At 62.3% G+C, this 53,164-nt stretch carries 61 protein-coding genes (2 of these 61 only partly in view); 31 read left to right on the forward strand and 30 right to left on the reverse strand.

All coding sequences use genetic code 11. The features are described from left to right. Positions 1-177 carry the beginning of an alpha/beta fold hydrolase gene (locus AC1Q80_RS08700; RefSeq protein WP_492360161.1) on the reverse strand. The gene continues 732 nt to the left of window position 1, outside the view, so 177 of the gene's 909 nt are visible here — the first part of the coding sequence; its start codon is at positions 175-177; its stop codon lies off the left edge, out of view. Positions 178-224: 47 nt separating this feature from the next. On the opposite strand from AC1Q80_RS08700, the gene AC1Q80_RS08705 reads away from it, so the two are divergent. Then, complete coding sequence (locus tag AC1Q80_RS08705) at positions 225-710, forward strand: MarR family winged helix-turn-helix transcriptional regulator (protein WP_492360162.1); 486 nt, start codon at positions 225-227, stop codon at positions 708-710. Positions 711-971: 261 nt separating this feature from the next. Here AC1Q80_RS08705 and AC1Q80_RS08710 read toward each other — a convergent pair whose 3' ends face one another. Then, positions 972-1,346: a gamma-butyrobetaine hydroxylase family protein gene (locus AC1Q80_RS08710; RefSeq protein ID WP_173420146.1), complete on the reverse strand. Its 375-nt coding sequence runs from the start codon at positions 1,344-1,346 to the stop codon at positions 972-974. Positions 1,347-1,493: 147 nt separating this feature from the next. On the opposite strand from AC1Q80_RS08710, the gene moaA reads away from it, so the two are divergent. After that, positions 1,494-2,543: a GTP 3',8-cyclase MoaA gene (moaA, locus tag AC1Q80_RS08715; protein ID WP_492360163.1), complete on the forward strand. Its 1,050-nt coding sequence runs from the start codon at positions 1,494-1,496 to the stop codon at positions 2,541-2,543. 397 nt (positions 2,544-2,940) lie between these two features. Here moaA and AC1Q80_RS08720 read toward each other — a convergent pair whose 3' ends face one another. Beyond that, the gene (locus tag AC1Q80_RS08720; RefSeq protein WP_492360164.1) at positions 2,941-5,493 is read right to left on the reverse strand and encodes a methyl-accepting chemotaxis protein; all 2,553 of its coding nucleotides are present in this window, start codon (positions 5,491-5,493) and stop codon (positions 2,941-2,943) included. A 453-nt stretch (positions 5,494-5,946) separates the two neighbouring features. Here AC1Q80_RS08720 and AC1Q80_RS08725 point away from each other — a divergent pair, with 453 nt between their 5' ends. The 3 genes from AC1Q80_RS08725 to mobB are packed head-to-tail and all read left to right on the forward strand — an operon-like array spanning position 5,947 to position 8,061. Beyond that, on the forward strand, positions 5,947-6,855 hold the full coding sequence (locus AC1Q80_RS08725; protein ID WP_492360165.1) for a DMT family transporter: 909 nt from the start codon (positions 5,947-5,949) through the stop codon (positions 6,853-6,855). A gap of 13 nt (positions 6,856-6,868) precedes the next feature. Then, positions 6,869-7,537: a molybdenum cofactor guanylyltransferase MobA gene (mobA, locus tag AC1Q80_RS08730; RefSeq protein WP_492360166.1), complete on the forward strand. Its 669-nt coding sequence runs from the start codon at positions 6,869-6,871 to the stop codon at positions 7,535-7,537. Next, entirely contained in the window at positions 7,534-8,061 is a 528-nt protein-coding gene (gene mobB / locus AC1Q80_RS08735; RefSeq protein ID WP_492360167.1) for a molybdopterin-guanine dinucleotide biosynthesis protein B, read from the forward strand. The genes mobA and mobB overlap by 4 nt, the downstream gene beginning before the upstream one ends. Before the next feature lie 13 nt (positions 8,062-8,074). Here mobB and AC1Q80_RS08740 read toward each other — a convergent pair whose 3' ends face one another. The 3 genes from AC1Q80_RS08740 to AC1Q80_RS08750 form a co-directional block, all read right to left on the reverse strand. Beyond that, positions 8,075-9,328 carry a tetratricopeptide repeat protein gene (locus tag AC1Q80_RS08740; protein ID WP_492360168.1) on the reverse strand — a complete coding sequence of 418 codons (1,254 nt, stop codon included), beginning with the start codon at positions 9,326-9,328 and terminating at the stop codon, positions 8,075-8,077. Positions 9,329-9,469: 141 nt separating this feature from the next. Beyond that, positions 9,470-10,213, reverse strand: coding sequence for a polysaccharide deacetylase family protein (locus AC1Q80_RS08745; RefSeq protein WP_173420153.1), 744 nt, complete (start codon positions 10,211-10,213; stop codon positions 9,470-9,472). A gap of 103 nt (positions 10,214-10,316) precedes the next feature. After that, entirely contained in the window at positions 10,317-12,686 is a 2,370-nt protein-coding gene (locus AC1Q80_RS08750; protein ID WP_492360169.1) for an OmpA family protein, read from the reverse strand. Positions 12,687-13,100: 414 nt separating this feature from the next. Between AC1Q80_RS08750 and AC1Q80_RS08755 the strand changes: the two genes are divergently transcribed. The 4 genes from AC1Q80_RS08755 (at position 13,101) to AC1Q80_RS08770 (ending at position 16,125) form a co-directional block, all read left to right on the forward strand. Then, positions 13,101-13,883, forward strand: coding sequence for an ABC transporter substrate-binding protein (locus AC1Q80_RS08755; RefSeq protein ID WP_173420155.1), 783 nt, complete (start codon positions 13,101-13,103; stop codon positions 13,881-13,883). Positions 13,884-14,052: 169 nt separating this feature from the next. Next, a complete protein-coding gene (locus tag AC1Q80_RS08760) occupies positions 14,053-14,856 on the forward strand; it encodes an ABC transporter permease (protein ID WP_209791306.1) in 804 nt (267 codons plus the stop codon). Further along, positions 14,853-15,683: an ABC transporter permease gene (locus AC1Q80_RS08765; protein WP_173420157.1), complete on the forward strand. Its 831-nt coding sequence runs from the start codon at positions 14,853-14,855 to the stop codon at positions 15,681-15,683. Before AC1Q80_RS08760 ends, AC1Q80_RS08765 begins: the two co-directional genes overlap by 4 nt. 175 nt (positions 15,684-15,858) lie before the next feature. Further along, the gene (locus AC1Q80_RS08770; protein ID WP_077503719.1) at positions 15,859-16,125 is read left to right on the forward strand and encodes an usg protein; all 267 of its coding nucleotides are present in this window, start codon (positions 15,859-15,861) and stop codon (positions 16,123-16,125) included. A 24-nt stretch (positions 16,126-16,149) separates the two neighbouring features. Here AC1Q80_RS08770 and AC1Q80_RS08775 read toward each other — a convergent pair whose 3' ends face one another. Together AC1Q80_RS08775 and AC1Q80_RS08780 are read right to left on the reverse strand one after the other, a co-directional pair. Next, a complete protein-coding gene (locus AC1Q80_RS08775) occupies positions 16,150-16,428 on the reverse strand; it encodes an SDR family oxidoreductase (RefSeq protein ID WP_412728397.1) in 279 nt (92 codons plus the stop codon). A 66-nt stretch (positions 16,429-16,494) separates the two neighbouring features. Next, the gene (locus AC1Q80_RS08780) at positions 16,495-17,220 is read right to left on the reverse strand and encodes a DUF2270 domain-containing protein (protein WP_492360170.1); all 726 of its coding nucleotides are present in this window, start codon (positions 17,218-17,220) and stop codon (positions 16,495-16,497) included. Between the two features lie 179 nt (positions 17,221-17,399). On the opposite strand from AC1Q80_RS08780, the gene AC1Q80_RS08785 reads away from it, so the two are divergent. The 3 genes from AC1Q80_RS08785 (at position 17,400) to AC1Q80_RS08795 (ending at position 19,926) form a co-directional block, all read left to right on the forward strand. Next, positions 17,400-18,227, forward strand: a complete 828-nt coding sequence (locus AC1Q80_RS08785) for a class I SAM-dependent methyltransferase (RefSeq protein ID WP_492360171.1) — start codon at positions 17,400-17,402, stop codon at positions 18,225-18,227. A 110-nt stretch (positions 18,228-18,337) separates the two neighbouring features. After that, the gene (locus AC1Q80_RS08790) at positions 18,338-19,207 is read left to right on the forward strand and encodes an NAD(P)-dependent oxidoreductase (RefSeq protein ID WP_492360172.1); all 870 of its coding nucleotides are present in this window, start codon (positions 18,338-18,340) and stop codon (positions 19,205-19,207) included. Next, positions 19,204-19,926: a DNA alkylation repair protein gene (locus tag AC1Q80_RS08795; protein WP_492360173.1), complete on the forward strand. Its 723-nt coding sequence runs from the start codon at positions 19,204-19,206 to the stop codon at positions 19,924-19,926. Before AC1Q80_RS08790 ends, AC1Q80_RS08795 begins: the two co-directional genes overlap by 4 nt. Before the next feature lie 100 nt (positions 19,927-20,026). On the opposite strand, the gene AC1Q80_RS08800 is transcribed toward AC1Q80_RS08795, so the two are convergent. After that, on the reverse strand, positions 20,027-21,193 hold the full coding sequence (locus tag AC1Q80_RS08800) for a DJ-1/PfpI family protein (protein WP_492360174.1): 1,167 nt from the start codon (positions 21,191-21,193) through the stop codon (positions 20,027-20,029). Positions 21,194-21,278: 85 nt separating this feature from the next. Between AC1Q80_RS08800 and AC1Q80_RS08805 the strand changes: the two genes are divergently transcribed. Continuing rightward, positions 21,279-22,268, forward strand: a complete 990-nt coding sequence (locus AC1Q80_RS08805; protein WP_492360175.1) for a GlxA family transcriptional regulator — start codon at positions 21,279-21,281, stop codon at positions 22,266-22,268. Positions 22,269-22,356: 88 nt separating this feature from the next. On the opposite strand, the gene AC1Q80_RS08810 is transcribed toward AC1Q80_RS08805, so the two are convergent. From AC1Q80_RS08810 to AC1Q80_RS08820, 3 genes are all read right to left on the reverse strand, one after another. Then, positions 22,357-22,845 (reverse strand): Lrp/AsnC family transcriptional regulator, encoded by a 489-nt coding sequence (locus tag AC1Q80_RS08810; protein ID WP_025427268.1) that lies wholly within the window; start codon positions 22,843-22,845, stop codon positions 22,357-22,359. Positions 22,846-22,910: 65 nt separating this feature from the next. Further along, positions 22,911-23,546 (reverse strand): uracil-DNA glycosylase family protein, encoded by a 636-nt coding sequence (locus AC1Q80_RS08815; RefSeq protein WP_492360176.1) that lies wholly within the window; start codon positions 23,544-23,546, stop codon positions 22,911-22,913. After that, entirely contained in the window at positions 23,539-24,132 is a 594-nt protein-coding gene (locus AC1Q80_RS08820) for a thermonuclease family protein (RefSeq protein ID WP_209791314.1), read from the reverse strand. The genes AC1Q80_RS08815 and AC1Q80_RS08820 overlap by 8 nt, the downstream gene beginning before the upstream one ends. 224 nt (positions 24,133-24,356) lie before the next feature. On the opposite strand from AC1Q80_RS08820, the gene AC1Q80_RS08825 reads away from it, so the two are divergent. Together AC1Q80_RS08825 and AC1Q80_RS08830 are read left to right on the forward strand one after the other, a co-directional pair. After that, positions 24,357-25,892 (forward strand): sensor histidine kinase, encoded by a 1,536-nt coding sequence (locus tag AC1Q80_RS08825; RefSeq protein WP_173420166.1) that lies wholly within the window; start codon positions 24,357-24,359, stop codon positions 25,890-25,892. A gap of 3 nt (positions 25,893-25,895) precedes the next feature. Next, positions 25,896-26,435 carry a GNAT family N-acetyltransferase gene (locus AC1Q80_RS08830; RefSeq protein ID WP_492360177.1) on the forward strand — a complete coding sequence of 180 codons (540 nt, stop codon included), beginning with the start codon at positions 25,896-25,898 and terminating at the stop codon, positions 26,433-26,435. 6 nt (positions 26,436-26,441) lie between these two features. Here the strand turns inward: AC1Q80_RS08830 and AC1Q80_RS08835 are convergent, their stop codons facing one another. Further along, positions 26,442-26,855, reverse strand: a complete 414-nt coding sequence (locus AC1Q80_RS08835; RefSeq protein WP_173420168.1) for a diacylglycerol kinase — start codon at positions 26,853-26,855, stop codon at positions 26,442-26,444. A gap of 228 nt (positions 26,856-27,083) precedes the next feature. Beyond that, on the reverse strand, positions 27,084-28,100 hold the full coding sequence (gene cobT, locus AC1Q80_RS08840; protein WP_492360178.1) for a nicotinate-nucleotide--dimethylbenzimidazole phosphoribosyltransferase: 1,017 nt from the start codon (positions 28,098-28,100) through the stop codon (positions 27,084-27,086). A 151-nt stretch (positions 28,101-28,251) separates the two neighbouring features. Between cobT and AC1Q80_RS08845 the strand changes: the two genes are divergently transcribed. The 4 genes from AC1Q80_RS08845 to AC1Q80_RS08860 all read left to right on the forward strand — a co-directional run bounded on the left by AC1Q80_RS08845 (position 28,252) and on the right by AC1Q80_RS08860 (position 30,797). After that, positions 28,252-29,040, forward strand: a complete 789-nt coding sequence (locus tag AC1Q80_RS08845) for an adenosylcobinamide-GDP ribazoletransferase (protein ID WP_492360179.1) — start codon at positions 28,252-28,254, stop codon at positions 29,038-29,040. Positions 29,041-29,110: 70 nt separating this feature from the next. Beyond that, a complete protein-coding gene (locus tag AC1Q80_RS08850) occupies positions 29,111-29,332 on the forward strand; it encodes a DUF1289 domain-containing protein (protein WP_176352396.1) in 222 nt (73 codons plus the stop codon). Next, positions 29,329-30,030 carry a TIGR02281 family clan AA aspartic protease gene (locus AC1Q80_RS08855; RefSeq protein WP_173420172.1) on the forward strand — a complete coding sequence of 234 codons (702 nt, stop codon included), beginning with the start codon at positions 29,329-29,331 and terminating at the stop codon, positions 30,028-30,030. Before AC1Q80_RS08850 ends, AC1Q80_RS08855 begins: the two co-directional genes overlap by 4 nt. 86 nt (positions 30,031-30,116) lie before the next feature. Continuing rightward, positions 30,117-30,797, forward strand: a complete 681-nt coding sequence (locus AC1Q80_RS08860) for a permease (RefSeq protein ID WP_173420173.1) — start codon at positions 30,117-30,119, stop codon at positions 30,795-30,797. Between the two features lie 18 nt (positions 30,798-30,815). On the opposite strand, the gene AC1Q80_RS08865 is transcribed toward AC1Q80_RS08860, so the two are convergent. From AC1Q80_RS08865 to AC1Q80_RS08905, 9 genes are all read right to left on the reverse strand, one after another. Next, positions 30,816-31,577 carry an ABC transporter permease gene (locus tag AC1Q80_RS08865; protein ID WP_176352399.1) on the reverse strand — a complete coding sequence of 254 codons (762 nt, stop codon included), beginning with the start codon at positions 31,575-31,577 and terminating at the stop codon, positions 30,816-30,818. Then, on the reverse strand, positions 31,574-32,500 hold the full coding sequence (locus AC1Q80_RS08870; protein WP_492360180.1) for an ABC transporter ATP-binding protein: 927 nt from the start codon (positions 32,498-32,500) through the stop codon (positions 31,574-31,576). The genes AC1Q80_RS08865 and AC1Q80_RS08870 overlap by 4 nt, the downstream gene beginning before the upstream one ends. Positions 32,501-32,605: 105 nt before the next feature. Beyond that, positions 32,606-33,100, reverse strand: a complete 495-nt coding sequence (locus AC1Q80_RS08875; protein WP_173420176.1) for a YeeE/YedE family protein — start codon at positions 33,098-33,100, stop codon at positions 32,606-32,608. Then, a complete protein-coding gene (locus AC1Q80_RS08880) occupies positions 33,097-33,504 on the reverse strand; it encodes a YeeE/YedE family protein (protein WP_492360181.1) in 408 nt (135 codons plus the stop codon). Before AC1Q80_RS08880 ends, AC1Q80_RS08875 begins: the two co-directional genes overlap by 4 nt. Beyond that, on the reverse strand, positions 33,501-33,833 hold the full coding sequence (locus AC1Q80_RS08885) for an ArsR/SmtB family transcription factor (protein WP_077503740.1): 333 nt from the start codon (positions 33,831-33,833) through the stop codon (positions 33,501-33,503). Before AC1Q80_RS08885 ends, AC1Q80_RS08880 begins: the two co-directional genes overlap by 4 nt. Positions 33,834-34,132: 299 nt before the next feature. Further along, positions 34,133-34,954, reverse strand: coding sequence for a sulfite exporter TauE/SafE family protein (locus AC1Q80_RS08890; RefSeq protein WP_492360370.1), 822 nt, complete (start codon positions 34,952-34,954; stop codon positions 34,133-34,135). A 339-nt stretch (positions 34,955-35,293) separates the two neighbouring features. Beyond that, complete coding sequence (locus AC1Q80_RS08895; RefSeq protein ID WP_173420178.1) at positions 35,294-36,547, reverse strand: extensin-like domain-containing protein; 1,254 nt, start codon at positions 36,545-36,547, stop codon at positions 35,294-35,296. 380 nt (positions 36,548-36,927) lie between these two features. Beyond that, positions 36,928-37,479, reverse strand: coding sequence for a Kazal-type serine protease inhibitor family protein (locus AC1Q80_RS08900; RefSeq protein WP_492360182.1), 552 nt, complete (start codon positions 37,477-37,479; stop codon positions 36,928-36,930). A gap of 287 nt (positions 37,480-37,766) precedes the next feature. Next, the gene (locus tag AC1Q80_RS08905) at positions 37,767-39,581 is read right to left on the reverse strand and encodes a methyl-accepting chemotaxis protein (protein WP_492360183.1); all 1,815 of its coding nucleotides are present in this window, start codon (positions 39,579-39,581) and stop codon (positions 37,767-37,769) included. Positions 39,582-39,793: 212 nt separating this feature from the next. On the opposite strand from AC1Q80_RS08905, the gene AC1Q80_RS08910 reads away from it, so the two are divergent. Both AC1Q80_RS08910 and AC1Q80_RS08915 read left to right on the forward strand, forming a co-directional pair. Continuing rightward, complete coding sequence (locus tag AC1Q80_RS08910) at positions 39,794-40,180, forward strand: acyl-CoA thioesterase (protein WP_077503744.1); 387 nt, start codon at positions 39,794-39,796, stop codon at positions 40,178-40,180. 77 nt (positions 40,181-40,257) lie between these two features. Beyond that, positions 40,258-40,791, forward strand: a complete 534-nt coding sequence (locus AC1Q80_RS08915; RefSeq protein WP_210264476.1) for a hypothetical protein — start codon at positions 40,258-40,260, stop codon at positions 40,789-40,791. Positions 40,792-40,797: 6 nt separating this feature from the next. Here the strand turns inward: AC1Q80_RS08915 and AC1Q80_RS08920 are convergent, their stop codons facing one another. Together AC1Q80_RS08920 and AC1Q80_RS08925 are read right to left on the reverse strand one after the other, a co-directional pair. After that, on the reverse strand, positions 40,798-41,433 hold the full coding sequence (locus AC1Q80_RS08920; RefSeq protein ID WP_492360184.1) for an NrsF family protein: 636 nt from the start codon (positions 41,431-41,433) through the stop codon (positions 40,798-40,800). Next, a complete protein-coding gene (locus AC1Q80_RS08925) occupies positions 41,420-41,986 on the reverse strand; it encodes a sigma-70 family RNA polymerase sigma factor (RefSeq protein ID WP_492360185.1) in 567 nt (188 codons plus the stop codon). Before AC1Q80_RS08925 ends, AC1Q80_RS08920 begins: the two co-directional genes overlap by 14 nt. A 226-nt stretch (positions 41,987-42,212) precedes the next feature. On the opposite strand from AC1Q80_RS08925, the gene AC1Q80_RS08930 reads away from it, so the two are divergent. The 5 genes from AC1Q80_RS08930 to AC1Q80_RS08950 all read left to right on the forward strand — a co-directional run bounded on the left by AC1Q80_RS08930 (position 42,213) and on the right by AC1Q80_RS08950 (position 45,030). Further along, a complete protein-coding gene (locus tag AC1Q80_RS08930; protein ID WP_173420184.1) occupies positions 42,213-42,482 on the forward strand; it encodes a BufA1 family periplasmic bufferin-type metallophore in 270 nt (89 codons plus the stop codon). A 58-nt stretch (positions 42,483-42,540) separates the two neighbouring features. Then, positions 42,541-42,825, forward strand: a complete 285-nt coding sequence (locus tag AC1Q80_RS08935; RefSeq protein WP_173420185.1) for a BufA1 family periplasmic bufferin-type metallophore — start codon at positions 42,541-42,543, stop codon at positions 42,823-42,825. Positions 42,826-42,902: 77 nt separating this feature from the next. Then, positions 42,903-43,757, forward strand: coding sequence for an MNIO family bufferin maturase (gene bufB / locus AC1Q80_RS08940; protein ID WP_492360186.1), 855 nt, complete (start codon positions 42,903-42,905; stop codon positions 43,755-43,757). 11 nt (positions 43,758-43,768) lie between these two features. Continuing rightward, positions 43,769-44,524 (forward strand): HvfC/BufC family peptide modification chaperone, encoded by a 756-nt coding sequence (locus tag AC1Q80_RS08945; protein WP_492360187.1) that lies wholly within the window; start codon positions 43,769-43,771, stop codon positions 44,522-44,524. 14 nt (positions 44,525-44,538) lie between these two features. Beyond that, the gene (locus AC1Q80_RS08950; RefSeq protein WP_492360188.1) at positions 44,539-45,030 is read left to right on the forward strand and encodes a DoxX family protein; all 492 of its coding nucleotides are present in this window, start codon (positions 44,539-44,541) and stop codon (positions 45,028-45,030) included. 20 nt (positions 45,031-45,050) lie between these two features. On the opposite strand, the gene AC1Q80_RS08955 is transcribed toward AC1Q80_RS08950, so the two are convergent. Together AC1Q80_RS08955 and AC1Q80_RS08960 are read right to left on the reverse strand one after the other, a co-directional pair. Further along, the gene (locus AC1Q80_RS08955) at positions 45,051-45,863 is read right to left on the reverse strand and encodes an AraC family transcriptional regulator (protein ID WP_492360189.1); all 813 of its coding nucleotides are present in this window, start codon (positions 45,861-45,863) and stop codon (positions 45,051-45,053) included. Between the two features lie 18 nt (positions 45,864-45,881). Then, positions 45,882-46,316, reverse strand: a complete 435-nt coding sequence (locus AC1Q80_RS08960; RefSeq protein ID WP_492360190.1) for a hypothetical protein — start codon at positions 46,314-46,316, stop codon at positions 45,882-45,884. 355 nt (positions 46,317-46,671) lie between these two features. Here AC1Q80_RS08960 and AC1Q80_RS08965 point away from each other — a divergent pair, with 355 nt between their 5' ends. The 4 genes from AC1Q80_RS08965 (at position 46,672) to AC1Q80_RS08980 (ending at position 50,341) form a co-directional block, all read left to right on the forward strand. Then, on the forward strand, positions 46,672-47,625 hold the full coding sequence (locus AC1Q80_RS08965) for an aliphatic sulfonate ABC transporter substrate-binding protein (protein ID WP_173420191.1): 954 nt from the start codon (positions 46,672-46,674) through the stop codon (positions 47,623-47,625). Between the two features lie 101 nt (positions 47,626-47,726). After that, positions 47,727-48,509 (forward strand): ABC transporter permease subunit, encoded by a 783-nt coding sequence (locus AC1Q80_RS08970; RefSeq protein ID WP_173420192.1) that lies wholly within the window; start codon positions 47,727-47,729, stop codon positions 48,507-48,509. 41 nt (positions 48,510-48,550) lie between these two features. Continuing rightward, positions 48,551-49,378: an ATP-binding cassette domain-containing protein gene (locus AC1Q80_RS08975; RefSeq protein WP_173420193.1), complete on the forward strand. Its 828-nt coding sequence runs from the start codon at positions 48,551-48,553 to the stop codon at positions 49,376-49,378. Between the two features lie 21 nt (positions 49,379-49,399). Next, positions 49,400-50,341, forward strand: a complete 942-nt coding sequence (locus AC1Q80_RS08980; protein ID WP_492360191.1) for an RDD family protein — start codon at positions 49,400-49,402, stop codon at positions 50,339-50,341. A 34-nt stretch (positions 50,342-50,375) separates the two neighbouring features. On the opposite strand, the gene AC1Q80_RS08985 is transcribed toward AC1Q80_RS08980, so the two are convergent. Further along, complete coding sequence (locus AC1Q80_RS08985; RefSeq protein WP_077503757.1) at positions 50,376-50,729, reverse strand: DMT family protein; 354 nt, start codon at positions 50,727-50,729, stop codon at positions 50,376-50,378. A gap of 764 nt (positions 50,730-51,493) precedes the next feature. Between AC1Q80_RS08985 and AC1Q80_RS08990 the strand changes: the two genes are divergently transcribed. Beyond that, positions 51,494-51,937, forward strand: coding sequence for a TIGR02594 family protein (locus tag AC1Q80_RS08990; protein ID WP_173420194.1), 444 nt, complete (start codon positions 51,494-51,496; stop codon positions 51,935-51,937). A gap of 24 nt (positions 51,938-51,961) precedes the next feature. Here AC1Q80_RS08990 and AC1Q80_RS08995 read toward each other — a convergent pair whose 3' ends face one another. Both AC1Q80_RS08995 and AC1Q80_RS09000 read right to left on the reverse strand, forming a co-directional pair. Further along, positions 51,962-52,525 carry a GNAT family N-acetyltransferase gene (locus AC1Q80_RS08995; protein WP_492360192.1) on the reverse strand — a complete coding sequence of 188 codons (564 nt, stop codon included), beginning with the start codon at positions 52,523-52,525 and terminating at the stop codon, positions 51,962-51,964. 217 nt (positions 52,526-52,742) lie between these two features. Continuing rightward, on the reverse strand, positions 52,743-53,164 hold the 3' portion of the coding sequence (locus AC1Q80_RS09000) for a GNAT family N-acetyltransferase (RefSeq protein WP_492360193.1). 79 nt of this gene lie beyond the right edge of the window; only the last 422 of its 501 coding nucleotides appear in the window; its start codon lies off the right edge, out of view; its stop codon occupies positions 52,743-52,745.

Below are 53,164 nucleotides of genomic sequence, written 5' to 3' on the forward strand. Positions count from 1 at the left end.
ACCCTTGGCAATCACGGGAGCCGCAGCCGCCAGTGCCGCGCGTTCCTTGGCGTTCTTCGGTTTGCGCCCGGGCGTCACGGTGAAAAGCTTGAAGGCCAGCCGGCCGGCGGCCGCCGGTGAAATGGCCGACACGCCGGCAAGCGCATGGCGGATGACCTTGATCGCAAAGGATGCCATAGTGAGAATCTCTTAATATGTTCAATGCTGAACATTATTGTACAACGATGAACAAAAATCAAGTGACGAACGAACAGCATCATTTCCCTTGGGACCACCCGCGTTTTCGCAGCTGGATTGCCGTTGCCCGCGCCTGTCAGCTGATGCAGCAGACGATGACGCGCTCGCTCGCGCATCTCGACATCAAGACGCCGCACCTCGACATCCTGATCAACCTCTATCGCTTCGACGGGATCTCGCAGCAGGAGCTTGCCCGCAAGCTGCTGGTGGGGCGGTCGAACATGAGCATGCTGCTGCCGCAGCTGGAAAAGCGCGGCCTGATCGAGCGCCGCGGCGACGACAAGGACAAGCGAGTGCTGCGACTGTCGCTGACGCCATCAGGGCGCACGCTGACCGAAGAGGCGATGGAGGTTCAGACCGGCCTCATCGGAAAACTGATGGAGGACGCGCCGCTCGAGGAGTGCATGGTTGTGGCACAATCCATGGAGCGACTGATCACCCTTCTCCTGAAGCACGATAGCGAAATCGCCTGACGCCCGACCGGGCTGGTCAACCGGGTGAGCCTTCCTGTGCCTCACGCGCTTCCGCGAATCAGCTGCCGCTCGGTATAGATGCCGCCGATGGTTTCGAGCGCGAACCGCTCCTTATCGAGGTCGCGGAACGCTTCGATCACATCCGCTGCGGTCTCGGCATCTCGCCCAGAACGTTCAACACCTGCGCGCCGAAGAGACGCGCTCGAACAGCGGTACGGCGACCTCACCGGTAGTCAACAGACAGTCCCCTTTGGAAAAGGTTCAGCGCGGCTTTTCGGTCTTGTCGCGCGACATGCCCTTGTCGGCCAGCTCCTGTTCATAGACGGCAAAAAGCTCTTCGCCCTTCTCGCCCAGTTCGCGCAGGTAGGTCCAGGTAAAGATGCCTGTGTCGTGGAAATCATCGAAGCCGATGCGCACGGCATAGTTTCCTGTCGGCTGCATCGAAATGATCTGCACATTTCGCTTGCCGGGCACGGTCACCCGCTGGCCCGGCCCGTGGCCCTGCACCTCGGCAGACGGCGAAAGCACGCGCAGCATCTCCGCCGAAAGATCGAAGGATGCGCCGTCGTTGAAGGCGACGACAAGGCGATGGCGATCTTTCGATACGCGCAGTTCCGTCGGCCAGATGTCGCTCATGGTGTCTGCTCCTGTTTTCAAGCAACGCTTATCGGAAGAATCGCCTGCCGAGAATTACCCGGCTTTTCCAATCAACACTTTGCGACAGGATGCGCCTTGACGCGACCACGTTTGCTGACGACATTGAAGGAGCTGGGAGAAAGACGCGTGAACACTGCAGCGATAGTGAATAGCGGCGCTAAGGCGCTCGTCGACAGAAGCGCCCCGATGATCGATCCGTTCGGCCGGGCGATCACCTATCTGCGCGTATCCGTCACCGACCGCTGTGATTTCCGCTGCACCTACTGCATGGCGGAACACATGACCTTCCTGCCGAAGAAGGACCTGCTGACGCTGGAAGAGCTTCACCGGCTCTGTTCCGCCTTCATTGGCAAGGGCGTGCGCAAGCTGCGCCTGACCGGCGGCGAGCCGCTGGTGCGCAAGAACATCATGTTTCTGGTGCGCGAACTCGGCCGCGAGATCGAAGCCGGGCGGCTTGATGAGCTGACGCTAACGACCAATGGTTCGCAGCTCGCCAAACACGCCGCCGAACTGGCCGAATGCGGTGTACGCCGCATCAACGTCTCGCTCGACACGCTCGATGCTGCCAAATTCCACCAGATCACCCGCTGGGGCGATCTCGGCAAGGTCATCGAAGGTATCGACGCTGCGCAAGCCGCCGGTATCAAGGTCAAGATCAACGCCGTCGCGCTCAAGGGCTTCAACGACGCGGAGATTCCCGATCTGATGCGCTGGGCGCATGGGCGAGACATGGACCTGACCCTGATCGAAACCATGCCGATGGGCGAGATCGAGGAGGATCGGACCGATCACTACATGCCGCTGTCGGAGATGCGCCGGCAGCTCGAAGAGCAGTTCACGCTCTCCGACATTGCCTACAAGACAGGTGGACCTGCCCGCTATGTCGAGGTTGCCGAGACCGGCGGCCGGCTCGGGCTGATCACGCCGATGACCCATAACTTCTGCGAAAGCTGCAACCGCGTCCGACTGACCTGCACTGGCACGCTCTACATGTGCCTCGGCCAGAACGACGCCGCCGACCTGCGCACAGCACTTCGCGCCTCGGATGACGACGCCTATCTCGGCCAGGTGATCGACGAAGCCATCGGCCGCAAGCCCAAGGGCCACGATTTCATCATCGACCGCGAGCACAACCGCCCGGCCGTTGCCCGCCACATGAGCGTCACTGGCGGCTGAGCGTCACTGGCGGTCGAGCGAGCCAATATTCATCAGTGCGTGGTCCGCCCCTCATCCGCCTGCCGGCACCTTCTCCCCGCCAGCGGGGCGAAGGACGCGTGTGGCAGCGCTCCACCCTGAGCCCTGAGCCCTGAGCCCTGAGCCCTGAGCCCTGAGCCCTGAGCCCTGAGCCCTGAGCCCTGAGCCCTGAGCCCTGAGCCCTGAGCCCTGAGCCCTGATGGCAAGGAGTTGAGACGTCGGTCAAGCGCGAATAGCGCGTCGTAAGAGGCCATGTGATGGGTAGAATGGCCCAAGGTCACACGAAACCCATCGCGTGGCACGTCCCCTCTCCCCGCGGGCGGGGAGAGGGTTAGGGTGAGGGGCAACCGGCAGGCACATCGCACGCCGGAGGCGTCCCTCAAGCTGCGTAGTGTGCCCCGTAACCACGCCCATGCCCCTGGCCGCGAACCATCGACGTGCCAGTCTTGAAACGCTCGATCTTTTCGTTGAGCGCCTCGACCTGCCGGCGCAGGCCGTGGATCTCGGCGGTGTTTTCCTCCACCATCGCCGCGTTCTGCTGGGTGATCAGCTCGACCTCGTGCACCGCCGAGTTGACCTCGTTGAGACCGGTATACTGGTCGGCAGCCGCAGCCTCGATGTTGCTGACGAGCTGGTGGATGGTGCCGATGTGGTCGTTGATGACGGCAAGCGCGTCGCCGGTTTCCTTCACCAGCGCCACACCACTTCTGACCTGCGCCGAGCTTTCGGAGATCAGCCCCTTGATCTCGCGCGCAGCCCCGGCGCAGCGCTGGGCAAGTTCCCGCACTTCCTGTGCGACGACGGCAAAGCCGCGGCCCGCATCGCCGGCCCGCGCTGCCTCGACGCCGGCGTTGAGCGCCAAGAGGTTGGTCTGGAAGGCGATCTCGTCGATGACGCTGATGATCGTGCTGATCTTCTCCGACGAACGGTTGATTTCCGCCATCGCGTCGATCGCCTTGGCGACCACCTGGCCGGAATGCTTGGCATAGGAATTGGTCTCGTCGACAGAAACCGTGGTCTTGCGGGCGCTGTCGGCGGTCGAGCGGACGATCTCGGTCAGTTGGCGAAGCGCACGTGAGCTTTCCTCGAGAGCTGCCGCCTGCTGTTCCGTGCGCCGTGCCAGGTCGTCGGCCGAGGCCGAGAGGTTGCTGGTGCCACCGGTGATCTCGCCGGTCACCATCCTGACATCGCTGAGCGTGGCGCGCAGCGCCTCGACAGCATTGTTGTAGGTGCGCGCCATGATCACGTAGTCGGCCGGCAGGTCCTCCGCCATGCCTTCTTCGAGATTGCCGGCGGCAAGCTCTGCCAGCACGTCAGAAAGTGCGTTCAGCGCCTGCATCTGTTCGGCTTCGATCCGCGCGCGCTCCTCGGCCCGGCGGGCTTCCTCCTCTGCAGAAAGCGTGCGGGCGGCTTCCGCCTCGCGTCCCAGCCGGACGTTTTCGACCGCGTTGTCGCGGAACACCGCAACCGAGCGCACCATGTCGCCGATCTCGTCGCCGCGATTGCGGCCTTCGATCGCCACGTCGAGGTCGCCATTGGCCAACCGTGTCATCGTCTCCGTCACGCGCTTCAAGGGGCCGCGCAGCGTTTCGACCAGCATCAGGCCGCCGATGATGGCAAGCAGCGTGCCCGCTACCATCGCCACGATTGACATGTCGGCCGAACGCTGGCTGTCTGCCTTGCCGACCTCTTGGGCGCTGCTGACAAAGCTTTCGAGTGTCGCGCTCGCGCCGGCCACCAGCGTCGAGGCGGCAGCCTTGGCTTCCTGCCAGCGCCCGCCGACGTCGATCAGGGCCGCCGTGCCCGTGTCGATATTGTCGAGCGAAGGCTTGAGCTTGGCCGGCAGGTCGCGAAGTGCTGCATTCTTGCCGCCGAGCTCGGACAATTTGCCCGCGCTGTCGCGAACGGCCTGAATGTCGGCCATCACCAGGTCACGACTTTCCGCGTCAAGCTTGCGGTGCAGCTCGCTGATGTGCAGCCGGGTGCTGTCGAGAGCCTTGAAGGTGTCGCCCATCAGCGCGATCAGCGTCTTCAGCTGGGAGATCTCGCTATCCATGCCGACGAAGCGCTTGGCAGCCGTGTCAGAGTTCTTGGCAGCTTCCTTGCCGAAATCGGCTTCGTATTTCGAGAATTTGCTGAGGATCGGCACCAGCGCGTTCTTCTTTGTTTCACTGTCTTCAGCGCCGGCAAGGATCGCCTGAACCTTGAGCGCCTGCTCCTTCAATTCTGCAATCGGCTTTTGAACCTTTTCCGAAGCGATCGTCTCAGCCTCCCCGATCTGTTTGATCAGATGCGGCAGCAACTTGCCGGCCTGGTCGATCTTGGCATCGGCACTGGCCGCCATCGTCACCGGCAGGCGGAACTTCTTGATGCGCTCGGCAACGCCCTGATAGGCCGCGGCATCGAACAGCAGCGCCTTGGCGAAGGCTTCCTTCTCGCCCGATTCCTTGCGGATGATGTCGATCTGCTTGTAGGCGCTGTTGCCCTGCGCCGTCATTTCGGTGAGCGCCGCCTCGAGCGACGCCGTTACCTGATCCTGCTCGACCTTGATCGACCACAGCTTGTCGGTCTGGGCGCGCATCGCGTCACCGAGCGAAAGCACCGAGGCGATCTCCGATTTGTCCGCCTCGCGCGTCAAAAGGCCGTCGAGCGCGCGGACGCCCGCTTCCTGCTCGTCGACCTGTGCACTCAGCGCGGCCCTCGTCTCTTCGCTCGGTTGATCGGCAAAGCCCTGCAGCGCACCGCGCAGCGCCTGGAAATCCGAGAGATTGTTGATGGTTTCCCGCGTCACGGTCATATGGCCGTTGAGCGTTCGCGCGGTGAAAAAGCCGACAAGGCCGATACCCGCGATCAGCACCACAAGCGGAACCACGAAGAGCAGGACTTTGGTGACAATACGCAGTCGCTGCAGCAGACGATCGATGAAAGACATTGCGGACCCCAGATTATTCTTATGAGAAACATGTCCGCGCGGTGGCTTCTCTTATTGGAAGCATGGTGTGAAGTCTCGGCACAAGCGCCTCCCAGGCCCCGACCGACACCCCTTGAATGGCGCGCTACCAGGGTTCCGGCGCGCGCCATCCACCGATCGCATCATGCGATTGGAAGCGGAATGTTCGGGACGATAGGCAGCGAAACTTAAGATTCCGCGAATAGAAGCGGCGCCTAATAGCCCTGCTTTCCAGGCTGACACAGTCTTCGATCGGCCTGAACTGACCGGCAGGACACCGTTCTACTTGCGATGGAAGAAAAAACGCCCGTTGGCCGCTTGGTGTTTGCACAAAATGACGGCCGATGCTTAAACGGTATGCGACATCCGGCAACGGATTCGCCTTCCCCATCCGCCTCAGGCCCCAGCCCGATCCGGCGCCGCAGGACAGCCAGCATGCAATCCTCCAGCAATTTCCGTGGCATCGTCTTTATGTGTTTGGCGATGATCGCCTTTTCCTGCAACGACGCCCTGGTGAAATCGGTGACCGGAGCGATGAATGTCGGCCAGATCATGTTCGTGCGCGGGCTGTTGACCACGCTCATGGTGATCGTGATCGCCCGGCATTTCCGCGCATTTCGGCCGTTTCGTACCATCATGAAGCCGGTCATCATCCTGCGCATCGTCATGGAGGCACTGGCCTCCATCACCTATATTTCCGCCCTCGGCCAGATTCCGCTCGCCAATGCCTCGGCCATCATGCAGGCGTTGCCACTGGCCGTCACGCTCGGTGCCGCAGTATTTCTCGGCGAGCCCGTTGGCTGGCGGCGCTGGACCGCCATCTTCGTCGGTTTCATTGGCGTGCTGATCGTGCTCCGCCCCGGACCTGAAGGTTTTACGCCGGCCGCGCTCACGGTTGTCGCCTGCGTCTTCTGCACCGCGACACGCGACCTCTGTACCCGCCGCATCGACCACGACATCCCTTCGCTCTATATCACCGTGACGACGGCGCTGGTGACGACCCTGGTCGGCGCCGCACTGATCGTGCCGCTCGGCGGCTGGCAATCGATGTCGTCAACCACGTTGACCCACGTCGCCGCCGCCAGCCTGCTGTTGATGGTCGGGTACCAAACGATCGTGCTTGCCATGCGGGGCGGCGATATCTCGGTCATCGCGCCCTTCCGCTATACCAGCCTGCTGTTTGCGATCACGATCGGGATTTTCTTCTTCTCGGAAAAGCCCGATGCATGGATGCTGTTGGGTGTCGCGGTCATCGTCGGCTCGGGCCTCTACACCTTCTATCGCGAGAGCAGGCGTGGCAAAAATCCTGTTGCCCAGATCGCGGTGACGGGACCGCTCGAATAGGAGTGATCGGACCGTGAAGCCACAAGACGAGACGCAAGGGCACACACGTCACGCATGGCCAGCCGTCGTCCTTGCCGGCGGGCTATCCCGCCGCATGGGGCAGCCGAAATCGGCGCTGCATCTCGGCGGACAAACGATGCTCGCGCGGATCATCGCAAGGCTTGAGCCCCAGGCCGAAGGTATCGCAGTCAATCTCAACGACGCCGACGGCCAGGCGACGATCGACGGCCAGCCGGTGATCGGAGATACCGTCGCCGGCTTTCTCGGTCCGCTTGCCGGCGTCCTGGCCGCCATGCGCCACACAGCCGCAACGACGCCAGCGGCAAGTCATGTTCTCGTCGTGCCGACGGATACGCCGTTCTTTCCGCCAGACCTCAGCCGGCGACTGACGATGGCGATGACCGCGCATGGCCAGATTGCCGTGGCAGCATCCAACGGCGCCCTGCATCCGCTCTTTGCGCTCTGGCCGGCCGCGCTCGCCGACGATCTCGAGAGCTGGCTGACCACCGATCCGAAACGCCGCGTGCGCGCCTTCATCGAGCGGCACCCGAACGTCACGGTCGATTTCCCGATGACAGACACGGCCGGCGGCATGTTCGACCCGTTCTTCAACATCAACACGCCTGATGACCTCAAGCAGGCCGAAGAGTGGCTGCATATCCTTGGAGAGAGTGCCGCATGACCGGAACGAAAATCTTCGGAATAGCTGGCTGGAAGAACTCGGGAAAAACCGGCCTGATGGTCCGCCTTGTCACCGAGTTGACGGCGCGTGGATACGTCGTCTCGACCGTCAAGCACGCCCATCATGATTTCGACATCGACAAGGTCGGAGCCGACAGTTTTCGCCATCGGGAAGCAGGCGCCCACGAAGTCACTATCGTTTCCGGTACGCGCTTTGCGATCATGCATGAGCTGCGCGGTGCGCCCGAGCCGAGCTTCGAGGAGATCATCGCCCGACTCGCGCCTTGCGACCTCGTTCTGGTCGAAGGCTACAAGCGCGAGCCGATCCCCAAGATCGAGGCGCGTCGGCTGGAATCGGCGAACCGCGAGCCCTTGGCGCCGATTGACCCGCACATCTGCGCCATTGCCGCCGACCATACGGTCACAGATACGAAGCTTGCGGTCTTCGATCTCGATGATACCGATGCGATTGCCGATTTTGTCGAGCAGATCACGGGCCTGACGCGAAAGAGCAGCACGCCCTGACGCGTCGATCGCGTCACTTCTTCGGCAGTGCGTCGAGATACTGTTGCGCCTCCGGGATCCCTTGGGCTGCCGCCTTGCGATACCATTCGGTCGCCGCAACATCATCCTTGGCAACGCCCTCGCCTCGCTCATACAGCAGCGCGAGATTGTACTGTGAACGCGCATGCCCCTGCTCCGCAGCCCGGCGGAACCACGAGACGGCCTTGGCATCGTCCTTGCCGACACCCCGTCCGCTGTAATAGGCAAAGCCGAGATTGTACTGTGCCGAGGCATTCGCCCCTTCGGCTGCCGAACGAAGCCAGTGCATCGCCTCGACCTCGTTGCGCGGAACACCCATACCTCTGCCGTAGATCAGCGACAGGTTGAACTGGGCGACGGCATCCCCCTTGTCGGCAGCGGCGCGAAGCCAAAGCATGCCTCTTTCAGTGTCGACGCGACCCGCCCGGCCATCCATGTAGCGCAGGCCGACCACGACCTGGGCCTCAAGATTGCCCGCTTCCGCAGAGCGCAAATACCAGCGCATGGCTTCCAGCGGATCAGGAGCGGCTCCGGCCCCCCTGTCATACATCATGCCAAGATTGAACTGCGCGCCATCATGGCCGAGCTGGGCCGCCTTCAATGTCCAGCGGTATGCCTCAGCCTCGTTCCTGGGCGCTCCGGTGAGACCAAGGTGGACAATGCCGAGATTGTACATTGCGGGCGCATAACCCTGCTCCGCTGCCTTCAATGACCAGCGAACCGAGTCTGCATTGTCACGCTTCGTGCCACGACCGTCCCGATAAAGAACCGCGAGATTGTACTGAGCCTTATCGTCGCCCTGCTCAGCCGCCAGAAGGTAATATTGCAGCGCCTGTGCCTCATCCTTCCCGACCCCCAATCCTTGTTCGTAGAGGAGGCCAAGATTGTACTGAGCGAATGCCGTGCCGCGTTCTGCCGCCATGGAATACCAGCGCTTTGCCTCGGCATAGTTTCGTCTGACGCCGGCAGCGCCTTTCATGTAGATCCCGCCGAGATTGACCTGCGCCTTGGTGCTGCCATTGTCGGCCGCCCGTCGGTACCAGCCAATGGCTTTCATCACGTCAATCGGGACAGCCTCTCCCTTCTCGTAACGTGAACCGAGCCGAAACTGCGCCTCGACATCCCCTTCGTCCGCCAACGTCCGATCCTTTTCTAACTCGGCGACGGCGCTGGTCGTTTCCGCCGACGCCAAGGGCGCAACCACGCTGAATGCAAGGGCAGCAATCAGGCCGAAGACGGTGCGTTTCATTCGTTCCTCCGGAGACGGATCAATCCGCCTCGGAAGCTAAACAACGAAAAGTTGATTCGCCACGGGTTTCAACCCGAAACAGGAAAGGGAGCGTGCAAGACCTGGTCTACCGCTTGAAGCAACCCCAAAAGTCGAGCAGCGTCAGTTGGTGGCGCCGACCGTCATCTCGTCGGGAATGTCATCGAGGCGCACGAAGTTGTAGCCCTTCGCCTTCAGGTCGAGAATGCCGCGCGCGACGCCGGCGCCGGCCGCATGTGTCGGCTGGTTGATATGGGCGATGATCACGTCGCCGTCCCGGGCATTGCGGATGCGCTTCTCGGCCATCGCCGCGCCCAGCAGCGAACCGCCGTCGCCGTTTACCGAATAGCCTGCAATGCGGTAACCCATCTCGCGGATCTGGCTCATCGAGGTGTGGGTGTATTTCGCCGTTGCGCCGCGGAACCAGCGCGGCGCCGCAAGGCCATGCGCCTTGATCGCCGCCGCACCACCTTCGACCTCGGCGGCAACGGCAGCACTCGAACCGGCAGCCGCCAGCCCATAGACGGAAACCTTGATGTCGATTGGCGGCACGTGCATGGCGCCGTGATCCTCGATTTCGAAGAGATCCGGATGCGCCTTCATCACCTCGACCACCAACCCGTTGCGCTTCAGCCACCGCGCCGTCACGAAGATCGTCGCCGGGATGCGGTTTTCGATCAGCGTGCCGAGGATGCGCATGTCCGTTGCGCCACTGCAGGCATCGAGCGTCAACGCCACGCGCGGCGGTTGATCCTTGCCGGCAGGATTGCTCGGAAGCCGCAGGTCGGGCTCGACGAGAGCCGGTGCCGCATGGGCGGCCGGGGCGAACAGGACAAAGGAGGCAAGGAGCAGAGCAGTGGTTTTCATGGCAATCCTGGAAAGAAGTCTCGGAATGAAACGGCAGAAACCCGCCCTTTGAAAGGCGGGTTTCGCATATTCTAAGCAGACGCTCGAGCCAGGCTCGAACCTGTTAGCGCTGGGCGACCGGGCGAACGAGCGGCGTGACGCGGCGGATGGTCACGCGGCGGTTCTGCTGTTCGGCGGCCTCTGTGCGAACCTTGAGGAAGCGCTCGCCATAGCCCTGGGTCACCAGGTTTTCGGCAGGAATGCCGTAGACCTCGGTGAGCAACGAGGCAACCGATTCGGCGCGCTGGTCCGAAAGCACCAGGTTCGACCGGTCGGAGCCGACAGCATCCGTGTGACCTTCGATAAAGAAGGTTTCGCCCGGATCCTTGGCCAGCACCTTTTCCATGGCAGCTGCGACGCCGCGCATGGTCTTGGCCTGAGACATCGACACTTCAGCGCTGCCCGTCGGGAAGGTGATGGTGTCGAGGTCGATGCGGCGGACCTTGTCGCGCAGACGCGCGGAGTGACGGACCTCGTCGATCGAATAGACACGCTCGACGCGCTCCACCGGCGGCTCGGCCAGGAAGTCGTAGTAGTCGCGGCCCGGGTCCTCGGAGACATCGGCGATGTATTCGCGAACCGGGATGCGCAGGCGCATCGGCGGCAGCTCGTAGCCGACGTCGATGATCGCCGGACGCGGACCTTCGTCACGCTCGGGCGCGTAGATCATCAGGTACTCGTTGCCATCACGATCGACGCGCGAACGCTGCAGGATGTCGCCATAGCGGTTGTAGATCGTCACGATCCGGTAGCCACCGGGACGAACGATGGTCTCGCGGGTGCGGCCGCGCGGAAGCTGGTCGTAGAAGGTTTCTTCCGCATCGCGACGAAGGCGCGGGCGGTCGTCGCCGCGAACGAAGATCTGGTCGCCGACGCCGAGGATGATCCGGTTGTCGATCTCCTGCACCACTTCAACATTGGTGATGTTGTTCGTGACGTTGTTGACCGTCGTGTTGTTGTTAATCACCGTGTTGTTGATGATGGTGTTGTTGACGATGTTGGTCGTCTCGGGAACGGCGAATACCGGCACTTCCTCGACGCGTGTACCCTTCTCGGCCAGGTTCGCCTCGATCTTCTGCGGCAGGTCTGCCTGGATTTCGGCCGGCATCTGCGCTTGGGAAGAAGCGTCATCGGTCGGCGCCGGCACGGCTTCCTCCTGCGCGCGCAGTTCTTCGCGCAGCTTCTGGCGGTCTTCGCGCGACTTATTGCCGCCGGCATTGTCGGCGTCCTTGTCGCTGTCGAGAACGGCTGCACCGTTTTCAACCGGAAGGACGACGGTTTCGTCGCTCGCTGCCGGATCGTCGGCAATCTTCTGCTTTTCTTCCTCGGTCCGGGTCTCGACGATTTCCGGGACGGGCTGGACCTCAGGCTGCTGTTCAGCCGTCGCCGGCTGCTCGGCGCCCGGAACCGGCTGGCCCTCGCCCGTCTGCGGTTCGCCGGTCTGCGGTTCGACAGCCGGTGCCACGGCATTCTGGCCGTCGGTTGCCGGTGGCTGTTCGCCTGCCTTCTGTTCCTCGGTCACAGCAGGCTGTTCGCCGGCATTCTGACCTTCCGTTGCCGGCTGCTGGCCGGTCGTTGCTTCTCCACCAGCCGGCGGGCAAGCGGTCGATGCGTCCTGGCCTTCCGGGACGACGCATTCGCCAGTCTGAGCCTTCTTGGCTTCCTCAGCCTGGCGTGCGGCCTCTGCTTCGGCAGCCTTCTGCTGTTCGGCGGCCTGGCGGGCGGCTTCGTCTTCTGCAGCCTTCTGCTCGTCTGCGGCCTTCTGCTGAGCTTCGCCTTCAGCTGCCTTCTGGGCTTCAGCGGCCTTCTCCTGCTCGGCGGCCTGGCGTGCAGCCTCGTCTTCAGCAGCCTTCTGCTGTTCGGCGGCCTGACGGGCTGCCTCTTCGTCGGCAGCCTTCTGGGCCTCTGCTTCAGCGGCCTTCTGGGCTTCCGCGGCCTTTTCCTGTTCGGCGGCCTGACGCGCTGCCTCTTCTTCAGCAGCCTTCTGCTGCTCAGCCGCTTGCTGCTCCTGTTGCTGGCGCGCGGCCTCCTCTTCCGCCGCCCGCTGGGCTTCCGCGGCCTTCTCCTGTTCGGCTGCCTGGCGAGCGGCCTCCTGCTCGGCGGCCTTCTGCTGCTCGGCCGCCTGGCGGGCAGCCTCTTCTTCGGCAGCCCTCTGCTGTTCGGCCGCCTGCTGCTCCTGCTGCTGGCGCTGCGCTTCGGCTTCCGCCGCGCGCTGCTGCTCCTCTGCGGCTCGCTGTTGTTCTTCGGCTGCGCGTTGCTGCTCTTCGGCCTGGCGCTGCTGCAGAAGCAGCTCTTCCTCGGACGGCTGGCCACTCCCTTCCTGCGCCACCTCGAACGGCTTCATCAGGCTGTCGGCAAGGGCTGGTTGCACCGCAAGCGACACCGAGAGCACCGGCAGCGCCACGGTCGCGAATAGTCTGGATCGAATCGACATTGTCTTCCTTCCTCGTCCTGGGAGGTCCCTTACCCGCCACTGTTACCCATCGGACAGCCGGTTCGGCAACAGAGACAGGCGTGAATTCTCAAGGGCTTTGTTCCAAGGTTCCGGCTTTTTTGTGTTGCCCGCTTCAAGAGCCGCCAACGCAACGCCCGAACCTGTGATCGGTTCCCGCAATAGGCCTAGCCAAAGCAAGATTAACCGCTGCTGAACGCGGCGTTCATGTTCGCGGCGAGCATGGCCGATGCAATCTCCGGTCGAATTTCTTTTCCCGGTGGGCGCCGTCGCTTTCCAGTTGATTTTTGCCGGAAAACAGTACGAATATCGCCCCAACCGGTGGCAAGCGCCCCGGTCAAGATAGGCATCCGTGAAGAACAAGAAACCGGATGTCGGCCAACAGAGAGGACTATCATGCGTATTTCCAGACGGCTGGCAGCCGCCGCATCGGCTGCCGTTTTCGTGCTCATGGCTGGATCTGCCATGGCAGATGGCGAAAAGGTCGTTATCGGCACGGAAGGCGCCTACCCGCCCTTCAACAACCTTGCGGCTGACGGCACGCTGACCGGCTTCGACGTCGACATTGCCAAGGCGCTATGCGTCGAGATGAAGGTCGAATGCACGTTCGTGACGCAGGACTGGGACGGCATCATTCCGGCACTGATCGCCAAGAAGTTCGACGCCATCATCGCGTCCATGTCGATCACCGCCGAGCGCAAGGAAAAGGTCGACTTCACCAACAAGTACTACAACACGCCGCCGGCGATCGTGGTGCCGAAGGATTCGCCGATCACCGAAGCAACCGAGGCAGCCCTTGCCGGCAAGACGCTCGGCGCCCAGGGCTCGACCACCCACTCCAACTATGCCGAAGCGCATATGAAGGAAGCGGAAATCAAGCTCTATCCGACGGCTGAAGAATACAAGCTCGACATCGTCAACGGTCGCGTCGATGCCGTGATCGACGACGTCGTCGTGCTTTCGGAGTGGCTGAAGTCGGCTGACGGCGCCTGCTGCAAGCTGCTCGGTACGCTGCCGGTCGACCCGGTCATCAACGGCGAAGGCGCTGGCATTGCCGTGCGCAAGGGCGACGACGCTCTGCGCGAGAAGTTCAACAAGGCGATCGAAGCCATCCGCGCCAACGGCAAGTACAAGGAAATCAACGAAAAGTACTTCCCGTTCGACGTTTATGGCAGCTGATCGACGGCTTCCGGCCTGTTTTCCTAGTGAATCATGCCGGAAAAACGTTGGTTGATGAAAAAAATGCAACGGCGGATGGCTTGCCCTTCCGCCGTTTTTGTTTGACAAGAACCTAAAACATAAGCGCGATCCATTTTCATAAGAACAGCGCAAAGGGGAATTCTCTGACATGAGCGGGTTATTTGCCGGCTTCTATTCGATCCTAGCCTGGATCGGCTCCATCGTGGATCCATTTTGCGGCCCAGTCGGCGTTTTTCGCTGGTTTGCATCCGGTACGCTTCTCGCCTGCGGCGACGCAGGCTGGGGCGACGAGATCGCCTACGGCTTCGTTGTCACCGCAAGCCTTGCCATCGCAACCTTGCCGGTCGGTCTTTTGATCGGCTTCTTCGTCGCGCTCGGCAAGCAGTCGGAAGAGCGCACCGTTCGCCTCGCATCGAACATCTACACCACCATATTCCGCGGCTTGCCGGAGCTCTTGACGCTGTTCATCGTCTATTACGGTCTGCAGATTCTGGTGCAGCAGCTCCTGGCATCGTTCGGTTACGACGGTCCCGTCGAGATCAATGCCTTCTTCGCCGGCATGATCGCGCTGGGCGTGGTCTTCTCCGCCTATTGCTCCGAGGTTCTGCTGTCGGCTTTCAAGGCGATCCCGCATGGCCAGTACGAGGCCGGTGCTGCGCTCGGCCTGCATCGCGGCCGCACCATGCGGCTGATCATCCTGCCGCAGCTCGTGCGCATCGCCCTGCCAGGCCTCGGCAATCTCTGGATGGCGCTGCTGAAAGACACGGCGCTCGTCTCGGTCGTCGGCCTGCCCGATATTCTGCGCCAGACCGGTATCGCCGCCCGCGTCACCAAGCAGGCCTTCGAGTTCTTCGGCATGGCCTGCGTCCTCTTCCTCCTTCTGGCCATGGTTTCGTCAATCGTATTCTCGAACCTTGAACGCTGGACCAAGCGTGCGGAGATGGGCCGATGAGCTTCGTCGAGACGATGATCCCGCCGCAGGCTCCGCCACCGGCGCCGCCCAAAGCCTATACGCTTGCACGCTTTGTCGGCAGCGTGACGCTCGGCATCTGGCTGGCCCTCGGCGTCGGCATATTCCTGACCGTCGTCAACGGCTGGGACCCGGCGAAGTTCGCCAAATACGGTCCGAGCTTCCTGTCGGGCCTTGGCGTCACCCTGATGCTGGTCGCCTGCTCGGTCGTGCTCGGCGCCATCCTTTCGCTGCCGATCGCGCTCGGTCGCATGTCGAAGAACAAGATCTGGTCCTGGCTTGCCTACGCCTACGTCTACTTCTTCCGCGGCACGCCGCTGATCGCCCAGTTGTTCCTGATCTATTACGGGCTCGGCAGTTTCCGCCCGCAACTCGAATCGGTCGGCCTCTGGTGGTTCTTCCGTGAAGCCTGGAACTGCGCGCTCTTCACCTTCACACTGAACACCGCAGCCTACCAGGCGGAAATCCTGCGCGGCTCGATCGAGAGTGTGCCGCGCGGCCAGCGCGAGGGTGCTGCCGCCCTCGGTCTGCCGGAGCGCGTCGCCTTCTACAAGATCATCCTGCCGCAGGCGATGATCGTGGCGTTGCGCCCCTATGGCAACGAGATCATCCTGATGATCAAGGGCTCGGCCATCGTCGCGATCGTCACCGTCTTCGATCTGATGGGTGAAACGCGCCGCGCCTTTTCGCGCACCTTCGATTACCAGATGTATGTCTGGGCGGCGATCCTCTATCTCCTGATGGTGGAACTGCTGCGCAATGTCTGGGCCTGGCTGGAAAACCGCCTGACGCGGCATCTGAAACGCTAGACTGTCGTTTCGACAAGACCAAGTTGAGACAAAAGGCTTGGCAGCACTCTTCATCGAGCGCTGCCAAGCCTTTGTTATTACGCCTAAAGTTTCAGGTTGAAGCAAATATTAGAACTTGATTAATAAATCAAGCGTTTCATCATAAAGACCAACCTTTGCGAGAAGTGAGGTTCATATGACGAACGAAATGGAACTGCAGTTGAAGGGCTACGGCATGACCACGGCCCAGATCCTCTACCGCATGCCGGATCATCCGACATTTCTGCAGACCTTTATCTGGCAGCACTACGACATCGCTCCGGATTTCCCGGAGATGCGCGGCTTCCTGAAGTTCTGGCAGGAAAAGCTGGATGGTCCACTGCATTCGGTCCGCTACGTGCATCGCAAGCTGATATCGGCCACCGAATGGCGGGCGCTCAAGGGCGAGTTCATTCTCAACTGAACCCGCCAAAGAATGCATAATTCCTCAAGTAGGATTCGATTTGGGGGAAATGGTCCGGCGAAGTTGAAGCCTTACGCCGTCCCCGGGCATCGTCGTCGAGGCGCCGTGCTGTTGAAGAAGACGCGAGCAGATCTGGCGCATGATACCGACGTCGATCCGAGTGTTCTGGCCGGTCCTGTAAGCACCGCGGTCGGTCGCCAGGAACGCGACCGGTTCGACCATCTCTTCCGACGTGCCGTGGCGCTTCATAGGAATGCGATTACGCCGTTCTTCCGTCTCCGGCAGCCTGTCGATCCCGGGCAGTCATCAGCAGCAACCTCAAGCGACAAACTCTGAAGAAGGATACACATCCTTTTCGGACGGGCCGCATCAGACGTGCACCTCGCCGTGGGCAAGCTCGCCCTCGCCTCGCTCCTTGTGCAGCGAACCGTAGAGCACGACGGCATAGAACAGCACCACCGCCAGTATGACCGGCCAGCCCGGCAGCGGGCCGAGCGCGGCATTCTGCGTCACATCGGCCCAGGAACGCACATGCCCGAACGGCTCGCCGTTGGACGACAGTTTCGGCGATGAAATCTTGAGCGCCCAGGCGAGCAGCAGGATCAGATACATCCAGCAATAATTGCGCTGCAGCCGCCGGCACACCGCCTCGCGATAGCTCATCAGGAAGGCGGGCTTGCGCAGGCTCTTGGCGATCGAGGCGGCCCAGTTGAGGTTCGGCGCGCCATCCGGCGCCAGGATCTGGGCGAAGTAGCCGCGCTCCAGTTGGCGCACCCTGGCTCGATAGACATCGAAGAAGCGGTAGCGCCGCGCCTCGATCAGGAGCAGCAGCGTGATCAGCAGCATGGCAAACAACAGCACGCCGTGATGCGAGGATGGCGTCGACAGTGAGACGGACAGGAGGGCGGCGACCACGGTGATCGCCCAGTTGGACGTGCGGTCGATGCGATCCCGCCAGCCGGCCATCCGCCCCATCTCGCCGCGATAATAGTGCACGACGGCATTGATCTGCTCCTGCGACGTCTGGGGCAGCGGCGGGCCTTTCAGCTCCTTCATTTCCGTGCCAACGAGCAGCGGACTGAGTTCGGCAGCCATCGGCATTTCCTCCGTCTTTTCTTGTTGTTGCGATCATGAACCCTTTCCGGGCCGGGATAAATCCCACGCTCGCCGCTTGCTTTCTTTTTTCGTTTTTCGGCACCCTGCCGACGCCTGATTTCGTCCGGCCGCAACGGCAGCACATTGCCAAAGACCGCCTTCGGACGTAAGAAGCGCCAATGACCCAGAACACCACGAAAATCGACGAGGAAGCGTTGGCGGAAGCCTACAACCGCGCCCTCTCCCTGGAAAAATCCGGCAACTTCGATGCTGCGGCCGATGCCTATGCCGAAGTGCTGGCGCTCGATCCAGAGGATCACGGCGGCGCTTCCGTGCGTCTTGCCTCGATGGGGCGCGGCGAGACGCCGGTGAAGGCGCCGGATGCCTATGTCGCCACTCTCTTCGATCAACACGCCGACGTCTTCGACAACGTGCTCGTCGAGCAGCTTGGCTACTGCGTACCGCTTCTGGTGCGCCAGCGCCTGCAGGCACTCGAACTCGGCCCCTTCAACCGCGTTCTCGATCTTGGCTGTGGCACGGGCCTGACCGGCGGCGCGCTGCGCGACATGGCCGAAGACATCACCGGCATCGACCTCTCGGAAAACATGGTCGAGCTCGCACACGAGAAGGATCTCTACGAGACCCTCTACGTGGCGGAAGCCGTCGATTTTCTCGACGACAATGACGACGAGCCCTTCGACCTGATCGTCGCAACCGACGTGCTGCCCTATATGGGCGCGCTCGAGGCGCTGTTCTTCGGCGCCGTCGACAATCTCGTGCCAGGCGGCCTGTTCATCTTTTCGAGCGAGACCCTGCCGGCCGAAACCTTTGCTGGCCGCCCCTTCATGGTCGGGCCGCACCAGCGCTTCGCCCATGCCGAGGCCTATCTGCGCGAGCGCCTGACGGCGACCGGCTTCGAAGTGATCGAGGTCGGCGACATTACAGTGCGCATGGAAGAGGGTGAGCCGATTGCCGGCCACCTCGTGATCGCCCGCTTCAAGCCATAAGCGACACGACAAGATCAACGACGGAACGGGATCCACCCGTTCCGTCGCCCCTTTCCCGCATCCGCGCCATCAGCTAAACCTCACCCAAAGCAATTGGGAGTGTTCAGGAAATGGCAAAGGTCGCATTCATCGGTCTCGGCGTCATGGGTTATCCCATGGCCGGCCACCTCAAGGTTCGTGGCGGACACGAACTGACGGTCTATAACCGCACCTTCGCCAAGGCCGAAAAGTGGGCTGCCGAATTTGGTGGTCGCGCCGTCAGGACGCCTGCGGAAGCCGCCGATGGTGCCGATTTCGTTTTCGCCTGCGTTGGCAATGACGACGACCTGCGCTCGGTCACCACGGGCAAGGACGGCGCCTTCGAAACCTTGAAGGCCGACGCCATCTTCATCGACAACACCACTGCCTCGGCCGAAGTCGCCCGCGAACTTTATGAGGCAGCCACGAAGCGGGGCGCCCATTTCATCGATGCGCCCGTGTCGGGTGGCCAGGCCGGCGCTGAAAACGGCGTGCTGACGGTGATGTGCGGCGGCGACGAGCCCGCCTTCGAGCGTGCCAGGCCGGTGATCGATGCCTTTGCCCGCATGGTCGGCCTGATGGGCCCGGCCGGCTCCGGCCAGATTACCAAGATGATCAACCAGATCTGCATTGCCGGCCTCGTCCAGGGGCTCGCCGAAGGCATCCATTTCGGCAAGAAGGCCGGCCTCGACATCGAGAAGGTTGTCGACGTCATCTCCAAGGGGGCTGCCGGATCCTGGCAGATGGAAAACCGCCACAAGACGATGAATGCCGGCAAGTATGATTTCGGTTTTGCTGTCGACTGGATGCGCAAGGATCTCGACATCGTCTTGACGGAAGCCCGCCGCAACGGCGCCAAGCTGCCGGTGACCGCCCTCGTCGACCAGTTCTATGGCGACGTCCAGGAAATGGGTGGAAACCGCTGGGATACGTCCTCGCTGCTGGCACGACTGGAAAAATGACGCTCTCGCCGACCTCGAGTGCCGAAGACATCATCACGCACCTGCGGGCACAGCGCTCGCAGGAAAATCTTGCCGGCATGGCGCGGTTCGGCATCGTCACCGATACGGCGCTTGGACTCTCCAATGTCGAGCTGCACCGGGTCGCGCGGCAGGTGAAGATCGACCATGCCCGGGCGCTCCAACTCTGGCAGTCCGGCATCCGCGAGGCCCGCATCCTCGCCGCCTTCACCGCCGCCCCGAAAATGCTGACGCTCGACCAGGCAAGGCGCTGGGTTGAGGATTGCAATTCCTGGGAGATCGTCGACACCGTCGCCGACCTCTTAGTCACCGCGCGCTTCGAGCAGGTGCTGATCCCGGAATTTGCGGCGGATGATCGGGAATTCGTTCGCCGCATGGCCTTTGCCATGATCGCGACGGCAGCCGTGCATCTGAAGAAGGAGCCGGACGCCAGCCTGCTTGCCTTGCTGCCGCTGATCGAGCAATACGCCGAGGACGAACGCAACTTCGTCAAGAAGGCAGTCAACTGGGCGCTGCGCCAGATCGGCAAGCGCAGTGCCGCCTGTCATGGCCCGGCGCTGGCCCTTGCCGGGAAGCTTGCCGGCGGCAACGACCGCACGGCAAGATGGATCGGTAAGGATGCCCAGCGCGAACTGAGCGGCGACAAGATCTTGGCAAGGCTCGGCCTTCCCGCCATCAGCGCGGATCGCGGGCGATCCTGAAGCGGATTGCGGACACCCCGGCTGTTGTTGGTCATCCGCGCCGACTGGCATTTCTTCGACCGCTGTGAACGCCACGCGATGACGCACGACAGCACCGCAATCATCGGAGCTGCGGCAGAATCCCATCTGCACGACCGCGCTCGTTCGGCCAGGCATATTCCAGCTGAAGCGCGACGAATGCCGCAGTGCGCTCCCCATAGCGGCTGGCGATCTCAGCCAAGGCTTCGCCAAGGCGTCGGGCGGGCCTGCCGCCTGCCGTCACGGGATAGACGAAATCGATGGAGGGATCGCCTGTTGCCTTGTCAACGAGCAGGTTCAACCCTTCGCGCGTCCTGACGAAAGGCGAAGCGCCGGTTGTCACTGCCTTTGACCGATAGGTTCGCGACCATGCGTCGGCGGCAAAGGCGATTTCAATCTCGTCAACGCCTGGCGTCACCGGCAGGCCGATCGTTTCGTGCGACCAGATGGCAAGGCTGTTCGATGCCGCCTGCGTCAGCCAGTTCGCCGTCAGGCTGAAGGCTTCACTCCGGTGATCAACCTCGTAGCTCTCGACACCCAGCTCTGCCGCCAGTTGCCGTGCACGCGGCAGCCCGCCGATCGCCTCGACAAGGGCAATCGATACCGGGAGGGACGCAGTGACGCCTGTGGTCGTGACGACACCGCGGTCAGCGACATAGCGCCGATCCCTGACCCAGCTCATCGTTGGATAAGCCCGGCGCAGCGCGTTGATGTCATACCAATGTGATGTCGCCTGCCGGCCGTCGAGCAGGCCTGCCCGCCCTAAAACCTTTGCCCCCGCACAGATGCCGACGACGGTCGCGCCACCCTCCGCCTGCGATTTGATCCAATCGAGGATCGGCCCTTCCTCTTCGTCATGATGGAATGCCGGGACGATGACGTAGTCGGCGCCATCGGGGTAAGCCTTCTCGAACGCGGCAATGGTCGCCTGCGGCTCGACCCGAAGTGCCGGCATCAACTGAATGGGCCCTGCCTCCGGCGCCACAAGCATCACCTCAGCGACGCGCGATCGTTTGAGTACGGCATAAGGAACCAGAAGGTCGGTCGTCTCCGAGCCCCTGTTGTCGCCGAGCACGGCCACCACGGGCCTACGGCGTTTCGACGGGCGCAAGGCGGCGATCATCCGTCGCCGTTCGTCTCCGGACGCCTTCTGCGGCAAGCCCGTGCCGTCCTGGTTTCTGTTGCTGCACCCGGCGGCAAGCGCGCCTGAACCAAGAGCGATGGCGAGAATGAGAGTTCGGCGTTTCATGCCTTCTTTCCAAGAAGATTTCGTCGGCCCTGGATAGCTGATACATCGTTGGCACAAATGACATTCGAGACGAAGATTCTGCCAAATGCTCAAATCGACCCGCCGTATCGTCCTGGTCGCCTTTGATGGGGTCGAGGCACTGGATATCACCGGCCCGGCCGGCGTTTTTGCCCGCGCGAACGATCGCGTCGCCGGCGCCTACCAACTCGTCCTCGCCTCGCCGGACGGCGGCTTGCTGCGCACCCAGGCCGGCCTGCATCTGGGCAATGCCACCCCGCTCTCGCAGATCGATGGCCCGCTCGATACCGTTCTCGTGGCTGGCGGCGACGAGGCTTCGCTGCGCCGCGCCATCTTTGACGACGGCGTTGCAGCCTGGTTAAGCGAGAAGGCGCCATCGGCGCGGCGCATCGGCAGTATCTGCACGGGCGCCTTCATCCTGGGCGCTGCCGGAATGCTGAACGGTCGCCGGGCGACAACGCATTGGGCTTCCGCCGCACTGCTGCAATCATATTTTGCGCAGGCGCGGGTGGATGCCGACGCAATCTATGTGATTGACGGTGCCGTCTGCACCTCGGCGGGCGTCACCGCCGGCCTTGATCTCGCTCTCGCCCTCGTTGCCGATGATCTCGGCAAACCGATTGCAGCCAGCATCGCCAAGGATCTGGTGCTGTTTCTCCATCGGCCCGGCGGACAAGCGCAGTTCAGCGCAACACTTGCCGCACAGGCAAAGACGGGCGACCGGCTTTCCGAGTTGCTAGCCTGGATGACCGATCACCCCGATGGCGATCTGAGCGTGCCTGCGCTCGCAGCGCGCGCGGTCATGAGCGAACGCACGTTTGCGCGCCGCTTCACCCGCGAGGTTGGGCGGACACCCCTGCAGTTTGTCTTGGAACTGCGCCTCGATCACGCCAAGCGCTTGCTCGAAACCACGTCCGCGTCGCTTGAGCGAATTGCAGCCAGAAGCGGCCTGGGTTCGGTCGATACGCTGCACCGCCTCTTCCGGCGGCACCTCAATGTTACGCCATCGGCCTTCCGCGACCGCTTTGCATCCGCAGCGTCGAAAGCTTCCGACTGAGCGGCTCGGACTTGAGCGAGAGCGGCGTGGACGTGCTTAGCTGCGGCCGGCAGCGCGGGCGGCGTTCTCCGCCGCCCGGATCTCAAACTCAATCCTCGCTGGATTTCGCCTGGTCGATCATCATGTAGTCGAGCGGAAGCTCGGTCGTATACTTAATCTGCTCCATGGCAAAAGCAGAGGAGACGTCGCGGATCTCGATCTTGGCGATCAGACGCTTGTAGAAGGCGTCATAGGCGGCGATATCGGGAACGACGACGCGCAGGAGGTAATCGACGTCACCGCTCATGCGGTAGAACTCGACCACTTCGGGGAATTCACCGACCACTTCCGAGAAGCGGCGCAGCCATTCGATCGAGTGCGTATTGGTGCGGATGGAGACGAACACCGTCACCTTGGTGTTGATCTTGACCGGATCAAGCAGCGCCACGCGGCGGCGGATGACGCCGTCCTCTTCCATCTTCTGGATGCGCCGCCAGCAAGGAGTGGTCGACAGGCCGACCTTCTTGGCGAGGTCGGCAACAGCCAACGTGGAATCCTCCTGCAACAGGCGCAGGATTTTGCGGTCTAGGCGATCCATGAGTGTCCCTCTCGAATTATTTTTCTTTCTATAGCGCGAAATCGGCAAAGATAAAGAATAATTTTTCAGGAAATCAACAGGGTGATCCGCTCGCGCAAAAACGGCAGGACATCCGCCTCAAACCATGGATTGCGCTTCAGCCAGCCGGTATTGCGCCAACTGGGATGCGGCAGCGGCAGGATCGCCGGCACGGCGTTGCGCATCGCGTATCGGCGCCAGCCGGCAACGGTCTCGGTCATCGATTTCGGACAATCCGGCCCGATGTGCCAGCGCTGCGCATAGTGGCCGATCGCCAGCACCAGTTCTACCTGGGGCATTGCTTCCATCACCCGCGAACGCCAGATGGGGGCGCATTCGCGGCGTGGCGGCAGGTCGCTGCCATGGGCGTCATAGCCGGGAAAGCAGAAGCCCATCGGCGCGATCGCCAGCTTGTCTCTGTTGTAGAACGTCTCGCGGTCGACGGCGAGCCACTGCCGCAGCCGGTCGCCGGAAGCGTCATTGAACGGCAATCCGCTTTCATGAACCCTGAGACCAGGCGCCTGACCGGCCAGCAGCACCCGCGCGGATCTTGAGATGACGGCCACCGGTCGCGGTTCGTGCGGAAGGCGGTCTTCCGGCCCGCGAGCCGGTTGATCGCGACAGATGCGACAGGCAGCGATCGCGGCGCGGAGCGGTCCGAGATCGTCCTGCTCCTCATGCATCGCCAATCCTCGCAAACAGTGCCGAGAGCTGCTCGAACAGCCAAAGCCGGATTGCGTCCAGCCAGCCATCGACCACATGCGGCGTCTCGTCCGCATGGCCGTTGGCCCGACGCCAGGCTTGCGGCCGGGTGAAATCGCCGGCCCAAAGCCCAACATTCTGTTCTTCCGCCGAAGCTTCCTCTTTCTGATAGCGGCCATAGCTGACGGCATAACCGGTTGCCACCATCTGCCGTCCGATGTCTCTTCCATTCGTTTCGCACGTACCGAGGTCGCGACCATATTTGTCGCGTCCGTGCAGGCGACAGACCGTCGTGCCACCCGACACCATCGTGCGCAGTCGCTGGCGGGCGTCAGCCCCACAGTCCCATTCCGCGCCTTGGCGGTTGCAGGTCTGGCCGATCTCGGGAGCATCGATGCCTTCGAGGCGTATGCGCCGGCCGTCGAGACGCAGGCTGTCGCCATCGCTTGCGCTCGCCACTCCCGAGAGCTCGCCTGTGACGGCGCGCTCCGGCGGTGGCAGCTTCGAGGCGAAGTAAGCGCCGACGCAGAGCAGCAGAAAGAAGATCCAGCCACCGATGGTTCCCATCCGGCCGGCAGGAGCGCCACCCTCAGCGCCCCTTCTGCCGCCCGTGAAGCGATATCTGGATCTGCCCGATCTCAATTTGCGGCACCCTTTGGTTTTGCAACGCCCGATCGATCCGGCAAATCACGATCGCGCCACAATGGTTGTCGAATCCTTCATGTCAGGCAGCAACTTCTTAAGGATTGCTCACTAGACTGCAACCAGCTGTAACCTTTGCATATATGAGCATGAGTATCGCCGTCAGCACATCGACAGATAAGATTATTGTCGACAAGTCGCGAAGCCATCGAAACAAGGCTGTTTCGAAGACGGTACGCGCGACGCGCGAACGGCTGCAAACCGGTTCGTCCGCGCCTTCCGGCTTCGAACGCGAAATGCTCAATCTCTATATCGGCTCGGTATTGCATGGCGCCATCGCCATGCCGCTGCTGGTGGCTCTCATCACCGCCGTCGGCATTTACCTCTCCGGCAATCTGAGCATCGTCGTCTGGGCCGTCATGACGCTCTCGGCCCACGCCATTACCGTCTTTCTCGCGCGAAAGGCGCGCAAGGACGAAATCGCCGCCGACAAGGTGCCGGTCTGGCGTCGCCGCTTCCTGATCGGCCAGCTGCTGATGGGGCTGTGCTGGGCAACATTCATGACGCAGGACTGCGCGGCCTGCGGCGACATTCGTTACGGCTTCTTTGAAGGTACGGTATTGCTGATCGCGCTTGCCGCCACCGCCATGGGCACCTTCCTGTTACGCAACGCCCTGCTCTACACCTTCCTGCCTGTCGTGGCCGCCCTCGCCTTTTCGTCGCTGACGACCGGCGATCCGGTGCATGTCGGCCTGACCGGCGTGATTTCGCTTTCGCTGCTCTTCCTCGTGTTTATGACCGACCGCATGAACCGCGCCAATGTGCATATTCTTTCGATGCAATCGGAGAAGGACGATCTGATCGCCGAGTTGGAAGTGGCGAAATCCATGTCGGATGAAGCCCGCAGGCGCGCCGAGGAAGCCAACCTTGCCAAGTCGCGCTTCCTGGCCTCGATGTCGCACGAGCTGCGGACGCCGCTCAACGCCATTCTCGGCTTCTCCGAAGTCATGTCGACGGAGGTGCTTGGGCCGCTCAACAACCCGACCTACAAGGAATACACCAGCGACATCCATCGCTCGGGCGAACACCTTCTGAACCTGATCAACGAGATCCTCGACCTCTCGCGCATCGAGGCCGGCCGCTATGACCTCAACGAAGAGGCCGTCAGCCTTGTCGATATCGCCGACGATTGCATCGGCATGGTCCAGCTTCGCGCCCGCGCCAAGACGATCGGAATCAACGCGCAGTTCGAACAGGGCATGCCGGCCGTCTGGGTCGATGAAAAGGCCATGCGCCAGGTCATCCTGAACCTTCTGTCGAACGCGGTTAAGTTCACAAGTTCGGGTGGCGAGATCACCGTCAAGGTCGGTTGGACGGCCGGTGGCGGTCAATATCTCTCGATCAAGGACAACGGCCCCGGCATTCCCGAGGAGGAGATCCCGATCGTGCTCTCCGCCTTCGGCCAGGGCTCCATCGCCATCAAGAGCGCCGAACAGGGCACCGGTCTCGGCCTGCCGATCGTCCAGGCAATCCTCGCCAAGCACAATGGCGAGTTCATCCTGCGCTCCAAACTGCGCGAAGGCACGGAAGCCATCGCCATCCTGCCGGCCCGCCGTGTGCTCGAAAGCCTGCCGGCCGTCGAGGACGTGCCCGCCCCTGCCCGCCGCCGCAAGAGCTTTGCTTGATCCATGCAGATTGAAACCGAGCGCCTGCGGCTGCGGCCCTGGCAAGAGCGCGATGTCGCACCCTTTGCCAACATCAATGCCGACCCGGAAGTTCGTCGCTACTACTATCCGAGCATCCTCACGCCAGCAGAGACAGCAGATGTCATAGCTGAATGCGATGCCCACCTGCGCCAGCATGGCTTTGCCTTCGTCGCATTGGAGCGCAAGACCGATGCGGCCCTTGTCGGCGGCCTGGGTCTTTCCATCGCCTCAGACGAAATCCCCGGTGGTCCGCATATCGAGATCGGTTGGATCCTCGGACGGCCCTACTGGCGCAACGGCTATGCTCTGGAAGCGGCCGGCGCCTGCCTCGAGCATGCCTGGAGAAGGCTCGGCCTGAATGAAGTCATCGGCTACACGTCACGCGTCAACGATCCCTCGCGGGCGTTGATGGAAAAGCTTGGAATGCTTAGCGACCCGGCCGAGGATTTCGACGACGCGACCGTGCCCGTAGGCAACCCGCTGCGGCCGCACGTGCTTTATCGCGCCAGACCGAACGGCTGATATCGCTCAGCCGAAAAAGCCGACGAAGATCACCACGTAGCCGGCATAGACTGCGTTGGCGACGATCAGGCACAGGCAGGCGAACGAGCCGAGATCCTTGGCATTCTTGCCCATCTCGGAAATTTCCGGCGAGACGCGGTCGACGATCTCTTCGATCGCGGTGTTGATCGCCTCGAAGGCCATCATCAACAGGAACAGGATCGCCATGGCGATGTACTGGAAGAAGGTGGCGCCGGCGATGACGAACGCGACCATGGCCACCGCAAAGGCGATCAGCTCGTGCCGGAACGCCGCCTCGCCGATCAGCCGTTTGGCGCCACCAAGCGAATAGCTGGCAGCTGCGAACAGATGGCGGATCCCCGTCTGTTTTTCGACCGGTCCGGTCTGGCCGCGGCGGGGCGTGGTGTTGTTGGCGTCCATTTCATCTCGACTGGCTGTAAACTGCGCTGCTTCGACATCGTTATTGAGGCGAATGCAAGGCGGTCTCGGTTGCAGTGGTCGCCCGCAGGTGGCTGCGGCGTGCATGTGCGCCTCTGGATAGGCGAGAAGAATGCGGCCAGCAAGGCCCGTTACGGGCAAGAGAGAGGCTGGCGACAGCCAATCGACAGCAAACGGCGGGCCTTTACTCAAACGCCCGCCGTTTCCTGCTCAGTTCTTGTTGCTGACGCCCGCCTGCGCGAACGTCGCCATACCGCTATGGCAGGCGGCAGCCGCCTTGACGATGCCGGCGGCAAGGGCTGCACCCGTGCCCTCACCAAGGCGCATGCCAAGGGCCAGCAGCGGTGTCTTGCCGAGTTTCTCGATCGCCTTCATGTGACCGGGTTCGCCCGAGACGTGGCCGATCAGGCAATGGTCGAGCGCCGACGGGTTGGCGGCCTTGAGGATCGCGCCGGCAGCCGTCGCCACGTAACCGTCGAGGATGACGGGGACCTGCTGCATCCGCGCCGCAAGGATGGCACCGGCCATGGCCGCGATTTCACGACCGCCAAGGCGGCGCATCAGTTCCAGCGGATCGGACAAATGGCTTTGGTGCAGCGCAACCGCCTTTTCGACGGCGGCGACCTTGCGCTTAAGAACCTCGCCCTCCGAGCCCGTACCCGGGCCGACCCAGTCTTCGGCAGTGCCGCCGTAAAGACCGAGATTGATTGCCGCGGCAATCGTGGTGTTGCCGATGCCCATCTCGCCGATGCACAACAGGTCGGTGCCGCCGGCGACGGCTTCCATGCCAAAGGCCATGGTGGCGGCACAGTCACGCTCGGAAAGGGCAGCCTCCTCGGTGATATCGCCGGTGGGATAGTCGAGCGCGAGGTCGAAGACCTTCAGGCCAAGGTCGTGGCTGACGCAGATCTGGTTGATCGCGGCACCACCGGCGGCGAAATTCTCGACCATCTGTGCCGTGACCGACGACGGAAAGGGTGTGACGCCCTGGCGGGTGACGCCGTGATTGCCAGCGAAGATGGCAACGAGTGGCCGGTTGACCGCCGGCGGCTTGCCGGTCCATGCGGCGAGCCAGAAGGCGATCTCTTCCAGGCGCCCGAGCGCGCCCGGCGGCTTCGTCAGCTGCGCATCGCGATCGCGCGCGGCAACCAGCGCGGCCGAATTGGGGCCCGGCAGGTTGCGCAGCAATTCGCGGAAATCATCAAACGGCAGGCCGCTGGCGCTCATGGAGAAGAATCCTTGCATATCGTGAAGTTCAATCCACGCTCCTCATAGAGGGCGAGGAAATTTGGGGCAACGACATTTGCGCCAATCCGCGTCGCCGGCGCATGATCCGCCGAACGCGCGTCGATTCGGCGCGGCCGGGACTGGAGGGGCCATGACCTATCTTCGCGACTTTTGTGACGATCTGGCACGCTCGGTCGCCTTCCTCAGCCGCATCCATATGCCGCAACGCCATTTCGTCGATTACGACGGTCGGCTGAACCGTGCCGTTCGCGCCTTTCCGCTGGCGGGCCTGCTGATCGCCCTGCCCGCGGCCGCCGTTGCCTCGTTGCTGATCGCGCTGCAGGTCAGCTCCCTCTTCACAGCCTTCCTGGTCGTCGCCGTGCAGGCACTCGTCACCGGCTGCCTGCACGAGGACGGGCTCAGCGATACCGCCGATGGCTTCGGCGGCGGGCGTGATCGGGAGGGGGCGCTGGTCATCATGAAAGACAGCCGCATCGGCTCCTATGGCGCGGTCGCCCTGATCCTCTCCTTCGGCCTGCGCGTGTCGGCGCTCGCCTCCTTCCTGCCGCTGTTCACGCCGACGGGTGCCGGGATGATGATCCTTGGTGCCGCAGCCCTCAGCCGTGCGGCCATGGTCTGGCACTGGTCGCGCCTGCCGCCGGCCCGCCGCGACGGTGTCGCAGCCGCGGCCGGTGAACCGGATCCGGCAGCCACCTCGTTCGCCCTTGGCTCAGGATTTCTCATCGCCATGCTGCTTTTCTATTTTGCCAAGGCCCCAGCGCCGGCGCTCGTCCTGTCGCTTGTCGCCGTCATCGCAACCGTTGCTGTCTTTGGCCGCCTCGCCAACCGCAAGATCGGCGGCCATACCGGCGATACGATCGGCGCCACCCAGCAACTGACCGAGATCGCGGTTCTCAGCGCCCTTGCACTGACGGTTTGAAAAGCCGATATAATCAGTCGAAACAACACCGGCCCGCGCCGCCGCAACCCGGAACCTTCAGTTCAGGACCATGGAAACTCCCTGCATTCTCGTCTGTTCCATCGATGACAAGACCGGCTACTGTTTCGGCTGCGGTCGCACGCGCAACGAGGTCGGCGCCTGGTCGCTTTACACCGACGCTGAGCGCCGGGCGATCATGCTGGCCCTGCCGGCAAGGCTCGAAACGATGGAGCGCAAGCCGCGCCGCGAAACGCGCCGCACGCGCATGGCCAGGGAACGCGGCGACGCATGACACGCCTTCTGATCCTGCTCTCGATCTTGGCGATCGGCCTTTTGTTGCTGATCGTCAACCACGACGCCGGCCGCACCTTTGGCCTTGCGAATGACGATTTCGGCCAGCTCGTTTCGCTCGGTGCAATTGCCACCTTGCTGAGCGCCGGCATCTGGCAGAGCCGTCGCCGCTTTGGTGAAGGCGCCCGGCAGGCGGCAATCTGGCTGCTCATCGTGCTCGCCCTCGTGTCGGCCTATGTCTACCGCTTCGAGCTGCAAGGCTTCGGCAACCGGGTTCTTTCCGGCCTGATACCCGGTCGCGCGACGGTCATCACCGACAGCGAGGGCCGCCAGGAGGTGGTGCTTCAAAAGATGATCAACGGCCATTTCGAGACCAATGCTGCGGTCAACGGCCAGGAGATCAACATGCTGGTCGACACCGGCGCGAGCAGCATTGCGCTGACCTTCGAGGATGCCGAGCGGATTGGTCTCGACCCGGCGAACCTGAGCTACACGATGACGGTCATGACCGCCAACGGTCAGGCGATGGCGGCGCCCGTGCTGCTCTCTGAAGTCGCCATCGGCCCGATCGTGCGCCATGACATCCGCGCGACGGTCGCCGCCGAAGGCAAGCTCGACCAGAGCCTGCTCGGCATGAGCTTCCTGTCGACGCTCGACTTCCTGCAGATGCGCACCGACGAACTTCGACTGCGCGACTGACCGGAATTTGCGGCAGACGCATCTTCGTGCATGTTGGCGATACCGCCGTGCGAATTTCCGCAGATCGTTGCTTAAGGAGTCGCCGCATGGATTTCATGCGCTTGCTGAAGTCGATCGAAGAGCTTCTCTACGAACTTGTGTCGTGGCTGCTGTTCTATCCGCTGACGATGTGGCGCACGCTGCGCCAGCCGCAGGCCATGATGCACTATGCAGACATGGAGCTGACGGACGACGTCTCGGAGCAATACACCGAGACGCTGAGCCCGCCGCTCTTTTTGCTGATCACGCTCATGCTCGCCCACGGCGTCGAGCTCAGCCTGGTCAATCAAACGACGCCCTGGGCACCGCCGCCGCTGCTCGCAAACGATTCCAATCTTCTGATGTTTCGCGCCGTCGCCTTCAGCATTCTGCCCCTGCTGATGGCGGTGAAGCTGCTCCGCCATAAAGGCGCGCGGCTCACCCGTGATACGCTGCGGGCACCCTTCTATAGCCAGTGCTACGTCACCGCCCCATTTGCGCTCGTGCTCAGCGTCGGCATGCTACTCACCCGAACGGAAAGCCACACAGCGCTTGTCGCCGGTCTCGCCTGCGTGCTTGCCGCATTCGTGTGGTATGTGATCGTCGAGACACGCTGGTTCAAGACAGACCTTGGATTATCGACGACAGGCGCCGTCCTGCGCGTCATCTGGACGTTGCTTCAGGCACTGCTCGCCATTCTGCTTGCCGGCGCCGCTATCGTTTATGGCACAGGCAGCCCGCCCGCCTGATATCGCTCGGTCCCGCCGTCAGTTGCGCAGCCGGTAACCGGTGCGGAAGATCCAGGCGAGCACCGAAAGGCAAATGCTCAGGAAAGCCAGGATGATCACGGCACTGACGACCGGGTTGACATCAGACACTTCAAAGAAGCTCCAGCGGAAGCCGCTGATGAGATAAAGCACCGGGTTGAAGTGGCTGACCGCCTGCCAGAACGGGGGCAGCATGTCGATCGAGTAGAAGCTGCCACCAAGGAACACCAATGGCGGGATCACCAGCATCGGGATCAGGTTCAGCTGCTCGAAGTCCTTGGCCCAGATACCGATAATGAAGCCGAACAGGCTGAACGACACGGCTGTCAGCACGAAGAAGAAGATCATTGCCAGCGGATGGGCGATCGAAAGGTCGACGAACAGCGAAGCCGTCAGAAGAATAATCGTGCCGATCATCAACCCCTTGGTTGCCGCCGCCCCGACATAGCCGAGCACGATCTCGATCATCGACACAGGTGAGGACAGAACCTCGTAGATGGTGCCGGTGAATTTCGGGAAATAGATACCGAAGGAACCGTTGCCGATGCACTGCGTCAGAAGCGTCAGCATGATCAGGCCGGGCGTAATGAAGGCGCCATAGGAGACGCCGTTGATCTCCTGGATGCGCGCGCCGATCGCCGCACCGAAGACGATGAAATAGAGCGACGTGGAAATCACCGGCGACACCACGCTCTGCAGCAGCGTGCGCCGCGTGCGCGCCATCTCGAAGAAGTAGATCGACTTGATCGCTTCGATGTTCATCGTCCGGCTCCCACGATCTCGACGAAAATGTCCTCCAGCGAGCTTTGCCGCGTGGAAATGTCCTTGAGGCGCACGCCCGCCTCGGCGAGCGCCGCCAACAGCGAAGTTATGCCCGTGCGATCGGCGCTGGTGTCATAGTCGTAGATCAGACAATGGCCATCGCCCTCGAGCGTCAGGTTGTAGGCGGAGAGCGTGTCCGGCACGGCGTCCAACGGATGCGACAGGTCCACCCTGAGCTGCTTGCGCCCGAGCTTCGACATCAACGCCGTCTTGTCCTCGACCAGCAGGATTTCGCCGCCATTGATGACGCCGATGCGGTCGGCGATCTCTTCCGCCTCTTCAATGTAATGCGTCGTCAGGATGATCGTGACGCCCGAGGCGCGCAGGCGTTCGACGACTTCCCACATGCTCTTGCGCAGGCTGACGTCGACGCCGGCCGTCGGCTCGTCGAGGAAGAGCACGCGTGGTTCGTGCGACAGCGCCTTGGCGATCAGCACGCGCCGCTTCATGCCGCCGGAGAGCTCGCGCAGCATGTTGTCCTTCTTGTCCCACAGGGACAGATCCTTCAGCACCTTTTCGATATGGGCCGGGCTTGGTTTCTTGCCATGCAGCCCGCGCGAAAACGTGACGGTGTTCCAGACCGTTTCGAATGCGTCCGTGGTCAGTTCCTGCGGCACAAGGCCGATCATCGACCGGGTCTCGCGAAAGTCGCGCACGACGTCATGGCCGTTGACCAGCACGGTGCCACCGCTCGGATTGACGATGCCGCAGATGATCGAGATCAGCGTGGTCTTGCCCGCCCCGTTCGGACCGAGCAGCGCCAGGATTTCACCCTGCTCGATGTCGAGGCTGACGCCTTTCAGCGCCTTGAAACCCGAAGCATAGGTTTTCGACAGATTGGAAACGGAAACGATAGGCGCCATGAATCTGATCCGGATGCGGGGGGCGAAGTCGGCAGGTCACGCCTATATGGGACGATTCACCGCAATTTGCAGCCTACCGGATGGAAAAAACAAGGTGACGAAGCGTCAACGCTCCGACAACCGGCCGCCGTCTGCCCGCAGGGCAAGCGCGCCCTCGCCTTGCCGACGCGCGCCGATGCGCGGCAGCCGGTCATGCAGCGCCATGCCGGCGAGCATGGCGACGACGAAGAGCATCGTCGCCGGCAACCCGAGCGAAAGCGACGCGACCGCCGGACCGGGGCAAAGACCGACCAGGCCCCAACCAACGCCAAAAATGGCCGAACCGACGATGAGGCGGCGGTCGATCACACGGTTCTGTGGCAGGTGAAAGGCATCATCCAGCAACGGCCGCTGCATGCGTCGCGTCACGAGAACCCCGAGCGCCGACACGACGACCGCGCCACCAAGCACGAAAGCAAGGCTCGGGTTCCAGTCACGCGTGACGTCGAGAAAGCCGCGAACCCGAGCCGGATCCAGCATGCCGGAAAGCGACAGACCAATGCCGAAGATGACGCCGGACACAAGCGTTGCGCCCAACCGCAGGAAGGCACTGCCGCTCATGGGAAGAAACCTTGGAGATAGACCGTGGCGATGGCCGCGATCATGAACGTGGCAACCGCCGCGACAGACCGGCGGGAAAGCCGGGCTAGACCGACGACACCGTGACCGCTGGTACAGCCCGAGCCCATGCGTGAGCCGAAGCCGACGAGCAGTCCGGCAATCACCAGCAGTGGCCAGGAGGATGTGACGGTGACCGTTGGCCAGGCGCCAGCGAAAAGACGGTAGATTACCGGCCCCGAGATCAGGCCAACAACGAAAACAAACCCGGTTGCGGCCTGCACACCCTGCAACAGCCTTCCGACAATTCCGCTGATGCCGGCCACGCGACCGTTGGCCACCATCAGGATCGCCGCCGAGAGCCCGATCAGCAGGCCTCCGGCAAGCGCATTCCAGTATTCATTCATTTTTTCGCGCCTTCGCGACAGAAGATCTGACAGAGCGTGCCCACAAGCCGCCCGACCTTATCATGGCTGAGGCGATAGAAAACCTGCTTGGCCTGCCGCCGCGTCGAAACGACGCCGGCATCGCGCAAGACGGTCAATTGCTGCGAAAGCGTCGGCTGGCGGATCCCGAGCAATTCCTCCAGTGCCGCCACGGAATGTTCTCCTTCGAGAAGCGTGGTGACGATCAGCAGCCTGTTGCGGTTGGCAAGCGTGCGCAGGATCAGTGAGACTTCGGTAGCGTGTGCCGTCATGTCGGCACGCACCCCTGGAAATCGCATAACAGTACCCATGCTTTCCTCCTGTCGTGCCTAGGAGTGAGTGGAGACCCAAAAGAAGCGCCCGGAACAAACCGGGACTCAATCCATGATTGTTATACGAATTAATATATTATGGTATTACTTATTCATATGTCAGACGAAACACAAACGCGTTACCACCGCGCGCCGATGCACTTCAACGCGAACACAAAAAATCATATAGCAAAAACAGTTCGCCACAACCGTGCGTCGCGGAAAGATACCCGCTTGAGTTGGTGTACGCACGGAAAGAAACCATAAGGTCAGGCTAAAATCCCTGACACGAAAACGCTTTACCCGTACAGGCTGTAGAGAAATCGTGCCGCAATCAAAATCATGAAGATGCCGAATCCGGTCTCGAGCTGACGCCGGTTCATGGCGTGAGCGGCGCGCACGCCAAGTGGTGCCACCAGCAATGTGATCGGGATGATCAATGCGACAGCGATCCAGTTGATGAAGCCGGTTGAAAGCGGCGGCAGCCCCCGCAGTCCCCACCCGGCCCAGACGTAGCCAAAAAGTCCCGGGATCGAAATCAGCACCCCGACGCCGGCCGAGGTCGCGACCGCCTGATGGATCGGACGACCATAGAGCGTCATGAAGGTGTTGTTGAGCACACCACCGCCGATGCCCATCAGGCCAGAGAGGATGCCGATCGCGACGCCGACCAGCCATTTTACCGGATTGCGCGGCAGGTCGGAGCCAAGCCGCCAGCTTGCGCGGTTGAACAGCATGCGAAAGGCGACGGCAAGTGCGATCACCGCAAAGATCAGCCGAAGCGTTCCGCTGCTGACGGACGCTGCGATGACCGACGCCAGGATGGCGCCAAGCGGCACGGCGACGGTCCAGTTTCGCAACAGCGCCATGTCGACGACGCCCCGCTTGTAGTGCGACAGGAAGGATCGCACAGAGGTCGGCACGATAATGGCGAGAGACGTTCCGACCGAAAGATGCATGCGAACGGCGTCATCGATACCAAGCAATCCAAACACCTGGTAGAAAACGGGAACGAGGATCGCCCCGCCGCCAATGCCGAAAAGACCGGCAAGCAGCCCGGCGACCACACCTGCGGCGGCCAGCGCCAGGGCAAACATCATCAGTTCCGAAACCGGCGGCACGGCTGCTCCGATCGTGACAGTGGGAATCCGGCGAAGAAACACGATACGGCCGCCGGCACGGCAGTTCTGTCACGAAACGGTGATGCTTTTCAATCAGTTTGGCGTGGCACGCGGCGCGCTCGCCACGTGATTTGCACGCATCGCTTTGGTTCCGGGGCTTCTTCTCCGGACATCGGCCGGCTCCCCCGCCGGCCTCTTTTTTTGCCGGCTCACGACCTGACTGCATAATCCCTTAAATCGGAATCGATTTGGGGAGAAATTATGCAGTAAATTTATAGTGTTACAGCGTCCTTAGCGCGCCATATTCGGCGCGCGGCGCTGTAGCGGCGCAAGCGCTCCTCAATCGCAGTGACGGTAACCGGTCTTGCGCGTCCTCAGATCGAAATGGAAATGATCCTTATGAAAGGGATCGCTGCCCGGGCCGAGAACCGTGTTGAAGTATTTGCAGCTGTCGGTGCGCACCGCCTTCAACAGACCCTTTTCGCGAAAGGCAAAGAATCCCTTCTTGCGCACGTCGATTTCCTTCCCGTTCTTCAAGACAAACTTGCCGACGTCGATGGCGTTGCCATGCGCATGTTCGGACATCGGGTTGCCGCGGCGCGAGTTCATCGTGCGGCAGGAATAACCGCCGAGCGGCTTGATGGTCTTGACGCCGGACCAGTAGCGGTAGCGCGACGACGGCGCCAGTTCGTACTTCACCCACTTGGCGAAGGCTTCGGTCACTTCGCAGTTGAGCTTGACCGCAGGCTTGACGTCGATGCCTCCGGAGAGACCGCTGAGTTGGATCGGATAGTCGATGCCACAGGACGGACCGTTGCTGATACGCGGGATATCGCGAAACTCGACCCCGAGCTTGCGCAAGCGCTGGCGGCAGGCAATTTCCGAGCGCGGCATCTGGCCGTTAAACTGCGATTCCGGCTCCGATAGCGGATTGCGTGCCCGCGGCAGCATCGCCACCTCCTGCGGTTCCTGGGCGCGCTGCATTGCCTGCTGGCGCTCGAAGGCGCGACGACGCTGTGCCTCTTCGGCGGAAATTTGCTCCGGCGTCAAAGGCGGCAGATCCGGGTCGCCGCCAAGGCTCGCCTGCGCCTCGTTCAGCGTCTGTGGCGGGCTGCCGAGCTGGCGGACATTGTCCTCGCCGATGCCGCCGACCACAGGCTGGCTGGCGTTGCCCTCGGCGATCTCGTTGTTCTGCTCCTCCGCCAGCCCGACCACGGGCTGAACGCCAAGCATCGCATCCATGTTGACGCCTTCGGAAGGAATGGCGGTCGAGCCGGTGTTGGCCGGCTGGGCACCGGAGAGCGCCGCCTCTTCGCTATCGATCATCGGCAAGGCACGCCGGGTCGGCTGATGGGTCGCCGCAGGCACGGTTCTGCCGTTGCCGTTGCTGAACGTCGAAACCGGGTCCCCTGAAGGATAGGCCGCAACCTCCTGTTCCGGTACGGCATCGACCGGAACGGGGCTGATCGCGCCGACGCGTTCGCCGCTATCGATCCGCGCAGACGGCGTCAGCGCATCGGTCGTGCAGGCGACAAGCGAGATCGACAGCACGAACGCCGTCAACGGACGATGGAGAGTGGGAACATACGCCATACCGATTTGCCGCCTTCATCCAGAACGATATCAACGACATCGCCGCACACAATCGACGTCAAAACGGTGCAGGCTACCTGTGTCGCAAGCCGGGCACACCGCCGAAAAAGGCCGATTTGCGATGCATTTTATGCAAACACAGTAAATGAAGCCTTGCGTGCGGCTCCCAACATCCGGCAGGTCTGGTGACGAAACCTTTCCGGTGTCATGGCCATAAAGGCCTGTGTATCCACGGGCCGCGGACCTCAAAATTGAAGAATAAAATATGCTGCGCCTTGCCGCAATTCACGCCAGGGAGACAACCAAAAGCGCACTGGCGCAAAAAGGCCCGCGTCGATTGCTCTGCGCGGGCCTTTAGCGATCCTGAGGTTTAAGCGTGTTTAGCGGCACTCACCGGGGTGCACGACCCGGAAGCCGGCGCCACCAGCTTCGCAGGAGTTCGGGAAGGTCTGAATCCGGTTGCCGCGCTGGCCGCAGACCGGCGCGTATTCGCGGGTGCAGAACTGGCCCTGCGGCGGACGATCCTCGTCGCGGCGGCACTCGCCGGGCGCAACCACGCGGAAGCCGTCGGCACGCGCCATGCAGGCGTTCGAGAACGTCTGCTGCTGGCGGCCGCGCTGGCCGCACACAGGCGCATATTCCCGCGTGCAGACCTGCGGCTCTCGCTCGGGCGGACGGTTGTCCGGGCGGCACTCTCCGCGGTGGATCACGTTGAAGCCGTCAGCCCGCGCCTGGCACGAATTCGAGAAGGTGCGCGTGCGATTGCCACGCTCGCCGCAAACCGGGGCATATTCCATCGTGCACATCGGCGGGCGGATCGGCCCCGGGCCAGGCCGCGGCTCATCGACCACGACGGTACAGGCTGACAGAAATCCGAATGCCAGAAGAATAGCCGCCCCCGGCCGGGTGAAAAGAAGTCTGAGAAGCGCCATGAATATCCCCTGGACAGTACCGGTAGCCGCCGACCCGGCGACATGCCGCATCATTCCGCTCCCCGTCCAACCGTATCTAACCCCGCACAAGGATTGGTCAAGCCCGCTTCGTCCCCGACACACAACCGATTGAACAGGGCTCGATGGCTCAACGTGCGCGCGCAGTTCGAGCCTTCAGCACCGCATCCGCGCTTCCGATCCCACGGCACGCCCCGGCGAACGCCCAAGATGGCAAAGGGCCCGCGTGCTTTCGCAGGCAGGCCCTTCATCAATCGTCGGATACCGTTTCAGGCAGCGCGGCCGTAGGCGGCCTGCCGAGACGTTTCCTGCAGGCGGAACTTGGTCAAGAGCATCTTCAATTCGCGGCTCTCGGCTGCAAGCGTCTGGCTTGCGGCCGTCGTCTCCTCCACCATGGCAGCGTTCTGCTGGGTCATCTGGTCCATGCTGTTGACGGCGGTATTGACCTCGGCAAGGCCCGTCGCCTGCTCACGCGCCGCCGTTGCAATCGAGGCAACCTGCTCGTTGACGCGGTTGACCAGCGCTTCGATCTCGGTCAGTGCATCGCCGGTCGAGCGCACCAGCTCGACGCCGGCGCCGACTTCGCGCACCGATGTGCCGATCAATTCCTTGATCTCCTTGGCGGCGCCGGCAGAACGCTGTGCCAGTTCGCGCACCTCCTGCGCCACCACCGCAAAGCCACGGCCGGCTTCGCCTGCCCGTGCTGCTTCGACGCCGGCGTTCAGTGCCAGAAGGTTGGTCTGGAAGGCGATCTCATCGATCACGCCGATGATCTGGCTGATCCGGCTCGAAGAGGTCTCGATCCGGCCCATGGCGTCGATCGCGTTGCGCACGATGCCGCCGGATTTCGCCGCACTCGCCTTGGTCTCATCGACCATGTTGCGCGCTTCGTTGGCCCGATCGGAGGAATGGCGCACGGTCGAGGTGATCTCGTCGAGGGCCGCTGCCGTCTCTTCGAGTGCTGCCGCCTGTTGCTCGGTGCGGCGCGACAGGTTGTTGGCCGCTTCCGAAATGTCGCCGGCGCTGGCGGTGACGATCTCGGTCGAATGCGAGATCGAGCCGATAACGTCGCGAAGGGCGGCAACCGCCGTGTTGAAGTCCTGCCTCAGCTTTCCATATTCCGGGGCGATGTGGCCGATCTCAGCCGTCAGGTCACCGTTTGCCAGCAGCTCGAGCGCTGCCCCCACCGTTTCCATCGCGTCGGCCTGCGCATCGGCGGTCGCCCGCTGGTGCTGCTCGTTGCCGCGACGCTCCGATTCCAGCCTGTCCTGCTGCTCGGCTTCGCGTGAACGCAGTTCCAACCGTTCACGCACCGAATCGCGCAAGACCACGAGAACCTTGGCCATCTGGCCGATCTCGTCGCCACGGTCGGTTTCCGGCACGTCCGAGGAGAGATCCTCGTCGGCAATCGACCGCATCGATGCCTTCAGCTTCTCGACCGGCCTGACCACGCTGCGCACGATCGCCAATGCTGCCATCAGGATCGCAAGCGCTGCGGCGAGAAGAATGCCGGCCACCTGCCAAGCGCGCTCGCGGAACATGGCCGTGAGATCATCGGAATAGACGCCGGTTCCGACCACCCAGCCCCAGGGCTTGAAGCCGGCAACGTGGGAGTATTTCAGCACCGGCTCGTCGGCGCCCGGCTTCGGCCAGTAGTAGTCGACGAAGCCCTGCCCGCTCTTTTCCACCGTCTTGACGAACTCGACGAAGAGGTGCTTGCCGTTCGGATCTTTGTTGGCGGACAGGTCGCTGCCATCCATTTCCGGCTTGATCGGATGCATGATCATCGTCGGATGCATGTCGTTGATCCAGAAATAGCCGCTGCCCTGATAGCGCATCGCCTTGACCGCTTCGAGCGCCCGCTTCTGCGCGTCCTCGCGCGACAGCGTGCCTGCCACTTCCTGCTTGTGATAGGCGTCGAACACTGCAACGGCATTCTCGTTCATGGCCGACAGCATCGCCTTGCGTTCGCCGACGAGTTTGTCCTGCGCCTGAAACAGGCCAAACGTCAGCGCCGCCGCCATGGTCAAAAGTGCGAATGCGACGAGTGCATAGAGCCGCACCGAAATCCTGAATCTCTTCATCCCCAATCCCCTGCCTCCAGTAGAAGCGTGCAGGATAGGGGTGGCTCTTTGCAAAGCCCCTAACAAACGATCCCTAAATTTCACAGATCTCCATTAACATATTCGCAAGAAGTGAAGTTCGTGATCGTCCACCTCGCGCGATTTGTCTGACGGCGCACTTCCCTGACGAAGCAACCATGCGCTACATCTCCTAGGACACGAGGGAGACAGGCATGACCGCAGACACCAGACCGACCGGCGAACTGACCTTGCGCACACTGGCCATGCCTGCCGACGCCAATGCCGCCGGCGACATCTTCGGCGGCTGGGTGATGGCGCAGATGGACCTTTCCTGCGGCATTCGCGCCGCCGAGCGGGCCCGCGGCCGCGTGGTGACAGCGGCAGTCAAGGAAATGGCCTTCGCGCTTCCGGTCAAGATCGGCGACACGCTCTGCATCTACACCGACGTCGTCAAGGTCGGACGCACCTCGATGACGCTCAAGGTCGAGGCCTGGGCGCAGCGTTATCTCTCGCACCTGATGGAGAAGGTAACCGACGCCATCTTCGTCATGGTCGCGCTCGACGAGAACGGCAAGCCAAAGGTGGTACCGGCGGAATAGACGGAAGAGGAGGAACGACCGTGGACCCGACCCAGCCTGATCCGGCGATCTTTTCGCATATCCGGGTCGTCATGGGCATGGTCGTCAGCCTCAGCCTCGCTCGGCTCTTAAGCGGGCTTGCGCTCTTCGTACAGCACCCGGGAAAGACCCGGGTTTACTGGATCCATCTCGGGTGGGTCCTGTTCATGTTCGTCTTCCTCGTGCATTTCTGGTGGTGGGAATTCCACCTCCACGCCCTGCCCGTTCTCGACGTCACCGTCTACCTCTTCGTCATCCTCTATTGCTGCGTCTTCTTTTTTCTTTGCGTGCTCCTGTTTCCGACCACGCTCGACGATTACAGCGACTACGAGCACTACTTCATGTCGCGGCGAAAGTGGTTCTTCGGCTTTTTGGCGCTGGCCTTCGCCGTCGACCTCGTCGACACGGCGCTGAAGGGCAAGGCCTATTTCGCCTCCTACGGGCTCGAATACCCGATGCGCAACGTCACCTACATTGTGTTGTGCATGATCGCCGCCTGGACGCCGAACCGACGCTTCCATGCGGCCTTCCTCATCGGCGCGGTGGCCTACCAGCTGGTCTGGATGTACCGAGCCTTCGATCTCCTGGATTGAGAGCGACTACCAGCGCAGCCAGCGCCGCCCGACGAAATAGCCGGCTGCGGTTACGAGCAAGACGGCGATCGAGTACCAGACCGAAAGAAACAGCGGACTGTCATCAGGGCAGTGAAACGCATAGAGCAAGGCGGCAATGGCGCCGGCGGCAAGGCCCGCCGACGCGCCTGCAAGACCGGGGTTGTCGGGCGCGCCATTCCTCAGGACGATCAGGAAGCCGGCGAGCGGCGCCAGCGACAGCACCGGAATGAAGAACAGGCAGAAGCCGGCATTCCTGCCGATCAAGCTCGCCGTCCAAGCCTGAGATGGCAGCACCAGGAGCTCGGAAACAACCGCAATTGCGAGAAGCAAGGCAGGAGCGGCGAGCTGAAATCCACGTGCCTTGAGTGATCGCCCGGGCTGTCCGACAAGGAAGACGAGACGGCACGCGACAATGGCGAGAACCAGCGTGAAGCCGATCTTGAACAGGACGCGCGCCGTCTCGATGGCCGTTGCCAGGTTAGGGCGGACACCGACCGTCGACAGGAGAACCAGAGCGGACACGACGCCCCCTGCGATGAGGGCAAGCGCCAGCATACGGCCAAGCCGCATGCCCACGGGCGCGTCCTCTGCGAGCAGGCTGATCAGGTCATTCGTCTTCACGTGTCTCACTCCGATAGAGGGCTGCCAACGACTTCAACGCCCTGTGCAGCGCCACGCGCACCGCCCCTTCACTCATCTTCAGCCGATCGGCCGTCTCGCGCACACCTGCACCTTCAAGCGAAATAGAGCGGACGATATCGCGCTGCGGGTCCTTCAGGCGCTCCAGCATGTTGACCGCATCCATCCGGTCCAGCCCATCACCCTGCTCTTCCGCCTCCAATGTCGCAATCACATCTTCGATCGGTACATTCACGTGACGACCCCGGCGCCGCAGGCTGTCGATCAGCTTGTTGCGCACGATCGCCGACAGCCATGGACCGATCGGGCGATCCGGATCCCACGTTGCGCGCTTGAGGTGGACGGCCAGCAGCACCTCCTGCACCACATCCTCTGCCTCGCTCGCAGGCGCCCCGAACTGATCGCAGCGCCGGCGCGCCATGGCGCGCAGATGCGGGGTCACCGACGAGAGAAAGCGATGGTAGGCCTGCGTATCGCCCTTCATGGCGCTGCGCATCCACTCTGCCCATTCCTGCTCACGCGTCGAAGCATTCACCCGACATCATCCTCTACGAACCGGCACACGTTTTTGTTACCGAGCGCAGAAGAAATATTTCTGAATCGCCGGAAAGCCTTGGTTCGCCTGCGTTTTCCCTTGCAATCGGAAAGACTGCAAGCGCACGGCGCGAAAAAAATCGAAAAGCGCGATGTAACGAACGGCACCCCGCCTCCGTAGCCCAAGTGTCAGCCAATCACGGCCGACCACCAACGGAGACAGTTCCATGAAAAACAGCATCGCTACTCTGGCGCTCGCAGGTTCGCTCGCTTCGGCCCTTGCCACTATAGCTGCGCCGGCCGCCTTCGCCGCCGAAAACAACGAAAAGTGCTACGGCGTTGCCATGAAGGGCCAGAACGATTGCGCGGCCGGCAAGCATGATTGCGCCGGCAAGTCGACGATGGATTTCGACAAGGGCTCCTTCAAGCTGGTGCCGGCTGGAACCTGCACCTCGATGAAGACCCCTGACGGCCACGGCATGCTGATGCCGGCCTGATCACGCCGATCCGGTCGACAGCAAGCCTCCCTCAACAGATTCAGGACTGAACAGCATCATGAACAAGATATCCGCAAGCGTCTTTGCCGCCTCCGTCGCAACCGCGCTGTCTCTCGTCGCAAGCGTCCCGGCCTCGGCCGCCGATGCGACAAAGGAGAAGTGCTACGGCGTGGCCCTCAAGGGCCAGAATGATTGCGCAGCGGGACCCGGCACGACCTGCGCCGGGACCTCCAAGATCGATCACCAGCAGAACGCCTGGAAGCTCGTTCCCGCAGGCACATGCGAAGCGATGAAGACGCCGAATGGCCATGGCTCGCTGACGCAGGGCCCGGCGCCAGCCTAGGCCCCGGATCGCTGATATCCGCCAAGACGGCGGCGCAGGCCTTGCGCCGCCGTCCCGCAACCAGAGGAGCAATCCGAATGAAATTCTCCGATCTTCCGCGCCGCGCCGGTGTCGGCTTCAAGCCCGAGCACTTCCCCGCCATCAATGCGGAACCCCAGCCGATCGGCTTTTTCGAGGTGCATGCCGAAAACTACATGGGCGCCGGCGGCCCGCCGCACTCACAACTCGGCAAGCTGCGTCAAGACTACGCGCTCTCCATCCATGGCGTCGGGTTGTCGATCGGCTCGGTTCAGCCGCTCGACAGGGAGCATCTCTCACGCCTGAAGATCGTCTGCGATCGCTACGAGCCGGAGAGCTTCTCTGAGCATCTCGCCTGGTCGACACACGATAGGGTCTTCCTCAACGACCTGCTGCCGCTGCCCTATACCGACCAGACCCTGGCGTCGGTCGCCGACCACATTGACCAGGTGCAGGAAACGCTGAAACGTCAGATGCTGCTCGAAAATCCGGCCACCTATCTGCTCTTTGCCGAAAGCACGCTGGAAGAAACAGAGTTCCTCACGGAAGTTGTTAGGCGCACCGGCTGTGGGCTGCTGCTTGATATCAACAATGTCTTCGTCGCCTCGACCAACCACCATATGCACCCAGGCGATTACCTCGCTCGTTTCCCGGTGGAAGCCGTCAGCGAAATCCATCTGAGCGGCCACTCCGAAACGGTCGACGATGCGGGTGCGCCGCTGTTGATCGATAGCCACGATACGCCGGTCAAGGATCCGGTATGGGCCCTCTATGCCGCCTTGATCGCACGCATCGGGCCGGTCGCGACCCTGATCGAATGGGACAACGACGTGCCCGCCTGGTCGGTTCTCAGCGCCGAAGCGCAGGCCGCCGACGAGATTCTCAAAAACACAAACAAGCGTCGCGCCGCCTGAAGGAGATCTCCATGTCCCTTTGCACCCAGACGCGGTTTGCGGCGGCCTTGGCCGACCCGGCCGTTGCCGTTCCGCCGGGGCTGACCGCCTGGAACGGGCTGCAGCCGCAGCGTCGCTTCGCCGTCTATCGCAACAATGTCGTGGTGGGTCTGACAGGGGCGATCGCCTCACGCTTCCCGGCCGCCCAGACGATCGTCGGGGAAGCATTCTTCTCGGCGATGGCCGCCGAGTTCATCCGCGTCCACCCGCCGCGCTCGCCATTACTGCTGTCCTACGGCGACGACTTCGCCGATTTCGTCGAGCGGTTCGAACCGGCGAAGGACATTGCCTACCTGCCCGATGTTATTCGGCTGGAGGCGGCGCGCGGCAAGGCCTATCACGGCGCCGACGTCGCACCGCTCGACGCCGCGAAGCTTGCAGCCCTGCCGCCGGAGCGGCTCGCCGACCTTGTCTTCGTCCCGCATCCTTCGCTGAGCATCCTGAGGTCGCCGCACCCTCTCGTCACCATCTGGGCGATGAATGCGGGCGAAGCCGAATTTCGTTCCATCGAGGATTGGACGGCCGAAGACGCAATGGTGGCCCGGCCGCACATGACGGTCGAGGTCCGGCGCATGCCGCCTGGCGGCGCGGTCTTCCTCCAGGCATTGGCAAGCGGAGAACGCCTTGCTACCGCCGTCGAGCATGCGATCGAGAATGCTTCCGCATTCGACCTTTCGGCCAACCTCGCTGGCGCCTTGCAAACCGGCGCGTTCATTGCTTTCCACTGACAGGAGTGAGGACCATGCAGAACGAAATGACCATGACACCGGACAGCCATCAGGGCATCGTCGGCAAAATCTGTTCCGTGCGAGACCTGCTCGACCGCGTGCCGCACGATGTCGTCGCGCTGATTGCGCGCCTGTCGATCGCCGCCGTCTTCTGGCAATCGGGCCAAACCAAGGTTGATGGCTGGCAGGTGACCGACAATGCCGTCTATCTCTTCGCGAACGAATACCGGCTGCCGCTGGTCGATCCGTGGCTTGCCGCCCATGCGGCGGCGTTCGCCGAACACCTGTTCCCGCTGTTGCTGGTGATCGGTTTCGCCAGCCGGCTGTCGGCGCTGGCGCTTTTCGGCATGACTGCGGTGATCGAGATCTTCGTCTACCCCGATGCCTGGCCGACACACGGGACCTGGGCGGTCTGCCTGCTTGTCATCATCGCCGGCGGCCCCGGCCGCGCTTCGATCGATCATCTCATCGCCTGTCATTTCGGGGCTTGCCGTGCGCCTCGCTGAACGGCGGCAGGCTGCGACGATCAATCCGTCGGCGCGCCACGCTGCGGCTGGCGCTCGGCGAGAAATCGGCCCGGCGGTTTGCCCGTCATCTTCTTGAACATGACCGCAAAGGCGCTGGCGCTTTCATAGCCGAGTTCATGGGCGACAGACTGCAGCGATAGACCGTGGGCGAGCAGTTGCACGCCGGCGACGACATGCATCTGCCGCCGCCAATGGCCGATGCTCATTCCCGTTTCCTGCGGGAACAGCCGTCGCAGATTGCGCTCGCTCATCCCGATATGACCTGCCCATTCGGCAAGGGTGCGGCGGTCGGCAGGATCGGCCAGCATGCCATCCGTCATCAGCCGCAGGCGTGTGTCGGCGGGGCGCGGCAGGTGAACCTCATCAACCGGGGAATGCGCGAGCTCATCGAGAAGCAGTCGGACGAAACATCCGTCAATGCCTTCCTCGTCGTAAAGCGCGGGTAACGTCACCGCGCGCATGAGAAGCGCTGCCAGAAGCGGCGACACGGCCAGACTGCAGCAGACACCAGGCAATCGGTCGATCGCGTCCGGCTCGACGAACAGCGCGACTCCGGTCATCTCTCCTGCGCAGCGCGACCTGTGCAGCAGACCACCGGGGATCCAGATCGCACCATGAGGCGGGATGACCCAGACACCCTGTTCCGTCTCGCAGGTAATGAGACCACTGTCGTTGTAGAACACCTGCGCCCGCCGATGGCGGTGCCAGGGCATTTCGCCGCCTTCGGTCAATAGCGTGAAACCGGCGGCCGCGATCGGCCGGGCGCTGTCGTCCGGCTCGAAGTCCTGCGTTGGCAAGGCGGTGATCAGCATGGCACCCCGGTGAGATTTTCAGACCATGGAATGAGCGGCGCCCTGCTCCGGATCCGCTTCGGGCGCGCTCGGCAGCACGGTGCGGATAATGGCGCTCGCTTCGTCCCTGGAAGCGGCAACGAACATCGGATACCCCCAGAACTTCTCGTAGACCAGTGCGAAAGCCCGGGCCGCGATCCGCTTGGAGGTATTCGGCTCGATATAGATCATCGCCCGCACCAGGGCCGTGATCGGCGTCTTGTTCCGCTTCATCCAGAGGGAGATCTTCTTCCTGTCTGCCACAGCATGAGCGTCCTTGTCGCCCTCGACATCACCGCCCTCACCGAGAAAGACGAAGGGCGCGCCGCGCGCAAGCAGGCCAGTATAGACATCCAGGACCTCGTCTATGGTCTGGCCTGTGCCATGAGTGAAATCCATCCAAACTTCGGGAAACGCGGTGGCATCAACGTGCATGATCAGCTCCTTGCCTCTTCGGGAACGTCCCGGCTTCTGTCTTCCGGCATGGAAGTAGCACCGGCGTATCTCAGGCGTCATTGTCGCGCCCGGCCAGAAGAATGCGAGAACCGGCCAGAAAACAGGAAGTCCCGGATCGGCCTTCAGCGCCGGCAAGCCTTCGCCCTGCACATACCGAACCGCAGCGACCGGATCACGATTATTCCCGCACCGCCGGGCTCAGCCGCAAAAGCGTTTCGCAAAGCACGCCGACAACAAAACAAACAAACTCCATAAATTTTATGATCTTCTTTTACACTGATCCCAGTTCACAAGGACGGCGCCCATGGCCCTCCAGCAAACAGGAGCGGGACAGATGTTCAAACTGACCAGACGGCTTTTCGGCACGGGCCTCTTCACTGCCGCGGTGCTCGCCTCCTTCGGCGTCATGGCCGAAGACCTGAAGGAATTCCGTATCGGCTTCCAGAAGACAGGCCTGCCGGTCGTCGCCCAGCAGCAGAAAGTCATTGAGAAGGCGCTGGAGCCGAAAGGCGTTGCAGTCTCCTGGGTGGAATTCACCGCCGGACCGCCGCTGGTCGAAGCCTTGAACGTCGGCTCCATCGATGCCGGCTGGACCGGTGACGCGCCCCCGATCTTCGGCCAGGCGGCCGGCTCGGCAATCGTATACGCCGCAGCCTTGCCTTCGAACGGCAAGGGCGAGGCAATCTTCGTCAAACCGGATTCGCCGATCCAGTCGCTGGCGGACCTCAAGGGCAAGAAGATCGGCGTCGGCAAGGGCACCAGCGCCCACAATCTCGTCGTCGCGGCATTGGAGAAAGCCGGCATCGGCTTTGGTGACGTCACGCCCGTCTACCTGAGCCCCGCCGATGCGGCAGCCGCCTTCGCCAGCGACAAGATCGATGCCTGGGCCGTCTGGGATCCGTTCTTCGCCATTGCAGAAACACGCTACAAGCCGCGCATCCTGACGACCTCGGCCGAGACCCTGAAGGTCAACACCTACTTCCTCGCCAATCGCGACTTTGCCGCCAGCCATGCCGAGACCATCACGTCGGCAATCGGCGCGCTCAAGGATGCCGCGGTCTGGGCCGATGGTAACCGCGACAAGGTCGCAGCCGCACTCCACGAGGTGACCGGTGTGCCGCTCGAAGCCCAGACGATCGCCGCCAACCGCACGGTCTTTTCGATCGGCCCGATCACAGACGATATCGTCGCCGGCCAGCAGCAGACCGCCGACCGCTTCTTCAAGCTCGGGCTGATCCCCAAGCAGATCACCATTTCCGATGCGGTCTGGACCGCACCGGGCAACTGATCCCTCTGCCTCCCAAGGCGAAAACCGGCCGGCGTCGGGACGAAAGTTTCGACGTCGGCGCCGCGAAGACTTGAGGCTACGAGCGAGCAAGGACCTGAGCCATGGCGAAGACCGCAACGAACACACTTGCGCGAAATCTCGCAGGCTGGCTCCTGCCCGCCGTCCTGATCCTCGCCTGGGAAGCCGCCTCCCGCACGGGTCTGATTTCGGAGAGCGTGATCGCGCCACCCTCCGCAGTGCTTGCAGCCTTCATCCGCCTGCTGGCATCAGGCGAACTTGCCGAAAACATCGGCGTCAGCACTTTGCGGGCGCTCTCGGGCTTTGCCATCGGCGGCTCAATCGGTTTTGCCTTCGGGCTTGCCAACGGCCTGTCACGGTTGAGCCGGGATCTGACCGACACCACTCTGCAGATGGTGCGCAACATTCCGCATCTGGCGCTGATCCCGCTGGTCATTCTCTGGTTCGGAATCGACGAGGAAGCAAAGCTGTTCCTCGTGGCACTCGGTGTCTTCTTCCCGATCTACGTCAATACGCTGCTCGGCATCCAGGGTGTCGACCCCCAACTCCTGGAGATGGGCCGGATCTACGGCATGTCGAAGCGCCAGCTCTTCTTGCGCGTCATCCTGCCCGGTGCGCTGCCGGCCATCTTCGTCGGCCTTCGTTATGCGCTCGGCATCATGTGGCTGACGCTGATCGTCGCCGAGACGATCGCGGCCTCCTCCGGCCTTGGCTACATGGCGATGCAGGCGCGCGAATTCCTGCTGATCGATGTCGTCATCCTGTCGATCTTGATCTACGCGCTGCTCGGCAAGCTCGCCGACAGCTTCGCCAGGCTGCTCGAGCGTCTGACGCTGCAATGGCACCCGGCCTTCCAGCCGGCCTGATCCGGCGCAGGCCCGGAAAAGACGAAGAGAGGAACGATCCGATGTCCGTCATCGCCCTTCACCCGAAACACGAGCAAGAGCGTGACCGCGTCGATGCGCCAGAGACCGGCCGCGTCGCCCCCTTGCCACAGCTTTCGCCCGCCCCGCCTCTCGCCTTCTCGCTCAAGGGCATCGGCAAACGCTTCGGCGACAAGACCGTGCTCGACGGCATCGACCTCGACGTGCCCGAAGGGCAGTTCGTTGCGGTCATCGGCAAGAGCGGCTGCGGCAAGAGTACGTTGTTGCGCATCCTGGCCGGGCTCGACAAACCAACGAGCGGCACGTTGACCATCCCCGTCGGCAGCGCGCCCGATCGTCGAAGCCGCATCATGTTCCAGGAGCCGAGGCTGCTTCCCTGGGCGCGGATCGGCCGCAACGTCGAGGTCGGGCTAACAGGCATCGCCAAGGGCGAAGTCGCCCGCGATCTGTCGTTGAAGATCCTTGACGAAGTCGGGCTTGCCGACCGCGCAGAGGAGTGGCCGTCGGTGCTGTCGGGAGGGCAGAAGCAACGGGTGGCGCTTGCTCGGGCGCTCGTCGCTCACCCGTTCATCCTGGCGCTCGACGAACCGCTTGGCGCGCTCGACGCCCTGACGCGCATCGAGATGCAGCAACTGCTGGAGCGCATCTGGCAGCAACAGAACTTTACCGCGGTGCTCGTGACGCACGATGTTGCCGAGGCCGTGGCACTTGCCGACCGTGTCGTGGTTGTCGATGAGGGCCGCATCGCGCTCGATCTACCGATCCCGCTCGCCCGCCCCCGCCGCCACGGCAGCGCCGAAACCGCCAGGCTCGAAGGGCAGATCCTGGACCGATTGTTCGGCCGGGGATAAAGTGCCGCTTACGATCGCTGTTTGGCACGATGCACATTGACGAACACAACCTCCCATGGAAGCAATGCAACCATTGCCCGCATGGAAGGTCAAATCATGAATTCAACGGTCGCCGGCTCAATTCTTCCACGTTTCTTTTGGCGGCGGCTGGCAGCCTTTGTCGTTGACACTCTTCTGTTTTACATCGTCGCAGCTATTGTCTCGATCGTCCTGGTCGTCGCCCTCCCGTGGGCGCCGCGATACTTCATTCCCTCAATGACCGCATGCGAACCAACCGCGCCTGACGCGCTGGTGCAAAGGATCGAACGCGAATGGCCTCTGGCACCCGGCCAGTCGCGCGTAAGCCAGATCTGCACAACATCCTTCTGGGGCGTAGCCGACAGCAGGTCGTTTGTTTCAACTTTGGTCGATGCCGGCGATAATCCCACGCAGCGGACGATCAATTTCGAGATCGACGAGGCCGGCAATCCGGTCGAGCTTGAAGCGATGAGGCTGGGAACAGAAGTGTTCGACGAACTGGTGCCGGTGCTGTTCTTCTGCCTATCGGGCGCGGCCCTGATCGCACGCTTCGGCACGACCCCGGGCAAAAAGCTGTTCGCATTGCGCGTCATTGCAGACAATGGCGAAGCGCTGCCGTTTGCCAAGGCCGCCAAACGGGAAGCATTGCGCATGCTGCCGGCGATGCTCGATGCATTTAGCGCTCCGTTCATGCTGCTGTCGATTGCGAGCTTTGGTTCCGGCGACATCCTCAGGGACTTGATGGACGCCACGACCATCCTTGGCGCGCCGGTTCAGATCATCATGTTGGCCGGCGGCCTGATCTTCCCATTGTTCGCAATCGTCTGGTGGGTCTTGCCTCTCCTGCGCTGGCGCGGGCAGACCATCTACGACCGCCTGTCAGGATGCCACGTCATCCTCAGCCCCAGAGCGCAGACAACATCGCCGGCAGAAGCAGCCGCCTGATCGCACAATGTGACCGCGCAGCAGTTGCCTGGCTTCAGCCCTTGAAGATGAACGAGGCGCCGATGGCGATCAGGGAGAAGCCGACGAGGTGATTCCAGCCGATCGATTCTTTCAGCCAGAACACGGAGAACGCCGCGAACACCAGGAGGGTGATCACCTCCTGCATCGTCTTCAGCTGCGCCGCCGAATAGACCTCGTGGCCGATGCGGTTGGCAGGTACGGCCAGGCAATACTCGAAGAAGGCAATGCCCCAGCTTGCGGCGATCGCCATGTAAAGTGGCGATGAGGTGTATTTCAGGTGCCCGTACCAGGCAAACGTCATGAAGACGTTGGAAATCAGCAGCAGCAGGATCGGCCAGAGATAAGCCGGGTTGATGGCGAACGACATGAGGACCCTCGAAGGCGCGAATCGGTCCGGCAGAATGGTCCTGCTGGCCTCCTTCTGACAAGCTCCGACATCGTGTTTGTAACAGCCCACGCCGCATCGACCCGGCCAATGTGCTGAGAGCTTTTTCATAGATCCGGCTTTTGGCGACGTTCACACGCAAAGGCAGCCACAGCAGAACGATTGCGGCCCCTCACCCCGTCGCAACCTGCCACGCCCCATCCAACTGGCTGCCTCTAAGCCCCCCGGGGCTCGGGCGGAGGATGTCAATTCCGCCCACTTGCATCGCAATTCCCGCTTGATCGCGGTGGGCCGCCGCTGAAATTACCGCCTCAATTAAGGCAGCAAGTGCCGCTCAACGGTGAGCCGCACCGCCTGACGAACACCGCTTAAACACAAAAACAACGCGTAATGGTCGTAAAAGTTGACGATATCTAACCCAAACGAGTTAGATTACGCACGAAAATTCTCTCTTTTTGCCCTTTGCCACAATTTTGCACCAGACAGTGAGCAAAAGTCCGCGCACCGTCCGACGGGACAGGCAGGGGAATACCACACTCCGACGGCAATCGCCGTGAAGTTGGCACCGCGTTTCATCGCGGTTCGCCGGCGCGCTGATGCTGCGTTCAAAGTGCAACGCGCAGGCGCTTGCCGCCGATATCCCCCGAAACAGTGATCGATGCAGATGAAAACCGGGGGCAGTGTTCGGCGATCGCCAGGCACATCCGGGATGCACGCACCAAACAACTTGGCAAGGAGACCTGACCATGAAGGTCCTGGCGTTTCTCGCGGCTGCCTATGTCGCGCTTCTGACACCGGATGTGGCCACGGCGGGCATGTTGGCCCAGGCCCAGCAATATAACGGCATGCACGAAGTCAAGAACAACAGGCGGCTACGCACCGCACTCGGCATCAACCCGGCCCGCACCCCCTGGTGCGGCCACTTCATGGGCCTGATTGCCCGGAAGTCGGGCCGAACGCCACCGCAAAGTTTCGGCATTGCCCGCTCATGGCTGCGCTTCGGCGCGCCGGTCAAGCTCTCCTATGCCCGCCCCGGCGATGTTATCGTCGTGCGCACCGGGCGCAGCTATCATGTCGGCATCCTCTCCGCCCTGTCGAAATCGACCGCGCAGGTGATGGGCGGCAATCAGTCCGGTCGCGTCAGGGTCTCGCAATTCAACCGCGGCCAGGTCGTTGCCGTCAGGCGTTAGCCGGCGGAGAAAACAGGTTCGCGATTACCGAACCAGGGGCTCGTTGTAGCCGTCGGGCTGTCCGTCGTCGAGCGTCAGGCGCATTGCGCAGCGCCGCTCCGCCGGCAAGCCGCAGGCAACCTCCTTCGCAAGGGTCTGCGTAAGCCTTGCATCGGCATCGAGCGCATCGGCTTCAAGCGTCACGAACCCGAGCTTTCGGTAGAAGCGCTCGTTCCATGCGAGTTCGCGGAAGGTGGTCAGCGTTACCGCGCCAAGCGATCGTTCGTGCGCATGGGCGACGGCGGCTGCGATCAAGACACGCCCGAGCCCAAGCCCTTGTCGATCATGCAACACCGCGAGTTGCCAGATATGCAGGGCGTCGTCGATGATCTCAGAGCAGAGAAAGCCGAGCGGACGATCGCCATCATCGACTGCGACCCAGGAGAGACCGGCGCGAACGAAATCGAGATGTGCGTCAACAGATTGCACATCGTCGTCGGCAATCCAGGCCAGTTCGGAAACAGTGCGAAATGCCTCTCCCGACGATCGCTCGATATCGGGCAGTGCGGGTGCGTCGTCTTGGCGGGTCAGTCGAATCAGGGCGTTCATGGCGGCATCCTATCGACGGAATTCGCCCCGTCGACCCCGTCTCTGGCCAGGACCAACCGGCAAGACGGAACAGGGCCATCTTGAGGTGTTTGTTTATATAAAAACAATATCTTAAATAGACATCTTCGCCATACACACGATCCTCGCCCGCAACCGGTCCCGCAGGCGGCCGATCCCGGCATGTCCGTACCGCTCTTAGAAGCCGCGTTGAGCGCCGCTAGACGAGCGGCAGCGCCATCAGCATCTCATCGAAATACTGCCCATCGACGCATAGGGCACGCGCTTCCAACCCGTAACCGACAAAGCCGAGTTTGGAATAGAGCCGGATGGCTACGGCATTGGAGGAGACGACGGTCAACTGCAATTGCTCGACCTTCCCCCGGGCCTCGTCGATCACCGCCTCGACCAACCGTTTTGACACGCCGCTCCCGCGCGCCGCCTCGAGCACATACATGCCCCAGATGATACCCTTGTGCCTCGTCTTGATGGCGCTTGGGATCGTCAAGCCCGCGACACCCACAAGCGCACCGGCGGCATCGAAGGCACCGATGATCGCGGCGACCGTCAACCGATTGGCGAACCAGTCAAGCGGCTGCTTCGCCTCATCTTCGTGGGACGCACCGAACGACTCGGGATGGC

The sequence above is a fragment of the Ensifer sp. GW823-FHT05D09 genome (genome assembly GCF_058795755.1).

What these genes read in the sequence shown, in the direction of transcription:
- mobB (WP_492360167.1), top strand. Translation starts at nt 7,534, where the DNA reads ATGACCGGAACGAAAATCTTCGGAATAGCTGGCTGGAAGAACTCGGGA.
- AC1Q80_RS08885 (WP_077503740.1), bottom strand. Translation starts at nt 33,833, where the DNA reads ATGGGTACTGTTATGCGATTTCCAGGGGTGCGTGCCGACATGACGGCA.
- AC1Q80_RS08860 (WP_173420173.1), top strand. Translation starts at nt 30,117, where the DNA reads ATGGATTTCATGCGCTTGCTGAAGTCGATCGAAGAGCTTCTCTACGAA.
- AC1Q80_RS08725 (WP_492360165.1), top strand. Translation starts at nt 5,947, where the DNA reads ATGCAATCCTCCAGCAATTTCCGTGGCATCGTCTTTATGTGTTTGGCG.
- AC1Q80_RS08825 (WP_173420166.1), top strand. Translation starts at nt 24,357, where the DNA reads ATGAGTATCGCCGTCAGCACATCGACAGATAAGATTATTGTCGACAAG.
- AC1Q80_RS08790 (WP_492360172.1), top strand. Translation starts at nt 18,338, where the DNA reads ATGGCAAAGGTCGCATTCATCGGTCTCGGCGTCATGGGTTATCCCATG.
- AC1Q80_RS08915 (WP_210264476.1), top strand. Translation starts at nt 40,258, where the DNA reads ATGGTCGTCAGCCTCAGCCTCGCTCGGCTCTTAAGCGGGCTTGCGCTC.
- AC1Q80_RS08935 (WP_173420185.1), top strand. Translation starts at nt 42,541, where the DNA reads ATGAACAAGATATCCGCAAGCGTCTTTGCCGCCTCCGTCGCAACCGCG.
- AC1Q80_RS08865 (WP_176352399.1), bottom strand. Translation starts at nt 31,577, where the DNA reads ATGAACATCGAAGCGATCAAGTCGATCTACTTCTTCGAGATGGCGCGC.
- AC1Q80_RS08905 (WP_492360183.1), bottom strand. Translation starts at nt 39,581, where the DNA reads ATGAAGAGATTCAGGATTTCGGTGCGGCTCTATGCACTCGTCGCATTC.
- AC1Q80_RS08820 (WP_209791314.1), bottom strand. Translation starts at nt 24,132, where the DNA reads ATGGGAACCATCGGTGGCTGGATCTTCTTTCTGCTGCTCTGCGTCGGC.
- AC1Q80_RS08830 (WP_492360177.1), top strand. Translation starts at nt 25,896, where the DNA reads ATGCAGATTGAAACCGAGCGCCTGCGGCTGCGGCCCTGGCAAGAGCGC.
- AC1Q80_RS08930 (WP_173420184.1), top strand. Translation starts at nt 42,213, where the DNA reads ATGAAAAACAGCATCGCTACTCTGGCGCTCGCAGGTTCGCTCGCTTCG.
- AC1Q80_RS08880 (WP_492360181.1), bottom strand. Translation starts at nt 33,504, where the DNA reads ATGAATGAATACTGGAATGCGCTTGCCGGAGGCCTGCTGATCGGGCTC.
- AC1Q80_RS08950 (WP_492360188.1), top strand. Translation starts at nt 44,539, where the DNA reads ATGCAGAACGAAATGACCATGACACCGGACAGCCATCAGGGCATCGTC.
- cobT (WP_492360178.1), bottom strand. Translation starts at nt 28,100, where the DNA reads ATGAGCGCCAGCGGCCTGCCGTTTGATGATTTCCGCGAATTGCTGCGC.
- AC1Q80_RS08900 (WP_492360182.1), bottom strand. Translation starts at nt 37,479, where the DNA reads ATGGCGCTTCTCAGACTTCTTTTCACCCGGCCGGGGGCGGCTATTCTT.
- AC1Q80_RS08945 (WP_492360187.1), top strand. Translation starts at nt 43,769, where the DNA reads ATGTCCCTTTGCACCCAGACGCGGTTTGCGGCGGCCTTGGCCGACCCG.
- AC1Q80_RS08800 (WP_492360174.1), bottom strand. Translation starts at nt 21,193, where the DNA reads ATGAAACGCCGAACTCTCATTCTCGCCATCGCTCTTGGTTCAGGCGCG.
- AC1Q80_RS08855 (WP_173420172.1), top strand. Translation starts at nt 29,329, where the DNA reads ATGACACGCCTTCTGATCCTGCTCTCGATCTTGGCGATCGGCCTTTTG.
- AC1Q80_RS08740 (WP_492360168.1), bottom strand. Translation starts at nt 9,328, where the DNA reads ATGAAACGCACCGTCTTCGGCCTGATTGCTGCCCTTGCATTCAGCGTG.
- AC1Q80_RS08710 (WP_173420146.1), bottom strand. Translation starts at nt 1,346, where the DNA reads ATGAGCGACATCTGGCCGACGGAACTGCGCGTATCGAAAGATCGCCAT.
- AC1Q80_RS08870 (WP_492360180.1), bottom strand. Translation starts at nt 32,500, where the DNA reads ATGGCGCCTATCGTTTCCGTTTCCAATCTGTCGAAAACCTATGCTTCG.
- AC1Q80_RS08975 (WP_173420193.1), top strand. Translation starts at nt 48,551, where the DNA reads ATGTCCGTCATCGCCCTTCACCCGAAACACGAGCAAGAGCGTGACCGC.
- AC1Q80_RS08985 (WP_077503757.1), bottom strand. Translation starts at nt 50,729, where the DNA reads ATGTCGTTCGCCATCAACCCGGCTTATCTCTGGCCGATCCTGCTGCTG.
- AC1Q80_RS08815 (WP_492360176.1), bottom strand. Translation starts at nt 23,546, where the DNA reads ATGCATGAGGAGCAGGACGATCTCGGACCGCTCCGCGCCGCGATCGCT.
- AC1Q80_RS08770 (WP_077503719.1), top strand. Translation starts at nt 15,859, where the DNA reads ATGACGAACGAAATGGAACTGCAGTTGAAGGGCTACGGCATGACCACG.
- bufB (WP_492360186.1), top strand. Translation starts at nt 42,903, where the DNA reads ATGAAATTCTCCGATCTTCCGCGCCGCGCCGGTGTCGGCTTCAAGCCC.
- AC1Q80_RS08785 (WP_492360171.1), top strand. Translation starts at nt 17,400, where the DNA reads ATGACCCAGAACACCACGAAAATCGACGAGGAAGCGTTGGCGGAAGCC.
- AC1Q80_RS08965 (WP_173420191.1), top strand. Translation starts at nt 46,672, where the DNA reads ATGTTCAAACTGACCAGACGGCTTTTCGGCACGGGCCTCTTCACTGCC.
- AC1Q80_RS08990 (WP_173420194.1), top strand. Translation starts at nt 51,494, where the DNA reads ATGAAGGTCCTGGCGTTTCTCGCGGCTGCCTATGTCGCGCTTCTGACA.
- AC1Q80_RS08960 (WP_492360190.1), bottom strand. Translation starts at nt 46,316, where the DNA reads ATGCACGTTGATGCCACCGCGTTTCCCGAAGTTTGGATGGATTTCACT.
- AC1Q80_RS08780 (WP_492360170.1), bottom strand. Translation starts at nt 17,220, where the DNA reads ATGGCTGCCGAACTCAGTCCGCTGCTCGTTGGCACGGAAATGAAGGAG.
- AC1Q80_RS08705 (WP_492360162.1), top strand. Translation starts at nt 225, where the DNA reads ATGAACAAAAATCAAGTGACGAACGAACAGCATCATTTCCCTTGGGAC.
- AC1Q80_RS08805 (WP_492360175.1), top strand. Translation starts at nt 21,279, where the DNA reads ATGCTCAAATCGACCCGCCGTATCGTCCTGGTCGCCTTTGATGGGGTC.
- AC1Q80_RS08955 (WP_492360189.1), bottom strand. Translation starts at nt 45,863, where the DNA reads ATGCTGATCACCGCCTTGCCAACGCAGGACTTCGAGCCGGACGACAGC.
- AC1Q80_RS08720 (WP_492360164.1), bottom strand. Translation starts at nt 5,493, where the DNA reads ATGTCTTTCATCGATCGTCTGCTGCAGCGACTGCGTATTGTCACCAAA.
- AC1Q80_RS08750 (WP_492360169.1), bottom strand. Translation starts at nt 12,686, where the DNA reads ATGTCGATTCGATCCAGACTATTCGCGACCGTGGCGCTGCCGGTGCTC.
- AC1Q80_RS08970 (WP_173420192.1), top strand. Translation starts at nt 47,727, where the DNA reads ATGGCGAAGACCGCAACGAACACACTTGCGCGAAATCTCGCAGGCTGG.
- AC1Q80_RS08995 (WP_492360192.1), bottom strand. Translation starts at nt 52,525, where the DNA reads ATGAACGCCCTGATTCGACTGACCCGCCAAGACGACGCACCCGCACTG.
- AC1Q80_RS08845 (WP_492360179.1), top strand. Translation starts at nt 28,252, where the DNA reads ATGACCTATCTTCGCGACTTTTGTGACGATCTGGCACGCTCGGTCGCC.
- AC1Q80_RS08875 (WP_173420176.1), bottom strand. Translation starts at nt 33,100, where the DNA reads ATGAGCGGCAGTGCCTTCCTGCGGTTGGGCGCAACGCTTGTGTCCGGC.
- AC1Q80_RS08760 (WP_209791306.1), top strand. Translation starts at nt 14,053, where the DNA reads ATGAGCGGGTTATTTGCCGGCTTCTATTCGATCCTAGCCTGGATCGGC.
- AC1Q80_RS08755 (WP_173420155.1), top strand. Translation starts at nt 13,101, where the DNA reads ATGCGTATTTCCAGACGGCTGGCAGCCGCCGCATCGGCTGCCGTTTTC.
- AC1Q80_RS08895 (WP_173420178.1), bottom strand. Translation starts at nt 36,547, where the DNA reads ATGGCGTATGTTCCCACTCTCCATCGTCCGTTGACGGCGTTCGTGCTG.
- AC1Q80_RS08810 (WP_025427268.1), bottom strand. Translation starts at nt 22,845, where the DNA reads ATGGATCGCCTAGACCGCAAAATCCTGCGCCTGTTGCAGGAGGATTCC.
- AC1Q80_RS08795 (WP_492360173.1), top strand. Translation starts at nt 19,204, where the DNA reads ATGACGCTCTCGCCGACCTCGAGTGCCGAAGACATCATCACGCACCTG.
- AC1Q80_RS08910 (WP_077503744.1), top strand. Translation starts at nt 39,794, where the DNA reads ATGACCGCAGACACCAGACCGACCGGCGAACTGACCTTGCGCACACTG.
- AC1Q80_RS08745 (WP_173420153.1), bottom strand. Translation starts at nt 10,213, where the DNA reads ATGAAAACCACTGCTCTGCTCCTTGCCTCCTTTGTCCTGTTCGCCCCG.
- AC1Q80_RS08765 (WP_173420157.1), top strand. Translation starts at nt 14,853, where the DNA reads ATGAGCTTCGTCGAGACGATGATCCCGCCGCAGGCTCCGCCACCGGCG.
- AC1Q80_RS08850 (WP_176352396.1), top strand. Translation starts at nt 29,111, where the DNA reads ATGGAAACTCCCTGCATTCTCGTCTGTTCCATCGATGACAAGACCGGC.
- AC1Q80_RS08835 (WP_173420168.1), bottom strand. Translation starts at nt 26,855, where the DNA reads ATGGACGCCAACAACACCACGCCCCGCCGCGGCCAGACCGGACCGGTC.